The sequence below is a fragment of the Fodinibius sp. AD559 genome (assembly GCF_052712805.1).
The window spans coordinates 288,013-345,683 of record NZ_JBQPVW010000004.1; the positions used below are offsets into that span (position 1 = coordinate 288,013).

Consider the following 57,671-nt stretch of genomic DNA (forward strand, 5'->3'; position numbering starts at 1 on the left):
ATAGTGAATCTTATCGCGCTAGTACCGGAGGTACTCTGAACTATGGCACCTATCGTGCTGCACTGCCAATACCGGATTCTGAAATCCGAGCAAACTCTAATATTTCACAGAATGAAGGTTATTAATAAATAACTTTTTCTTCTGGAATTATTTTTAAAGCCGCCTCGTTTTCGGGGCGGCTTTTTTATTTACGATATATAAACCTGCCGAAGCAATCCGGCGGGTTTAGCTGTTTAAAGGAGTGAAGGTGTTGAGCCGGTTTAGTGATTTTTCCTGTACTGATCATTATTGAAGACTTGTAATTACGTTGCGCTTAAATAATTTGTGAATGGGGGTGGAAACTAAAGCAGGTCTTAAAAATAGCATTGAAGGTTGTTCTGACGTTCCCCGTTATTTGATGCCATAGTCGTTTTTCATAGTTTTGTCCATCATTTGTGGCTTGTAGCTTATAACATTCCTTCGCTTTTAGCCGCTGTTTATGGTGTGCTTCTTAGTTATCAGGGAGTTGTTACTCCCGTAATGGTAATGCTCAAGGGTACAACCCTTTCGCAACTAATAGAAGAATACGTTTTTACTCTCTGTTGCTGTGCTTATAAGCCCATAGTCACAGGCTGGTAAGAAGCCTTTCAAAACAACTGTAACTATTTGGATAATTTTTACATTGCCAGTGAGCCCCTCCCAATAATTCACGCAGTCATAAGTAGAGAATCGGGTGTTATGTGATGTTATTCGCTCAGAATGACTATACGCTGTTTTTTAAAAGAAGCAGTCATTACGAGGGAGGCCTTGGCCGACCGCGGTAATCTCCCCATAGCGATTGACCTTGGAATAAGGAAGATTTCCCAAATGCACTTGCAACCTGAAGTTGTTTTAAAATGAAGTGTCATTGCGGGGAAGGATCGTTATACGATCCGACCGTGGCAGTCTCCCGAGAAAGGATCGCGTAGGATCTGAAGGGCTATCACTCACACAAGGCTATTAACGGGAGATTACCACACTTCGCTCATTACATTCGCTCCGTTCGTAATGACAGGCTTTGATGGGTGATTGCCGCGCTGCGTTTTACTTCGTTTGCGATGACAGCCGTTGTTATTTTTTAATAAAAACCGTAAGAAATAGTAGGCGAAAGGGTCTTACTTTCTTATGGCTAAAACATATCACGTATATATAATGACCAACGTCCACCATACGGTTCTTTATACTGGTATGACCGGCGACATTATCAAACGAGGCTGGCAGCACAAGCAGCAATTTTTAGAAGGGTTCACCAAGCGTTACAACTGTACCAAGTTGATCTATATAGAAGAATACGACCATCCGCAAGATGCTATTGATCGGGAAAAGCAAATTAAGGCAGGTTCACGACAGGATAAAATAGATTTGATCGAGGATTTGAATCCTGATTGGCGGGATTTGTATGAAGAACTCCTATAATAATAGAAACTTGTCATTACGAGGGAGGCTTGTCGACCGATGTAATCTCCTGATGGCAATTCGTGTAGGATCTAAAGGGCTGACCCTCACACATGAGTAGTCTATTACTGGGAGATTACCACACTTCGCTCATTACATTCGCACCGTTCGTAATGACGGGCTTTGTTGGGAGATTGCCACGCTACGTTTCACTTCGTTTGCGATGCCGGGCGTTGTTTTCCTAAAAAGCGGTCATTCCGAGTGAAGCGCAGCGGAATCGAGGAATCTTCTGCCATAAGGGTCGCGTAAGATCTAATGGATCATTTCCTGTTCGTTTGTAGCCTATTTCAAGGAGATTCTTCGACTCATGTTGTTCGCTCAGAATGACCGGCCGTTGTTTTAAAAACAGTGTCATCCCACCGTGTCCTGTCCTACGGGGAGCGTAGCCGAGGGATCTATCATGCTGACTAATGGGATGATGATTATAGTTTCAAGGGAGTTGTACTCCCGTTAGCTTGACTACTCGAGAGTGCAACTCTCTCGTAACTAAGTAAGTATGTTGGCATGCTGGATTTCTCCGCGCGTCCCAAAGGCTCGGGACTTGATCGAAATGACACCTCTTTTTTAGATAATAATGCTGTAATGGAGATTTCCAGTCCGCTTAGTCGGGATGAATCATAAATAATGTTAAACAGATTGTCATTCCGATCCCTGTTATGCTAAAGTTTTGAAATATAGGCCGGCTGGGGCATCTATTATGCTTGTACTCCCTTGATTACTCGAGAGTACAACTCTCTCGCAACTATTCTCTGTTACTTTGTCACTTAGTTACTTAATCACTTTATAAATTCCGCCGCATAATAAGTCCCGACAACCAAAGGTCTATCTGCTGATATTGGAGGGTAAAGTACGATTGTGATCGCCTGAGAATGTAGTGATTAAAAGGGAAGAATTCGTTTTTGTTTCTGGGTTCAAAAAAATAGAAATTTCTGTCGGGATCAGATCTGTTGTATGAGTAAGACCATTTCATTTCGTCTAACCGTTCATCAACGTACCAAGGGGGGCCAAAGAGTATATACATCATGCCCGGATCGGTTTTCCAGCCTTCTTTAAAGTTTGAAAACTGTTTATTGGCTTCTTCTACCCGATTGTAGAATTTTTTGATTACGCTTTTGGTACGACTCTTATTCCCAATATTTTTTAACCAAAATCGGTCAACAGCAGCTTTTAGGGAATCGGTGTCGTTAATAGCCATTAATTCTTTGTACTCATCTTCTCCCATAAGGTAAACCAGTGGCTGGGCCAATTCATGAGCCGACTTTATTGCAGGATAGTTTTTACTTTTGACCGCAAAATCACGGGCTTTATATGCGTCTCCAGATTCCTCAGAAGAAATATTGGTTTGGACTTCAAACCGGTAGTTACCACGCCGTTGATTTCCAAAGGTAAATTCAATAAGTACATTTCCCGGCTCTATCAATTTACGCTGGGTAGATTGAATAACTTCTTCTTCGTCATAATCAATCCCTTTGTACTGGATGCTCGAGGGGCTGTAATTATTGTAATGCATCGGTCGGGCATACGTAGTATCCGATTTGAAACGGAGTAGTTGTGAATCTACTGTTAGAGGCTCACTGGAGTTATTATTGGTCACCTGGAATACAAATTTTAATGAATCCACGCGGCCGGGCACGTCATAGGTGGTAATGGGGGACCAAGACGGATTTTCTGAGTTCATATTTTTCCCTTCCATCCGAATGTTCGTGAGGTTAGATACATTATTTTCGGGATTCGGAAGGTAGGTTTCAGTAGAATGCGTAATCTTTTTATCCGAGCTCTGATCTGTGAGGGTGAAATTAATGGTGTATCGTCCCGGCTCTACGTCAAGCTCGCGTTCGAAGGTATAAATCTGCTGGCTATATACGATATCGGGATCTTCTCTTTCGATATCAATGTTATACTGCTTTGACCCAATCACATTATCAGGGTTCGTTTGATTTATAATCTGAACATTAATAGTGACGTTAGAAATGTACTTGTCGCCTTCTTTATTATAGATGAGGCTTCCCAGTACTATATCAGCTGCAATATCGATTTGGGGATCTCCCTGCTGGTCAATTAACCCTATCGCAGAAAAACGAACTTCGGGATAGCCATCCCTGAAATTATAGTCTGATCCGCGTTCAATGTCGGGATTCATGGATTTTGCACAGCCCATTAACCCGATACCAAGAATTAAAACGTATTGAAGGAGCCTCTTTTTGTTAATATGTGATTCCATAAAAGGTATATTTAATAGAATATATCGGAAAAGACATAAAACAGCATCAGAATTAATATACCAATTGCTTAAAACTTTTAAAGTAATAGTTCGGTTTTATAAAGAGTTGTCTATATCCGATAACGTTTATAGTTATAATTTCATACATTAAAACGTCTCTTTACAAAACTATTTTAAGTAGCAAAATATTTCACAGAATTGTTATAACATATCCATGTGGCATCCTGAATTTATTACAGGTCTATTAAAGGTTTTCAGCGAACAAACAGTTTATAGGTGGTAAGACAACACCTGTCCCGAAACATCGGGGTTCAGTATTACATAGGTGGTTTTGAAAGCCCTTACAAAGTTAATTTTACAGATAAAGATTAGAATTTAATGAGTATTAGCGAACGACGAACGAAAATTGTTTGCACCCTCGGCCCCAGCAGCAATACAGAAGAGAAAATAGATAAGCTGGTTAGAAATGGGATGAACATCGCCCGAATAAATTTTTCTCATGGCACACACGAAGATAACGGCAAAGTCATCCAGAATGTAAGAAGAGTAGCTGATCGCTATGGAGTAAGTCTTCCAGTTATAGCAGATTTACAGGGTCCTAAAATCCGAATCGGTACGATGAAGGATGGAGGACAGCAAGTAAAATCGGGAGACTATGTTACGCTCACAACCAAAGATATTGAGGGTACATCTGAAACAATACCTGTCGACTATAAAGGCTTGATCAGTGACGCCGTAGAAGGTAACAGGCTGCTGATTGATGATGGATTGCTTGAGCTGAAGGTAATCAAAAAAAATGAATCATCATTGGTGGCCCAGGTAGTTGTCGGCGGATTATTAAAGTCGCGCAAGGGACTTAATTTACCGGATGTTGATTTGTCGATGGCTTCGCTGACCAAAAAGGATATTAAAGATCTTGAGTATGCGGTTTCACAAGATGTGGACTATGTGGCTATGTCGTTTGTTCGTACGGCTGATGATATTCAGGAGGTTATTTCCAGGGTCCGCGCCAAAGGTTCCAATGCTGGTATTATTGCAAAGATTGAGAAACCCGAAGCGATAACGGTTATCGACGATATCATTGAAGAGTCGAGCGGTATTATGGTTGCCCGAGGTGATCTTGGGATAGAAATTGCCAGTGAAAAGGTTCCCATGGTGCAAAAAAATATTATTGATAAATGCCGACAGGCTGGCAAACCGGTGATTACCGCTACACAAATGCTCGACTCAATGATCGAAAACCCCCGCCCAACGCGTGCTGAAAGTTCCGATGTAGCAAATGCAGTACTCGACGGGACCGATGCAGTTATGCTTTCCGGGGAAACGGCTGCGGGTGAATATCCGGTGGAGGCTGTTAAAACAATGGATAAAATTTGTGGCTTGGTTGAAAAAAATGCCGATCATATTTATAACAGCCTGGAGTATCGCAAACCTGAATGGAAGGAAAAACAGGTGATTGAATCATTGGCCTATTCTTGTGTTATGTTAGCCGAAAATGTGGATGCAAGGGTTATCAGCACCATTACTCATTCCGGCAGTACCGCTCGACGTATTGCAAAGTTCCGGCCGCGGGTGCCCATTGTGGCATTTACCGAGAGCGATGAAGTACGTCAACAGTTAGGAATGGTTTGGGGAGTACAGCCCATAAAAATTGATGAGATATTTGATACGGACAAAAGTGTAAAGTTGATGGAAGAACATCTCAAAAACCATGGATTTGTGAATAGGGATGACCGTGCTATAATTGCCACGGGTATGCCAATCGCAAAAAAAGGTCGGACGAATATGATCAAGGTGAGTACGATCGACTAACAGAAATAAATGATTAAACGTTGAGGAAGTTTCTTCTAATACTGTTGACAGGTATATTTTTAGTGGGATGTGGGAGTTCCCTGAAAAGTTCCTGGAATAACTTTACGGCTTATTATAATACCTTTTATAATGCCCGGGAGAGCTTTAAATCAGGGTTAAAAAAAGTCAATAACCAGCCTGTTACCATTGATCCTTCTTCACCGGTTCGTATCCATGCTGCCCCCAATAAAGCCGGTTACGATGATTTCCAAAATGCGATTGATAAAGGAGCACGGGTGTTGCGCAAGTTTCCGGAATCGAAATGGGTGGATGACGCTATTCTACTGATTGGGAAATCAAATTATTACCGGCAGGAGTTTTATCCGGCCCTCCAAAAGTTTGAAGAACTGATGAATGTCGGCTCTTCTTCCGAAATGATTTCGCTTTCCATAATTTGGAAAAGCAGGACACAGCTTGACTTAAAGCAGTATACAGCCGGAGTGAGTTTTGTTGAGTCTGAGCTTGAACAATATCCCGCGAAGTGGCCTCAAAAATACAGGGGAGAGATACAGGCACTGGCTGGTCAGCACCACGCCATGCTGGAAAACTGGGACGAAGCGGTTGGCTATTTATTTGATGCGACTGCAAATATTCAAGAGAAACCGCTGCTTGGGCGAACATATTTTTTACTTGGACAGGTATTGGAGCGGCAGGAGCGATATGGGGAGGCTTTTAATGCTTTTAGAGAGGTTGAAAATAATTTTCCCGACTTTGAATATCTCTATTGGTCACAATTTAAACAGGGTGATATTGCCCGAAAGGGCAAACGATTTGATTTGGCGCTCGATATTTTTCAAACCTTGCGAAATGATGATAAAAACCTTGACCGGCGGGGACAACTTTTGTTTGAAATAGCCAGAACACATGAGATGATTGGAGAACACCAACAGGCCGAAAAAATGTTTAAAAATATTTTGCATGGTTCTGAGAGCCAACAGCAGCCACGTGCTTTAAAAGCGGATATTTATTTTCGGCTGGGTAAAATTTATAGCGATCAATATGATCAGTATCAGGTGGCAGCTGCTTATTTTGATTCTTCCTCCACGATTAAAAGCTCTTCGCCATCCGGCAGCGATTCAGAAAATCCGCGCGAATTAGCGGATACCTATGGAAAATATACCGAACTGCAAAACTCAATAACCCGAGCAGATAGCTTGTTGAAGCTGGGCTCCCTTTCAGAACAGGAGCTGGACTCTGCGCTGACTGCCATACGAATGCAAAAGCAGCGCGAGCTGGAAGAGGATGAAGGAGAGAAATCAACGGTTATTGCCAATACCGGAATGAGAGGAGTAGAAGGTGAGGGTACTTCTGATATCCCTGCCAGATACGGTTATCTCAATTACAAAAATGCTGAGCTGGTAAGGCAATATAAAACACAGTTTAGATTACGGTGGGGCGATCGTCCGCTTGTTGATAACTGGCGAAGAGCAGAGGCGATTAGGGGGACAGAAAGACAAGTGGATTTTGAAGTGATTGACAATAACAAATCAGTAAATGATTTAGAAAATACAGAATCGGTTATAGAGCTGAATATTGAGGAAATACCTCGAACCGACGAGCAAAAAAATCAGCTAAGAACAGAGAAGGCCAATGCACAATATAATTTGGGCAATTTATTATTCCTGAATTTGAATATGCCTGATAGTGCCCGCCACTATTTTCACAAGGTTCTCGAAAATGATGTTGCCAAAGAGCTGCATCCTCCGGCCATGTATTCCCTTTTTGAAATATTTTCTACTGAGAATAATACTGATAGTCTTCAGTATTGGGGAGAAACTATTCGAGAAAAATATCCCAAAACAAGGTATGCACGGAGGGTAGATATTAGGCTGGGAGATGCTTTGGAGGGTACTTTTAAGCAGGATACGACTGCAAAATTATTAGATCAGTATTATCGTCATTTAGAGGATACGACAGCACAGAAACCATTAAAGTTGAGAAAATTGGCACTGAATAATCGCTCCTCTGATATGGCTCCAAATATATTTTACCAATCGATCGAAGCTTATATCGAACAGGCGAAAAATAATAGCAGTTTTATCGACTGTACCTACAAACATCCTTTATCGGATGATTTGAGTGATACGTCACGGGTCGATTCAGTTACAACATCATCTGCATTGGAAGCCCAGCTACAGTTTTCCGGTGCTGCCTGGGATAGTGTGCGATTTGCTATTCAGCAGTTTGATACTACATTTCCCAATGCCCAACAGCAGCAAAGGGTGGATAAGTTGAGAAAACTGTTGGAAGAGCAACAATCGAAATCACAAGAACATGCGACCTGTAAAGATCTGGGAGTTTCGCTGAGTGTAGAACCAAGCATGGAATCGTTTTTATCGCAGGTTACCTATCCTGAAAAGTTACAGGGCATGTCAGTGTCAGGTAGTGTGACCTATTCGTTTACGGTGACAAAGCAGGGCGAAGTCAGATTATATGAGTTAATCTCACAAAAAACCTCTCTGGGTATAGAAAAAGCTTTTGAAGATGCTTTTGAGCAACACTTGCAGTTTGCCCCATTAGAGGCAGAGCAAGTCTCTGATGACGTTACATGCCGGATATCCTTCCCCATCCAGCGTTAGTCGATTGCTTTGACCAGCTGATGGATGGATTTGATATTCAGCTCTTCCAGTTCGTGTAACAGCTGGCGGTTAATCGATTTCACCAACCCTGGGCCTTCATAAATAAGTCCGGTATACATTTGGAGTAAATCTGCGCCGGCTAATAACATTTTAAGAGCCGTATTAAAATTATTGATACCTCCAACTCCAATGATTGGTTTTTGTCCTTTGGTCGCCTCACTGATCCATTCGACAATTTGAACACTTTTGTTGGCAATAGGCTTTCCGCTAAGACCGCCCTGACCAATATCATCGAGCTCTGCGTCGTTTGTTTGTAATCCATTACGTGATGAGGAAGTGTTGCATGCGACATATCCGTGGATGCGATGGTTTTCGCATATTTCCAAGAGCTGCAAGAGCTGATCTTTGGTGAGATCAGAAGAGAATTTTACGGTTGTTGGTACAACGCGAGCATCATCACGTATTTTAAGGGCAGAAAGCAACTCATCCAACGCTGAGGGATCTTCAAATGTTTTTCCCTTTGCGGTATTGGGACACGAAATGTTAACAGTAATATAGTCAGCCACTTTTTTGGCTTCGGTGAAGCTCTGTACATAATCCTGAATGGCTGCATCCCCCATGATTTTGGGATCATGTGTTTTAGCGATATTTATTCCCAGGGGAATAGATAGTTTTTTATTTTTTAAGCGTTTTACAACAGTTTGAGCTCCATCATTATTCAGTCCCATCCTGTTGATAATTGCGCGATCTTTGGGTAAGCGAAAAGCTCGGGGCTTGGGATTTCCGGTATTAGGATTGGCGGTAATGCTGCCTACTTCTACAAAACCGAAGCCCAGTGCTTCCATTATTTCCGGAATTTGTCCATTTTTATCGAAGCCTGCGGCCAGTCCAATAGGATTTCTAAATGTTAATCCCCATATTTGTTGACTTAATTTTGCAGATTGATAATTGTATAAGCTCTTTGCCAAGGCTTTAAGCGCGCTACTATCCGATGCTGTCTCAGCAAAGCGATGGATGGTAGAATGCGCTTGCTCGGCGTCAAGCTTGAATAAAAGTGATTTAACTAACGAGTTATAAATCATAGTATATGGCAGCCATGTTTGGGCTTGGCAAAGTAAAGAGCTTTTTTCTAAGAACGAAATTAAAACGATTAATTAAGTCGTAATGAGTTTTACCTCTCCAGAATCCGTTCGGGAGTATCTCGAAAGCATACCTAAATTTCAATCCAAAGGGTCTTCTGCCGCTAAATTTGGTCTATCCCGTTTTAGAAACTTTTGCGATGTTATTGGTAATCCGCACAAAGAATTTGATTCAATTCATGTTGGGGGAACAAATGGAAAGGGGAGTACATGCAATATATTGGCTTCTGTATTGCAAAAAGGAGGGTACAAGGTAGGAGTGTATACTTCACCGCATATTATTACGTTTAACGAGCGTTTTCGTATAAATAATGATGTTATTTCAGACGAAGAGCTTTTGCTGTTTTTTAATACTTATATAGATCACATCGAAAAATATAAGCTAACCTATTTTGAAATAAGTACGGCGATTGCTTTTTGGTGGTTTGCACGCTCTAAAATAGATATAGCCTGTGTTGAAGTAGGTCTCGGAGGCCGGTTAGATGCTACTAATATCATCGAGCCGGAAGTAAGCGTGATAACCAGTATTTCGCTGGATCATACCGATATTCTTGGGGATAGTATTACCGAAATCGCGAGAGAAAAAGGTGGTATTATAAAGGACCAGTGTCCAGTAGTGATAGGAGATCTACCCAAGGAGGCCGAAAACGAAATTATTGAAATCGCCGAACAAAAAGAGTGTCCGTTATTTACAATTGATGACTTAAATCCGGAATATATAAAGTCAGGTCGTTATAGGTTAACGGATAATGATACGATAATTGATATTTCCAGTAATTTAACTTCCCCGATACAGGCAAAAAATATAGCAACTGCATGGCAAATTTGTTCTGCTATTGGGGATGAGTATACAATAACAAAAGAGGATTTTATCAGTGGTCTGAAATGTGTTAAAACCGGCTTTGGAAGGTTTGAGAGACTTGTTTACGGGGAACAGTGGTATTTCGATGGGGGGCATAACCTGGAGGCTGTAAAGGCTTTAAAAGGATCAGTAAAAACGATAGGAGATATAGAGAATGCAACATTGGTGCTTTCATTGATGAGAGATAAAATTCGGAAGGAAGTGATGACAGAATTTTTAGAATTCAAAAATATCTATTATTATCCCTTGGACCTTGAACGGGCAGCAACTTTTGACGATATTAAGCAGTGGTTGCCTAAGGCAAATCCCTTTCCTGTTTCTGATGAAGATCGAAGAAAAATAATGCAAGACGATTTTGATTCGGAATTAGTTATTTTTTCAGGAAGTTTTTACTTTTATGAAACAGTTCGGGGCTGGGTTTCAAATTTTGCTTTAAACCAATAATTCATATCTGCCTGGATTTGCTCCCTTTTACAGCGTAGATCTATTCTCTATAGCTTCTGGCAAAAGATTATAGGATCATTTTATTCATCGTAACCCATTTTCATATTTAAAATAGAAAGAAGAAGATTATGTCGGATTACCAAACCGATGGAGTTTCTCTTGAAGAAATAGATACTCTTCAGGAAAAAACAGTTAAGGAACTTCGTTATTTAGCCCGTGAACAGGGATTAAGTTCGGTGTCAGACTTGCGGAAGCAAGAACTGATTAATCGTATTACCCAATCAGTGCGTGATAAAGCAAGAGCTCGGGGAGAGTTGGATACTGATTCCAATGATCGACCATCAAATAATAATGGTGATCGAAATAATTCCGGGCACTCCGACAATAACAGGGGTAAGAAAAAGAAGAAAAAAAGCGTACATGATATCCTGCCCGAATCGGATGCGCCGACACTTGATGAACGGTTGGCTGAGATTCAGCCCGAATTAGGTCCATATCTGATACAGGAGGGAACGCTCGAAATTCTTCCTGACGGATACGGTTTTCTACGATCGGTGAATTATAATTATAAAGCCAGTCCCGATGATATTTATGTATCACCATCTCAGATAAAACGCTTCCGGCTTAGGCAGGGCGATTGTGTAATTGGTATTATTCGTCCGCCCAAAGTAGGAGAACGATATTTTGCCCTTCTGCGCGTGGATGGGGTGAATGGGAAAATCCCTCATGATATGGATAACCGTGAGGAATTTGAAGACCTTATGCCGATTTATCCCGAAGAACGATTTAAGCTGGAGCATAACCCAACAGAATATACTACGCGTGCTCTGGATTTGTTTACGCCGATGGGAAAGGGACAGCGCGGTCTCATTGTTGCACAACCTAAAACGGGTAAAACGACTATTCTGCGTAATATTGCAAATGCTGTCAATGAGAACAATCCAGAAACAAAGATTATCATTCTGCTCATTGACGAGCGTCCCGAGGAAGTAACAGAAATGGAGCGCAGTGTAGAAAATGCAGAAGTGGTAGCATCTACGTTTGATGAAAAGCCGGAAAATCATATTGGTCTTTCTGAGATCGTTTTTGAGAAAAGTAAGCGTCTTGTAGAAAGCGGCCACGATGTATTGGTTTTGATGGACTCTATCACACGCTTGGCGCGAGCATACAATATTTGCCAGCCGTCATCTGGGCGAACAATGTCGGGTGGTATAGATTCAGAAGCGCTAAAAGCGCCGCGTCAGTTGTTTAGTTCAGCCCGCAATATTGAAAATGGGGGTAGCCTTTCCATTCTTGCTACAGCGCTGGTTCAGACCGGTTCTCGCATGGATGATCTTATTTTTGAGGAGTTTAAAGGTACCGGTAACATGGAAATTGTGCTCGACCGTAACCTATCTGAGCGCAGAATTTACCCGGCAATGGATATCTTTAAGAGTGGAACGCGGCGCGAAGAACTTATTGTGCCCGAAGCGGAACATGAAAAAGTGGTACTCTTACGTCGTTATCTAAACCGCATGAATAGTTTTGAAGCGATGGAATTTGTCCTTGATAAGATGAAAGGCACTGAAGACAACGAAGAATTCTTGCTTTCCATGAACAAATAGCCAACTCTATAAGGGAAGCTGTTTAGCTAATACATATTTTTTATCATCATCTTTAAATAGATGTCCTGCTTGGCCATTTCCCGAGTGATAGAATAGCAATAGGGCTTTTTCATTACAGACCTGTTGCAGAAGCCGAACCTTCTTTTTTTTGGCTTCGAGGGGATAAATATCTGCTTTTTCCATGGCATATTCATTAAGCTGATATTCAGTCGGTAGCAAATCTCCCATATAGTAGGCTTTTTCCCCGTCGCTTTCGAGAATTACAATTTGATGTCCGGGCGTATGCCCACCTGTTTTTACGAGGGTAATACCTTCCATGATTTCTGTAATATCACCAGATAAAAAAGAGATTCGGTCATCACTAATCAATCGGTAAAGATCATCCAAACGATAGCGTTCGGTGTATGATAGTTGTTGCCCTTTACTTTTTTTAAGAGCAAAGTCCCACTCCTGCTGGTGTACATAGTAGGTAGCATTTGGGAAAGTAGGTTTTGTTTTGGCTTCGGCATCAGTATAGGAGGAGCCAGCGGCGTGATCGTAATGCAAATGGGTTAGAATGACATGAGTGATATCCCCGGGTGTTAATCCAAATATGCGCAGATTGGTGCATACGTTAGAAACATCGGTATATTGGCTGCCCGCATCCAATCCCCAGCCCAGACCGGTATCGAGCAGGATATTTTGATCTCCTGATTGTACTAAAACCGGGTTGATCCCAACCATAGCCGTGTGGCTATTGCTGGGATCTTTGGGGGTTGAAGTCGAATGTGCAGTTCTTACAGATCGATTGATGTGTCCATCCTTGAAAAGCTCAAAATGCCCTTCGCTTAGGACTTCTACGGTGAAAGAACCAATATCCATGTCGGGTATTTATTGAATACTAATTTCGTATGGAAATAATGTTAATGCATCGCGACGCTTGAGGACCGAAAACTGCTGTTCAATGTTTTGCATCTCATTAGAAAAAATCCAGCTGCTGGGTAAAAATGCTTTGGCCTGTGTTGCAGCTGATCCCATAAATAGTTCGTAAATTGTTTTAGGTTCAGGATATTTGGCAATTTTGTAATCACTGATCTCGGCTTTTTTAGCTGCTAAGCTCAGTGCTTTTTCGAGGCCGCCTAACTTATCAACCAAGCCATTTTCATAGGCATCAGCCCCAACCCAAACACGTCCTTGGGCAAGTTCGTCCATCTGACCAACTTCCATGTTTCTTCCTTTAGCCGCTTTGGTGATAAAAGTTTGGTAGAAGTTATCGATATACTGTTGGAATGCTTTCTCCTCAGATGCCGTAAACTCCCGCGTCGGAACCAACCAGTCAGCATGTTCGTGGGTTTTTACCTTATCAAAGGTAATGCCCAGTTTGTCATTCATTAATTCCCTGGTATTGAATTTTGTGCCGAATACACCTATAGATCCTGTAATAGTTGTTGGTTCTGCAACGATAGAATCAGCGGCCATGGCTATGTAATATCCACCGGAAGCTGCAACACCGCCCATGGAAACAATAACCGGCATATCCTTCTTGGTTTCTTGCAGCATGCGCCAAATTGCATCAGAAGTACTGCCTGAACCGCCCGGACTGTTAATACGTAGGACCAATGCCTTAATGTCGTCATCCTCACGGATTTCTTCGAGCTGCTCTTCTATAAAATCGACGGTAATCTGTTGCTGATTGTTGAATGGGGAATTAGAACCTACATCTGGCATAATGGGCCCATTGGCATATACTACCGCAATTTTATCTGATGTTGAGGGAGTTGAAAGGCCGGCTGAGGATGATGTAACTTTTGAATAGCGGTTAAAGTTGACGGTATTTATAGAAGCACTTTCATCAAGGCCTATTCTGTTTTCTATATGAGCAACTAACTCATCCGTATAGACAAGAGAGTCTATCAGCTGATTTTCAAAACCGAACTGGGAAGTTAAGTTAGGTTGACCGTTTAGCAGTTGGTCAAGCTCTTCGGTAGAATGGCCGGTTTTGGCACTTACTGCATCTAAAAAGGTAGTGCTTGTTTGATTTAATATCTGGGTAAGTTGATATTCATTTTCATCGGATAGATTTTTTCTGAAAAAGGGTTCAACGGCACCTTTATATTTACCGTGACGAATGACTTCCGCATCTATTCCCAGCTTTTCAAACATCCCATCGTAAAATGTTACCTGGCTGAAAAACCCGTCAAATTCGAAGAATGTTTCCGGCGGAGCAAAGATAGAGTCAGCTGCTGTTGCTAAATAATACCCCTTCTCGTTATATCCAATATCATTAGTACTGGCGTATATGAATTTGTCAGAACTGTCCCGAAACGCACTAATTAGTCGGTGTGCCTCTTGAATATTTGCCCAGCTTTCGGTCATGAAATCAATTTCAAGCCAAATGCCTTCGACATTATCGTGAACTTCGGCTTTGGCTAAATTTTCTTTCAATGTTTCCAGGGAGACCTTATCATTCTTTGACTGATTTAAGAGTTCATCCAATGGATTTTGAGAATCCTGGCTGGGCAACATCCCGCTGAGAGAAATTTTTAGTACGGAATTACTCTGGATATATGGCTCTGGCTCTTGAGAGCTTGTTGAAATGGTAATAATGCCAACAAAGAAAATAAGCAACAGTGCGATGAGTGTCCCCAGTGTGGCAGCAATAAGTGTTTTGAAAAAATTCATAAAATTAAACGAAGTATATTGTTTCAGAATTAATTACGGTAATGAATTGTTAAAACCCCTGTACGTTAAATTTTGAAGTATGTTATTAAAAGTAAGTATTATAAACAATGCCAAAACAAGATGTTATAATTATAGGTTCAGGTCATAATGGTCTGGTTACAGGTTGTTATTTGGCCAAAGAAGGCTATTCTGTTAAAGTGCTTGAGCGTCAGGAGCAACTGGGAGGGGCGGTGAGTACCGAGACGATGTTCAAGTCTGAGAAATATCCGAAGGGATTTCGGATGGATGTGGGATCATCTGTGCATATTATGATTCATCAGACCGGGATTTTGGAAGAGCTTGAACTGGAGAAATATGGGTTAGATTATATCGAAATGGATCCCATTATGTCGTATCCCGTGCCAGAGGGAAAGGGCGTTATCCATTTTTTTAAGGACCTGGAACGTACCCTGGATTCCATTGCCAAAGTGGCCCCCGAAGATGTCGAGAATTATCGGGATTTTGTAGAGTTTTGGGGACGTATCAACAAGGGGGTTCTGAAAGCGTTTATGGTCCCGCCCAGCGGAAAAAATATTGTTACTGAAGTTGCAAAGGGACAGATTCGTGATGGCAGAATGTTCGAAAAAGGAAAGCAGCTTGGCGGTCTTCAGAAAATACTGAGCAGCTATGGTAAAGTGGTTGATGATGCGTTTGAAAATCCGCATATGAAGGCAGCATTGACGTGGTTTGCAGCACAGTCGGGACCAACCCCCGATCATCCCGCTACGGGCGACTTTGCCGGGTGGCAATCGATGTTGCACCAGAGTGGAGCCAAGCATCCGCGCGGCGGCAGTGGAATGTTAACGCAGGCGATGGCCCGATTTATTGAAGCCCACGGCGGGGAAATCATTACCGGATCTCCTGTTGAGGAAATTATTATTGAAGATGAAAAAGCTCTGGGTGTTCAGACGGAAGGAAGAGCATATCGGGCCGATACTATTATTTCCAATGCTCATGTACAAACGACCATGATGAAGCTGGTGGGTCGTGACCATCTGCCGAGTTCTACCTATGAAAAGGTAGAAAACATTAATGTTGGCAATGGTTTTGGGATGGTTATCCGCTGTGCCGTAGAGGAGCTGCCGCGATACACTGCCTGTTCGGATGATCCCTATATTCATAACGGAATGCAGCTGCTGGCACCTTCGGTTCAGTATATGAATGATGCTATTGGTGATTATCTGCAGAAAAAGCCTCCGACAGATCCTGCTGTATTGGCGATGACGTTTTCGCAAATTGATCCCGATGTGGCTCCCAGTGGGGGGCATACCCTTTTTGCGTGGGCGCAGTGGCATCCCTATCAACTGCAGGATGACTTGCATTGGGATGATATTCGAGAACGGGAAGCACAAAAAATTTATGATGTAGTGACACGTTATGCGCCGAATATGGAAGACAAGCTTATCGATTGGTATATACAGTCGCCGCTTGATATCGAACGCAAGCATGGATTATTGCGTGGGAACGTAATGCACGTAGAGATGAGTTTTGATCAAATGTTTATGTTTCGTCCCATTCCCGAAATGAGTGAGTATAAAACTCCTATTGAGAACCTATATTTATCATCGGCATCATGTCATCCCGGAGGTGGCGTTTTTGGTGCAGCAGGATATAATGCTGCAAATGTAATTTTAAAAGATACAAAGAAATCCTGGTTTAATATATAATCGTACGGCTTTTATGATTCAGAAATCGAATGCTACAGTTGAGATTAATCTTTCACAGCTCAAACAAAATTTACAGACGCTGCGCTCGTATTTAGATGAAGATACTCGTGTTATGTCTGTGGTTAAGGCGGATGCCTATGGACATGGAGCTGTAGAGGTGGCCGGCACGCTGGAACCCATGGTAGAGGCTTTTGCTGTTAATGATATCCACGAAGGTATAGAACTGCGTAAGCAAGATATAACGAAGCCTATTCTTGTTTTTGAGGTTCCACAGAAAACGACAGCATCACAATACAGGGTACATAATCTAACGGCTACGGTGAGTGCCAAAGAACATTTCGATTGGCTACCCAATGGAACTTCGTATCACCTCAATTTTGATACGGGCATGGGTCGTTTGGGATTTGCACCAGAAGAAGCGGAACACGTCTTATCGCTGATGGAGGAAAATAACAATTTATTTTGCACTGGTTTGTACAGCCATTTTGCAACAGCGGATAGTCCGGGGTCGGACTTTGTTACTGAACAGCATCGTTTGTTTACAACTATTCGAGAGCAGTTTCCCCAAGAATTATCAGCACATATTGCCAATACCGGTGCTACCGCTTTTTATTCAAGTGAGCAGTTTGATATGGTTCGTCTGGGTATTGGCCTTTATGGTTATGCCCCCGGCAAAACGGATATTGAGGGGATTAGTCCTATACTTCAGTGGAACTCAAAGCTTGTGCAAGTAAAACCTATTATTGAGCAAAGCACCGTAAGTTATGGGGCGACATGGCAGGCTCCTGCAGATGGAAATTTGGGGATTATTCCCGTGGGATATGATGACGGTCTCAAACGAAGTTTATCAGAGGAATTGACGGTACGAATTGATGGCGTAGTATATCCGTTGGTGGGAACTATAACTATGAATTATTGTATGGTTTTTCTGGGTGATGACCAGTATAAAACCGGGACTCCTGTTGAGTTACTTTATACCGAAAGCAATGCACGCGATTGGGCATCAAAAATTGATACCATCCCTTATGAAATATTGACGAGTATCAATCCCAAGATTTCCAGGGAATATATTTTATAAAGATGTGAGTTGTTATAAACCGGTTAGCTTCACGTCGTAACGAAGAGTTTCATCTCTTAGATCCATGCCATTAACTCCTGGTCGGTTGTCATTATATCCCAATGATGGGGGAACAATAATGACTCTTTTTTCCCCTTCTTTCATCCCTAACAGTCCGCGACGAAAGCCTTCAATTTGTGCTGTCTGTTGCTGAGTTGAATTGGGAGTGAGATTTGTTATAATTGCGGAAGTGGTATTGCTATCAGCATAGGTGCTTTCAAAGATTTCACCTTCGCCGGTTCCACCATCAAAAATACGACCTGTGTACTTTACACTTATCTGGTCAACCGGTTGAACGGTACAATATTTTTCGATTCCTCCGGGGCAAATGCCTTCTTCAATGATATATATTTCAACTTCCCCTTCTTTGGTATAGGTAGAATCTGCTTCTGATAAATTATAGGCATCAGGTACGAAACTGTAATCAGGTCCGGTTGGCCTGTTGTTATCATCGCTGCAACCCTGAATAAGAAGTGCTGAAGAAATGAGTAGTAGAAACAGCAGAAAAGGTAATTTGCTAAAAAATCTCATCGATACGATACTATTTATAATCTGATTGTATTGAGGTAGTTGTAAATTCTGTCTACGCTTATTTTAATAGCGTTAAAGGTAACGTATTTACAGTGCACAGGAAAACAAAATATTTGAGTCCTTACCCGTCACTAAACGCTTTTTCCAGCTCTTTGTTGCGTTTGCGAACCCCTAATTTACTGATCCATATAGAAAGCTGGAAAAGCAATACCAATGGAATTGCTATAAGCACTTGCGAAACGGGATCAGGAGGCGTTAAAAAGGCCGAGAGAACGAAACAGGAAATGATGGCATGTCGTCGGTATTGCTTTAGAAATTCGGGGGTAAGTAATCCGAATTTTGAAAAGAAGTAGCTTAGTACCGGCAGTTGAAAGATTATACCGCATGATAACACCCACATTGTAAGCGAGCTGAAATACTCGTTAATGTCGAAATCGTTGTGGATGGCATCAGATATTTGAAACTGACTAAAAAACTGAAGGGCAAAGGGAACAAGAATGAAGTATCCAAATGCTACGCCCAGCAGAAAAAAGAAGGTGATGAATGCACTATGGCCAATTGATTTCCATTTTTCTGATTTTTCCATGGCCGGCTCTATAAATGACCAGAGTTGATAAAAGAGAATGGGGGATCCCAGAATGCCTCCAAAAACGATAAGTGTGCCCCAGTAGGTAAAAAATTGCCCGGGCAGTTTTCGGCTTTGGATGGTGAGGTCGATAGCATCAATGCCGAGAAGCTGATACACAAAAAAGTTCGAGTGGGTTGGCCCCAGCATAACTTCCGCAACAAGAAAATCGCCAATGAAAAAAGCGATAATCATACCTATACCAATACCGCCAAGCCCCTTAATGAGTCGCCACCGGAGTTCCTCGAGATGATCCAGGAATGACATGTTGGCGGTACGATCTTTAGGTTTTTTGGCTTCGGGTAAATCCCCGGTCATTATTTGGCGCTCTTCAGTCATAAAAGGTATGGGACAATTTCTATGCAGTTACGAAATCATAAAGTGGAAATGAATCACAGAGCTCGGAGACTTGGCCTTTCACTTTTTTGATGACGGATTCATTTTCCGGATCTTGCAGTACTTTATCGATCAGTTCAGCGATTGTCTTAAACTCGTCGGTTCCAAATCCACGGGTAGTCATGGCCGGGGATCCAATACGAATACCCGAAGTTACAAACGGACTTTCGGTATCGAAGGGTACCATATTTTTGTTGAGCGTAATATTTGCTTTTTCCAGCGCTTCTTCGGCAATTTTACCCGTTAACCCTTTGTTGCGGAGGTCGACAAGGATAAGATGATTGTCCGTACCGTTGCTTACCAGGTCGTATCCCATCTCCATCAAGGTATCGCCCATTGCTTTGGTATTTGCTTGCACCTTCTTTTGATACGATTTAAAATCGTCTTGCAGTGCTTCTTTAAAAGAGACAGCTTTTGATGCAATTACATGCATAAGCGGCCCACCTTGCGTTCCCGGGAAAACGCCGGAATCGAGTATTTCACTCCAGTTTTTGGTTCGCCCTGATTTTCGAGCCGTTACACCCAGCGTGTTTTTTCCATCTTCTCCAAGCAGTATCATTCCCCCGCGCGGACCACGTAACGTTTTGTGGGTGGTTGTGGTAACAACATGGCAGTGGGGTAGAGGATTATTTAGTAAGCCTGCGGCGATAAGTCCGGCAGTGTGTGCCATATCCATCCACAGATAGGCTCCAACTTCATCAGCAATTTCGCGAAATGCCTTGTAGTCAAAATCGCGGGGATAGGCAGAGGCTCCGATCGAAATAAGTTTTGGCTGAACCTCTTTGGCTTTTTTTCGTACTTCTTCCAGGTCTATGCGGCCCGTTTCTTTGTCAACGCCGTAGAATTCAGAGTTATACAGGATTCCGGAAAAGTTGACGGGCGACCCATGGGTCAAGTGTCCACCGTGCGAAAGGTCGAGTCCCAAGAGCGTTTCACCGGGTTTCATAAAAGTGAGATAGATTGCGGCATTTGCCTGGGCTCCTGAGTGAGGTTGCACATTTACCCAGGATGCTCCGAAAAGTTTTTTAGCTCGTTCACGGGCAAGCTCTTCAACTTTGTCCACAACTTCACAGCCGCCGTAATATCGTTTTCCGGGCAGCCCCTCGGCGTACTTATTAGTCAGCGTAGATCCCATTGCTTCCATGACGGCTCGTGATGCAAAATTTTCGGAAGCAATAAGTTCTAAATTATCATTTTGACGCTCTTTTTCTTCGGCTAAAAGTTGATATACATCAGAATCTTGATCAGATAGAGATTGCATAAACGTTATTCTTTATTAGTTAGATCGTGAATTTTGTTAACGCGACGTTCGTGGCGGCCGCCATCAAAATCGGTGTTTAACCAAATTTTCACAATTTTTTTTAAATTCTCGTCACTAAGCTCTCTACCCGGCAGGCACAAAATATTTGCGTTATTATGCTGTCGAGTCATTTCAGCAGATTTATCATCATATACCAGGGCAGCGCGAACGTTCTTATATTTATTGGCTGTCATACACATACCCTGTCCGCTTCCACAAATAAGAATACCCTTCTCGTGCTCACCGTCGTTAACCTTTTCGGCTACTTGCACAGCAAAGTCAGGATAATCAACAGACTCATCAGAGTGGGTTCCAAAATCAACGGGCATGTGATCCATTTCTTCGAGCCATGTCTTAACTTTCTCTTTGGCCTCAAAACCGGCGTGATCGCTGGCTATTGGAATGATCATAAATACATGAGATTTGCTTGAATTTTACGTTGGTTAAATATCCGTAAATTACGCCTTATTAAAAAGGGAGTAAGTATAATATATTCGTTCCCTTTCAATCTGAACCGATCGCAGTCCTACTGTCCGCTGGTAAGTGCATATATTAAGATATTTGTACCCATTTGAAGAGCCTTTTCTCTGACGGCGGCAGGATCATTATGTACATCAGGATTCGTCCAGCCATCTCCCAAATTCGTTTCATAGGTATAGAATACGGCCAGCCTGCCTTCAAGAAAGATGCCGAATCCCTGAGGTGGTTTTCCATCGTGTTCATGGATCTTGGGGAGCCCATCGGGAAATTCAAAAACTTGATGGTAGATGGGATGGTCAAAGGGAATCTCGATTAATTCTTCCTCGGGAAATACTTTGGTGATCATTTTTCTGAAATGTTCATCCAGTCCGTAATCATCGTCAACGTAAAGAAACCCGCCGTTTTGCAGATATGCCCGCAGGTTTGAGGCCTCGGCCTGGTTTATAGTGATAGTACCATGACCGGTTAAAAAGGCAAAGGGATAGTTAAATAGATCGGGACTGCCAATTTCTACATCGTCGTATTCGGGATTAATAGCAATAGGTACCTGTTGGCGGGCAAATTCAGCCAGATTTCGTAAAGCCGACGGATTGTTATACCAATCTCCGCCTCCGCGATATTGGATGCGGGCTAAATTAAAGGAGTCGGTATCCTGGGCTATTGTCGGCCAGGTAAAGCTTGTGGCCAAAACGAACAACAGGATATATTTAAGGATGTTAGAAATAGAAACCATTGAAATATTAAGTTACGGTCGGGCAATATAAGTTCCATTCGTATCACTGGCCATGCTTCCAAAAATACCAATCCCACCGTTTACATTATAACGGATATTTTGAATTTCTCCGGGTGATAAGGTAGTACCTCCTGATTGTGTATCATGAGATCGGAGGAAATCATAAAGATTATCATCTATGGTATTTACAATGATATTATTAGCCCCATAGAAGGCAACGGCTAACCAAGGTAAACGTAAGGTGATGGTGCTATCAGAATTTTGCTCAAAATTACCCTCATTAACAATCCCCGATGAATTAACGTAATACTCCTCAATATCGGTTTCATCGTTATCTACTTGATCGGCATAAAAGGGCGTTAAATTACCGGGATTTGTATCTAAGGCATTAATAGTAAAAACAAAATAGGTTTGGCGGTCAGTAATATAGGAGCTTGGAGTGGTCGTAAGCTCAACCTGCTGTTTACCTTGATATATATAGCTGGGTTCCAACTCATTAACAGTTTGAAAGTCGCCGGGAACATACGTAGTGGAAGAAATATTATCCCCATTTTTTGTAGTAACGTGTAGGCGATACAGTTGTGCGGCCCGGATGGTAGTATTATTAACAGGGGTGTAAATGCCCGGCTGCTGTTCTTGGTACGGATACTGATCGGCGACGGAGCTGTCAGGGTTTAAACGCTGAATTTCTACTGTTGCCCCAGATACAGTATTATCCTCAAATCGGTAGGTCTCATCGATGGGATTCGTTGTGGAAAGTCGAACCTGTTGAAGATCGCCGTTAGCAACTAAATACGATTCTACGACATAGTATTCTTGGTATTCATCTTGTTCGTAAAGTTCGCATCCTGACAAGACTGCTAAAGCCGTTATTATGGCAATTAGTTTTTTCATTGTTAAAAATCGACGGTGTATGAGATGGTTGGTAAAATGGGGAGCAGTGTTATCGCTTCGCGCTCCGCGGGATTTTTATCTAAATTATAATTATAAAACCAGACATTGCGACGGGAGTAGACATTTATGACTTGAAATTGCCATTCTGCTTCTCCCATCCCAAAAAAAGTACCCTTGCGACTAAAGCTAATATCCAGCCGATTGTAATCGGGCAGACGTGATGCGTTAACGCGCCCTACAATCAGTTGGTCATAGCTGAGTCCCGAGGTTGGAACATCGAATGCGGTTGTACGTCCCAGCGGTTTGGTATAAGCTTGACCGGTGGCATAGTTAAAGGATACCGTTGTTGACCATCGCTTGCTAAGATTGTATTGCAGAACAATGTTGAGATCATGAATGCGATCATATTTAGGCGGATAATATCGGGCCGTACCTTGGTTGGTAATCGGATCATTAAAATTGGGAAACCTACGTCGGGTTACGCTAAAGGTGTATCCGACAAATCCTGTTAGTCGGCCAATTTGCCGTTCAAAGAAAAGTTCGGCGCCATATGCATATCCCTCTCCAAATCGGAAAACTTCATTGTAGGGTAATCCAGCCTGATCGGTAATAAAAGGATCGAGTTCAAACAGATCTTTCATTGAACGGTAGTAAAGTTCCAAGTCTAAGCCATATCCTTCCCATGGTATTGTTTTGGCTCCTATTACATATTGATTGCCATAAGCGGGAGGGACGCCGTCGTCGGTTGTAAGCCAGACGTCAAATCCGGTAAAAGCTTCGTTGGAAATAAGCGTTAAAAACTGGTTGTATCTTCCATAAGCTCCCTGTAGACGAATACGATCGGTGGGGCGGTATTCCAGGGCCATGCGGGGTTCCAGTCGCAGGTATTGTCCTTCGCTGAATCCGGCTATTCGCAATCCGGGCGTGGCAATCCACTGGTCTGTTATATCCCATTTATCCTGAACATACCATGAACCGTACTGCGTTTGGATTCGTGAGCTAAATGTATCTTCACCGTCGAAGCTGTCTTGTAGTTTTAATGTTAGATTTCCCATCCAAAAACCGGTAGAAATTTCATGATTTTCATTGGGCAGGTATTCGATGTCCCCTTTAAGTGAAAAATCGTAAATATTATTTGATCGCTCGATAGGGGTTGATGCAAGATTTATGGTGGGATAGTTAAAATATCGTGATCCGGTTAGCGTAAAGTTGGAGAAGACTTTGTCAGAAAAAATGTGAGTCCAGGTTGAGCTGAGCGTCTGATTCCCATAATTCAGATTAATACCCGCATCAGTGGCGAAGGGAAATTTTAAGTTATCAGTTCCGGTATAAAAAGCCAGTGAAAGTTTGTTATTTTCATTGGCATCGTAATTAACTTTTCCATTGACATCGAGGAAGTAAAAACTCTCGGGAATGTTCTCAGTTGTCTTTTGTAGTATGGCAAGGGCCGGTTCAAGGGTAGAGCGGCGAACGGCAAGCATGTAGGATCCTTTTTTGAATGGACCTTCAATGGTAGCTCGTGAAGAAAGCAGACCTACCGAAATAGATCCTTCAAATTCCTTCCTATTGCCATCCTTATTGAAAATAGTGAGCACCGATCCCAGTCGGCCACCGTATTTGGCCGGATATCCGCCTTTATAGAGACGTACATCCTTAACAGCATCAGGGTTGAAGGTAGAGAAGAATCCAAAAAAGTGTGAGGGATTGTAAACAGTGGTGCGATCGAGCAGGATTAGGGTTTGGTCGGGACTTCCCCCGCGAATGTATAATCCGCTGGAAAAGTCGGACGCCGCTTTTACTCCCGGGAGCAGCTGAAGCGACCGAAAGACATCAGATTGAAGAACAGAGGGCAAATCTTTGATAAGTTTCGTCTGCATCTGGGCAATACCAATATTGCGTTGCTCCTCTTTTTCGCGCTCGGATTCAACGACTACTTCATCAAGTTGAAATCCTTCCGGATCAAGTTCAATATCAAGGCGTAAGCTTTGTCCTGGCTCGAGGGTGATTTCTTGCTCGTACCGCTGATATCCTACATAAGTAGCAACAATGGTATATGTTCCGGGATCAATATCTGTGAGGGAGAAGTATCCCGAAGTATTTGATGATGTACCTTTGCGACTGTCTTTTAGTGCAATATTGGCTGAAATAAGCGTTTCACCGGTTTCGGCATCAGAAATATATCCATTTAACGAAGCAGATTGTTGCCCATACGTAAATTGTGCCGATAGAAAAATAACCAGCACTGCTATTAATTTTTTCACGCCTCGAATAGCCATAGTTTGAAAATCATATTTAACGATACCCAAAGTAAGAGAATTAAAAGGTTCACTGAAAATTAGTTACCGAGTTTTTACAAAAAACGGATCCAGAGATTATTATCTTTATGGCTCATTATAAATGAGCAAAATAAAAATTACAGTTAGCATTAATACAATATGAGCAGTGAACGTTCGAATTGGATCGTATTAAAATTTGGAGGCACCAGTGTATCATCCCTGGAGAATTGGGAAAAAATTGCATTGGAAGTTCAGAAACGACGCAATGATGGCTATAAGGTATGTCTGGTGCATTCTGCACTGAGCGGGGTCTCCAATACGCTCGAAGAAATTATTGAAGTGCCGTCTGATAAGAATATCTTTAAAAAGGTAGAACAGATTAAGAAGCAGCACCTTGATTTAGGTCAAAAACTGGATGTTGCTGCCCAAGAACTACTTTCTGATGATTTTGAGGAGTTGGAACATATTGTAAAGGGAATTGAGCTCATCGGTGAAGCAAGCTATCGGGTTCGCGCGCGACTTTTGGCGATGGGGGAGCTGATGGCGACGAAACTTGGCAGTGCCTATCTGCAAAAAACGCTGGATGGTGTGCAGTGGATGGATGCTAGGGATCAAATCAAAACGATTGTTCGCAAAAATGCCACGGAGCGCTCGCGTATTATTTCTGCGGTAAGTACTACGGATTATAACGAAGGAGTTGCTGAAGCGCTAAATAAAGCGGGCTCTATTGTAGTTACCCAAGGATTTATTGGCAGTGATTCGGAGGATAAAACTGTAATTTTAGGTCGTGGAGGATCGGATGTTTCCGCAGCCTATTTTGCCGCAAAAATTGGAGCAGAACGGTTGGAGATTTGGACAGATGTACCCGGGATGTTTTCAGTAAATCCACATGCTGTGCCTTCTGCAAGATTATTAAATCACCTCAATTACGAAGAAGCGCAGGAGATTGCCACCAATGGGGCCACGGTGTTACATCCACGGAGCATAATGCCTGCTCGCAAACACGGTATTCCTATCCATGTGCGCTGTACATTAAGACCCGAATTGTCGGGTACCGTTATTTCAAATAAGGGTTCTGATGATGAAGCAATAGTTAAAGCGATTGCCGTCCGTGACGATGTAATTCTGGTGAGTATGGATTCGCTGGGAATGTGGCAAGAGGTTGGTTTCCTGGCGGATGCTTTTGAGGTATTTAAGCATTTTGGTTTATCTATTGATCTGGTATCCACTTCGCAGTCGAATGTTACGGTTTCTCTTGATTCCGGATTGAATGATCATTTTCATGATATTCGCGATGAGTTTGTTGAGGATTTGGAAAATTACTGCCAAGTTGAGGTTATTGAATCTGTTTCAGCAGTAAGTCTGTTGGGACGCCGCATCCGTACCATTTTGCATCAGCTGGGTTCAGCCTTTGAGGTCTTCCAAGAGCACCAGGTTTACTTGGTTAGCCAGGCTGCAAATGATCTGAATTTTACTTTTGTAGTAGAAAGCGAGCAAGCAGACCGGCTGGTGCGTCAGCTGCACGAACAAGTAATTCTGCAGTCGGGCAAACAGGATTCGTTTGGCCCCACTTGGTCACAGTTGATGAAAGAGAGTGATGAGGTAAAAGAAAATGGTAAAGACTGGTGGAGAGAAAAGCGTGAACTACTTCTGGAGATTATGCAGGGTAACGGTTCTACATATATTTATGACCTGGATACGGTTAAGCGATACGCCGGGTTTATCCAAAATCTGGATGCGGTATCATTTGGCCTATATGCAATGAAAGCTAATGCGAATGATGAGGTATTAAAAACCTTTAGACAACTTGATTTCGGCTTTGAATGTGTATCAATTGGGGAGGTGGAAAAAGTTTTTGAATTATTCCCTGATATCGATCCCAAAAAGATACTATTTACCCCCAATTTTGCTCCCCGATCTGAGTATGAAGAGGGGTTGGAGCTGGGCGTTAATGTGACGCTCGATAATATTTATCCACTGCAGAAATGGCCTAATCTGTTTAAGGGAGAGGAGCTTTTTTTACGTATCGATCCCGGTCATGGTGGCGGACATCATGAGCATGTTAAAACCGGCGGTGTGCAGTCCAAGTTTGGTATTCCTCGCTTTGAGCTTGACGAACTTAAAGAATTGGTTGAAGCTCATGAGATATCCGTAAAGGGATTGCATGCCCATATCGGAAGCGGTATTAAAGATCCGCAATCGTGGAAAGATACGGCTATAATTTTGCATAAAGTTGCCGAACAGCTGGGTGGTGTTGATATATTGGATTTGGGGGGCGGTTTTGGAATTCAAGAAAATGAAAACCAAGCAAACCTGGATATCGAAGAGGTCGATAAATCATTAAAACAATTTAAAGAGGCCCATCCACATTATGATCTCTGGGTTGAACCCGGGCGATTTTTAGTTGCAACGGCCGGTGTATTATTGAGTAAAGTAACACAGCTAAAAGGGAAGGGCGAAATGCAATATGTAGGTATCGAAACGGGGATGAATTCTTTTATCCGGCCCGCTCTCTACGGAGCGCGACATACCATTGTTAACCTTTCAAAAATAGAGGAACCTACTAATCAGACTGTGAATATCGTTGGACCTATTTGTGAATCAGGTGATAAGCTGGGTATTGATCGCTTGTTTCCGAACTCAGAAGAGGGTGATGTTATTTTGATTGCTAATGCCGGCGCTTATGGGAAAGTGATGAGCTCAAATTATAATTTACGTCAGCCAGCCGGAGAAAAGGTGATCAAATAAGTAATTTTTATAAGCTGGATTTAGTGATGGTAAAATAACGTCTTGGCGGGTTGGGAGCCGTTTCCCAAACCAATTTGCCATTATACCAGATACGCTCAGCTATGGAACCTCGACCCTCATTGTAACCCTGTACTTGCAGGGTATCAATGTTATCGCGATGATCTTCGATTAACGTTGTGGACTTGCCGTCAATAAATTCTCGATTGGGAAATACCCGGAGTGCATAGCGATTTGTTCCCTCATCTACATAAAAAGAAGATTGGTTATCAGCTGCTTCGACACGCTCAAACTCTCCGGATTCTTCATTTTTTTTCAGATAGTAGATATTGTAAAACTGGAAATAATCGGGTTTCAATAAATCCTCTCCTTCTTCGTTTACATAACTAATGCTAATATCCATTATGGGAGGGGTGTTACCGAAATCTTGATTATTCGTAATACAACCGAAAGTGAGGAAGAGACCAACTGCCAGTACAAGAAGGAGTTGTTTTTTCATAATGGTAGGAATCCATCAGGTTAAGTCTTTAAAATTAGATTATTGAACTTCTTGATAGAAATCAATCAGAAATATTTATAATCTTATTTCATTGACTTTGGCACAAAATACTTTGAATTTTATGCCGTTTTGATTTGTTGTATACAATGAGAACATAGAGAAAGTAAAAGGTTCTCCACACAGTTTTGTTCTTTAACATATTGGGGGTGTAATGGATTCGACGGAGTGAGTAAAATCGCAGGCTGCATGCCGAGCTTGAGCGATGATCTCGTAAATCATCATCATGCAATTAAATGTAGTTGACAACAACTATTCTTATAGCTTAGCTGCGTAACGCAGCTTAGCCGTTCCTTCAGCTTCTTGCCTGTCAGTGCTGAATGGAGCGCCGACTATGACAGGATAGCGTAGGTTTCGCAGACTGTCGAACCTGCGTAAAACTTTAACAGTCTAGTCTGAAGTTGCCTGTTGCCGGGCGATGCTTCAGGCGAACTTTAAACGGCAACTAAGCATGTAGATGCTTGAACGATATACCATTTCGGACCGGGGTTCGATTCCCCGCACCTCCACAAGAGATTAAAAGCCTAACCTTAAGAGGGTTGGGCTTTTATTTTTTACTTTTCAAATTCCTTTGTACCCTGTAGCAAATTATCAAAAAAGTTTTTTAGATGAATTATCGTATGCTGGAGCTTATTGCTCCTCCCGAGACTGCTAAAGAAGCACGCACTTTTGTTGAGGATGAAGAGGTGTTAGGGGTGTGGTCAGATAATTTAGAGGATGGTTGTTCGATATTACGGATATTGATAGATGCCAATCGTACGGAAGGTCTTACTGATACGCTAACCGAAAAATTTTCGCACGTCGACGGATTTCGAATTATGCTCCTTGAGGTGGAGGCTACCTTGCCACAACCCAATGAGAAGGAGGAGGAAGAAGATACGGATGAGGAGCAGGACGATTCGGAAGAGAAAAGTATCGGGAGAATAAGTCGCGAAGAACTTTACTCTGATATTGCCAGCGGGAGTGAGATGAATACTGTATTTATAGGATTGGTGTTGTTATCAACACTTGTGGCAGGGGTTGGGCTTGTTCGTGATGATGTGGCGGTAATCATCGGGGCAATGGTTATTGCTCCACTGTTGGGACCCAATGTATCTATGGCGTTGTCTGTGACCCTCGGTGATCTCGATTTGGGATGGCAGTCACTCAAAACTAATATAGCAGGACTTCTGGCGTCGGTTACATTGGCTTTTATAATGGGATTAGTGATGCAGGTAGACGTGGAGTCGCAACAGCTCATTAATAAGACCAGTGTAAGCTTGGGAGATATAACGATTGCAATGGCTGCGGGGAGCGCAGGAGTATTAGCCTATACTCGTGGCGTACCTGCAGCAATTGTAGGAGTGATGGTTGCCGTGGCATTGCTGCCCCCGCTGGTTAACGTGGGATTGTTGCTCGGTGCGGGATATATAAATTTGGCAATAGGATCAGTGATACTTACGACTACTAACCTTATTTGTATTAACTTGGCTGGAATTCTGACCTTCTTAGTGCAGGGCATTCAGCCTCGTAGCTGGTGGGAGGTAGAAAAAGCAAAAAAGGCTACCCGTATTGCTATCGGGATTTGGGTAGCTCTGTTGGCAATTCTTGCTATAATTATCTGGTACTGGAACTTATCTGTTAACCCTCTTTAAGTAGATTGTCCAATTGTTGCCGGCTGATGCAAGGGCGATCCGGTGCTACTTTTACGATATTTGGGTAATTAATACTTCCTTTCTTATAGTATCACTTTTCAATAGAGCCAGTCGTTTGGCAAGAGGTTCAATACGGATCGTGTCATTCTTTGATCAATATATTTTTAGTTCCTCCTCCGCCACCGGTTGGCCATTCCTCATTAAGGTAGATAAGCAAGGAGATAACTCTTTAAAATAGATTTATCGAGCTATGTCTTTGTGGAATTTATTATTGATTGTGTTGAACTTCTGCTGTTGATACACATATCCCGAGGGCTATTCTCCAATCCTTTTGTAGAAAAATATTAGAAAATATTAACAGTTCTGATTTGTAACAACTGTGTAGCTCGATACTCTTGTTAACGCAAATACAGTTTTAAGATTTACTTATATCCCAACGGCTTATATGGAAACAAAAAAAGTATTAATCGTTGAAGATGAGATGATTATTGCGATGTTAATTGAACGAATGGTTGTTAATCTCGGCCATGAGGTTATCGATAAAGTGTCATCGGGAGAGGATGCTATAAATAAAGCATTAGAACACCGTCCCGATCTTATTTTAATGGATATCCGCCTAAAAGGAGAGATTGATGGTATTGAGGCTATAAGCAGAATCCAAGAAAAAATGTCAATTCCTGTAATTTATATTTCCGGAAATTCTGATTTGGCTCATCAAAAGAAAATGAATAATACGGATTACATTGACTTTCTTTCTAAACCTATTACTGAATCTGAGTTAAGCAAATCTTTTAGTATAGCATCATGATATTCTACAGGATTTTGTGAAAAAGGAAATAGTGTTGAAACTCCTTTAGAATTTATTGGCCCGCTTGCTTGGCGGGCCTTTTTTATTTTTTAAAACTATAATTTTATGCTGAAATGATTTCAGTATTTTGACCACATTTTTGAAAGAGTAAATTCCCAATCAGCTTTTATGAGATGCTTTCCGAAGCTGGCGCAATCTGTAAAATTCACTTGTAATTTTGGCTGAACATTTACAAGTTCATAGCCGTTTAAATCAGATCTAAATAATGCTCTAAATTACAATTATGCCGGAGATCAAACTCCCAGAAGTAGAATTAAATATCTATACCCCTAAAGATCCTGTCGAAGTTCCCATCGTTGAAAATAGGATTTGCACAAAAGAAAGTAGTCCCAATTTTGTACGTCATGTTACATTTGATATTTCCGGAACCGATTTAGAAGGTCACGTTCGCGTGGGACAATCCATTGGTATTTTGCCACCGGGGAAAAATGAAAAGGGACGTGATTACAAATTGCGGTTGTATTCGGTTGCTTCGCCCACGAAAGGAGAGGGTGGTAAATCACATTTGATATCGACTACCGTTAAGCGAACGATTGAGGAGTTTGATAACAATGAGCTGTATTTGGGGGTTTGCTCAAATTACCTGGCAGACCTACAGCCGGGGGATAAGGTGAAAATGACTGGTCCCAGCGGCCGTCGTTTTTTACTGCCCGAAAATGCAACTGATTTCAATTATGTCTTTTTTGCTACGGGTACTGGGATTGCACCATATCGGGGAATGATTAAAGAACTACTTGATAACGGTTTTGAAAATGAGATCGCACTTATATTTGGCTGTGCGTATCGTACAGACTTGCTTTATGCTGATTATTTTGAACCTTTGGATGAGGAGTACGATAATTTTCATTACCTCCCTCATATTTCCCGTGAAGATCGGCGCCCGGATGGTACCAAGAAATATGTACAAACTTGTTTGCGGGATGAGGCCGAGTTACTTGATCCCCTTATGGAGCAGGAGAACACACTAATGTATATATGCGGGCTTAAAGGGATGGAAAGTGGTATTTATCGTGCATTGGCTAAAAAAGGATTTGCGGAGTATTTGGATGTTCGTGAGCCGGCGTCCAGTAAGATGCCCGAAGAGTGGGACGAAAGAGACCTAAAAAGATATGTCAAACCTTCTACCCGTACCTTTGTAGAAGTGTATTAAGTAGTGATCCAGAAATTTATTGTACTTCAGTGGTAGCTTGCTTATTTATTATCGGCCATATTTGTAACACCGCCCGAAACGACGTACTTCATAACGTCGGTGGAATTGTAATCAAGAGGTGTTACGTTTTGGGGTGGTACTAAATACAAATTCCCTGAAAAATTATAGGAGTGAGGGCAGTAGACAGCGACCATATCTTGAATGCCCAGCTGACTAAGATCCTTCTGTGTTACAAAGCCGATACGCTTGGCTTCCATGCCACCTAAATCAATAAGAACCGGTTTATTGAATCGCTTCTTATCTCCAACAAAAGCTTCGGTAAGCTCTTTTAGTGAAGTGTAGATAATTTTGATGAAAGGGACCTTTTTTAGAAATTGTTCAAAATACGTAACAATAGGTTTGGTGATAGCTCTCGAAAAGACGTACCCAATGGCCGAAATTCCAAAGAAAACAGTGATAATACCCAATCCCGGGATATCGATACTTAGCCATTCAAAAAGAAGATTATTGAAAAAGTTGTTAGACCATCTGACGGCCGAATAAATGATATAGATAGTGGCACCAATTGGAAAGACGAGCAATAATCCCCGCAAAAAATTATTAATAATGGGACGCATAGCTACAAATATTTAGTTTGTGATAACAATACATGAAGGTTAACTATCAGTGCAAATGACAGGGTGCAACAGTTTAGTTTATTTGCTCTGTTTTTAAGATGAGTTCAACACTTATTTTTGCTATTTTCAACGGTCTGAATAATATACAATTAAGGTAAATAAAAACTGATGACCCACAAGAGCTCTGCACAAATTCGCCAGGAATTTCTGGATTTTTTTAAAGAAAAAAAACATCTGATTGTCCCGAGTGCTCCGGTCGTACCCCAGAATGATCCCACTCTGCTATTTACGAATGCAGGGATGAATCAGTTTAAACCGATCTTTTTAGGGGAGCAATCCGGTTATGAAAAAGAAGGCGAAACCTGGCAGCGAGCGGTCGATAGTCAGCGCTGTATTCGTGTGAGCGGTAAGCATAATGATCTTGAAGAGGTCGGTTATGACACCTATCACCACACGTTGTTCGAAATGCTCGGCAACTGGTCGTTCGGGGATTATTTTAAGCGTGAAGCTATTCGCTGGGCATGGGAGCTACTCGTAGATGAATGGGGACTTGAGCCCGATCGCCTGTACGCTACTGTTTTTGAAGGGGATGAAGACGATGGGCTCCCGGTAGATCAGGAGTCAATAGAACTCTGGGAAGAGGAGACTTCTATTAATCCCGATCACATTCTGAAATTTGATAAAAAAGACAATTTTTGGGAGATGGGAGAAACCGGTCCGTGCGGCCCGTGCTCCGAAGTACACGTGGATATTCGTCCCGATGAGGAGCGCAAAGAGAAAGACGGCGCCGAGCTCGTGAATATGGACGATCCCCGCGTCATGGAGATTTGGAATCTTGTCTTTATTCAGTTTAATCGACAGCCCGACGGCTCGCTCGAAAAGCTGCCTGCTCAGCATGTGGATACCGGGATGGGCTTTGAGCGCATTTGTGCGATCCTTCAGGAAAAAAAGTCAAATTACGATACCGACCTTTTTACGCCCTTACTCGATAGAATCGGGGAGCTGGCCGATGTTTCTTATGGTGATGATGACGAAGTTGATATCGCTATACGGGTGATTGCCGATCACATTCGTTCGGTAAGCTTTTCTATTGCGGATGGGGCATCGCCGGGCAATGATGGGCGTGGTTATGTAATTCGTCGGATTTTACGGCGCGCCATTCGTTACGGCTGGGATAAGTTGGATCTGAAAAAGCCGTTTTTCTATAAGCTGGTGCCAACGCTGGCTGAACAGTTCAAGAATGTGTTTCCTGTACTAATTAACCAGCAGGATTACGTGCAGAATGTTATTGAATCCGAAGAGAAAAGCTTTTTAAATACGCTCGGACAGGGCATTGAGCTGTTTAATGAGATGGCTGAAGGTGAGGATGAGATATCCGGTGAAGATGCCTTTAAGCTGCACGATACATACGGGTTTCCTATCGACTTGACGCAACTGATGGCACGCGAACGGGGTGTGGATGTCGATGTCGAAGGATTTAACAAGCGCATGAAAGAACAAAAAGAGCGCGCTCGTGCGGCAGGTAAGTTCAACGTTGATCAGTCATCCCAAAAGCAATGGGTTACCGTTACTGATACCGACGACTTTGAGTTTGTCGGATACGACTCGCTGTCAGCCTGGGGAACTATTAAATCCATGCGCAAAGAAGGGGAGCAAAATGCACTTATTTTGGATAAGACGCCCTTTTATGCCGAAAGCGGGGGGCAGGTTGCCGATACTGGCATTATCAGCAACGGCGATGAGCACCTGCGGGTCTTGGACGTGCAAAAATCACCGGATGGTTACATCCATATTGTCGATAAGCTGCCCAAAGATCCAAAAGGAGAGTGGGAGGCGATGGTCAATGGCGACCGACGCCGAGAGATCAGAAAGCATCACTCTGCTACGCATTTGGTTCATGCGGCACTGAAACAGGTGTTGGGTGATCACATTGCACAAAAGGGATCGCTCGTAGATGAACAGCACCTGCGATTTGACTTTTCCCACTTTGATCAGATTTCCAATGACGAACTCAATCAGATTGAAGGAATCGTTAACGATCGTATTCAACAGAATATTTTCAAGAAAGAAGAGCGTAATGTGCCCATTGATGAAGCAAGAGAACGTGGCGCAACGATGCTGTTTGGCGAAAAATATGGCGACAAAGTACGGGTGATTTCGTTTGATCCTGATTATTCGATGGAGCTTTGTGGTGGAACCCATGTGGATGCCACCGGTGAAATTGGCTACTTCCGTTTTACGGGTGAATCTTCTGCAGCGGCCGGAATCCGCCGAATAGAGGCCAAAGTAGGTAAAAGTGTGGATGAGTATCTGCGCGAAGAAAATGAACTGGTGCAGCAAATCCGATCGGAGATAGGACAGAGTCAGGATCTGGTGCGCGATATCCATCAGCTTATTGAGGAGCGTAAAGAGCTGGAGAAAGAGGTCGAGGAATTGCGGAAACAACAAAGCACTTCCAAGCTTGATGGACTGATCCAAAATGCGCAGAAGCTAAACAATGGTATTAAATTGGTATCCGGTGAAGTGCCTCATGCAGATATGGATCTGTTGAAACAGCTGGGGTATGAATCGCTTGATAAGCAGAAAGAAGGAACGGTTACGGTACTCGGTGCCAAAGATTCTGAGGAAGGTAAAGTATATGTTATGGCGGCAGTTACGGATGATCTTATTAAAGAAAAAAAGTTAAAGGCCGGTGCACTGGTTGGTGAACTGGGACAGATGCTTGGCGGTGGAGGCGGTGGACAGCCGAATCTGGCTACAGCTGGTGGACGAAGACCCGAAAAACTGAAAGAATTATTTGATCAGCTGCCGTCAATTATCAACAAACATTTAGATTAACTGTTTACCTGTAATCTTCCATAATTTTAGGTATATTTTCTGACTCTGATTAGAGTAAAATTTCAATTGAAACGTTGTAACAGCTAACCTGCTGTTAAGATATTATGGCTAAAAAAGAAAAAAACGCAGAAGAAGTTTCGTTTACCCCGAAAGGGACTGGTATCCGTACCAACGGAGACATCGTTCGCAGTACGGAATTGCCTGATCCCACAGAGAAAAAACATAGTGATCTCGACTTATCGGACGATGACGTCGTTGATATGTTTGAGCAGATGTATTTGCAGCGCCGATTTGAAGAGCGCGCGATGCAGATGTATCAAAAAGGGAAATTCGGAGGATTTCTTCACCTTTATATGGGGCAGGAGGCAATTTCTACCGGAACGACGTACGCCCTGAATGATGACGACGATATTATTACGGCTTATCGCGATCACGGCTGGGGTTTGGTTCGCGGAGTATCTCCCAAAGAGGGAATGGCTGAGCTCTATGGAAAAGTAACTGGCTGTTCGAAAGGCAAGGGCGGGTCGATGCACTTTGCCAATGTGGATGAACACTTCTGGGGCGGCTACGGAATAGTGGGCGGACACATTCCACTTGGCGGCGGAATTGCTTTTGCCAATAAATACAAGCAGAATAACCGTGTTACAGCTTGTTTTCTTGGTGATGGAGCCGTACCACAGGGCGCTCTGCACGAAACGTTGAATATGAGTCAAAACTGGGGCTTACCTTGTATCTATGCCGTAGAAAATAATGGCTATGCAATGGGTACGGCCGTTCATCGACACTCTACTGGTGAAATCGTGGATCGTGCTGACGGATTCAATATAAATAAAAGAGTCATCAACGGTATGGATGTGTTTACCGTTTATGAAAATATGAAAGAAATTGCTGAAGATGTCCGTGAAAATTCTGAGCCTTGGTTTGTAGAAATCCGAACGTATCGTTATCGCGGTCATTCAATGTCAGATCCGATGAAGTACCGGACAGACGAGGAGCTCGAGGAATATGAAAAGCTCGATCCGGTAGCACGCATTAAAAATTACCTGCTGGATGAAGATATTATTGATGAAGAGAAGGTGGAAGAAATTAAAGACAGTGTAGAGGATACGGTGATGGAAGCGATCGATTTTGCCGAGGAAAGTGATTTCCCTGAAAAAGAAGCGCTTTACGATCATATGTTTGCCGAAGATGATTATCCTTTCCACAGATAGGATATAGGATTTAGAAAACTACAAATTGACAATTTTTGAAATAACTACATAGAAATGGCTGAGTTACAATTCAGAGAAGCAATCCGGGCTGCAATTGATGAAGAGATGTCCCAGGATGAAGATATTTTTGTGATGGGCGAAGAAGTCGCCGAATACGATGGAGCTTACAAAGTAACCGAAGGTCTGCTCGATAAATATGGGTCAAAGCGGATGATCGATACTCCTATCTCGGAGCTCGGCTTTGCCGGCATCGGAGTGGGAGCAGCTATGAACGGACTGCGTCCCATTGTAGAGTTTATGACCTTTAATTTTGCCGTGCTGGCCGCCGATCAAATTATTAACCATGCTTCCAAGGCGCGTTATATGACTGGCGGACAGGTTGAGATTCCAATCGTATTTCGGGGCCCCAATGCATCTGCGGGACAGTTGAGTGCAACGCACTCGGTTTCGTATGATTCGATGTATGCGCATTTTCCCGGACTTAAGGTGATTTATACTTCTGAACCGGCCGATGCAAAAGGATTGCTGAAGTCGGCTATTCGGGATGATAATCCGGTATTGTTTATGGAGTCGGAGCAGATGTATGGAATGAAAGGCGAAGTACCTGAGGATGATGATTTTACCATACTAATTGGCAAAGCCAAAGTGAAACGCGAAGGAAGTGATGTAACGGTGGTAGCCCATGGAAAAATGTATCATGTTGCTACCCAAGCGGCCGAGAAACTGGCTAAGGAAGATGTGGATGTAGAAATTGTAGATCCCCGTACAGTTAAACCGCTGGACATGGAAACGATTGTGAAATCGATCCGCAAAACCAATCGTTGCGTAATTGTGGATGAAGCGCATCCGTTTGGCGGGCTGGCGGCCGAGGTTGGATATTTAATTCAGCGCGAAGCTTTTGATTATTTAGATGCGCCTGTTCAGCGTGTTACGTTGCCGGATACGAATGCGCCCTTTGCCAAGAATCTTTTTGATGAGTGGTTGCCGAGTCCGGATCAGGTGATTGATGCAATTAACACCGTTACTTATCGCAAGTAACGAGCTGTGTCATTCTGAACTTGTTTCAGAATCTATAAAAATAAATCCGATCCTGAAATGAATTCAGGGTGACATTAGTTTTTAATTACATTTTGTTGAATAAAATTACAATCAGTAAACGATTTAAATTTAACTACTATGGCAGTTAAGGTTGAAATGCCCAAGCTAAGCGATACGATGGAAGAAGGCGTTATCGCTGCGTGGAATGTTGAAGAAGGAGATACTGTAGAATCCGGTGATGTAATTGCCGAGGTAGAAACCGATAAGGCAACAATGGAGGTTGAGGTTTTTGATGCCGGAACCATTCTTAAAATTCTTGTTGATGAAGGTGATGCAGTGCCGCTCGGCGGATTGATTGCTGTGATTGGCGAAGAAGGCGAAGATATTAGTGATATTTTGGAGGAGGATCAATCTGATGACGATTCCGGAGAATCTTCTGATAAAGAAAAAGACGAAGCCGAAGAAAAAGTTGAGCAGGATGAAGGAGGGGAAAGTTTTGATCCTGTGTTTGGTGATCTTGATGATAAAGGAAACGGTCAGCCTGATGAGGGACGTATTAAAGCGTCACCGCTGGCACGAAATATGGCGGAAGAACAAGGTATTAAACTTGCAGATGTAGAAGGCAGTGGTCCGAATGGACGTATTATTAAGCGCGATATAGAAAGTTACGAGCCGTCGAAATCCCCTGCCACAGCACCGGCAGCTACCGTATCTCGAGAGGACAAAGAGCACCGCGTATCACAGATGCGTAAGACCATTGCTCGACGACTATCAGAAAGCAAGTTCAGTAGTCCACATTACTATGAAACCATCAATATTGATATGAGTGCGGTCTGGGATGCCCGGAAGCAGCTCAACGAAATTAGTGATATAAAAATTAGCTTTAACGATATTGTGGTGAAAGCCTGTGCAACAGCACTGCGCCAGCATCCCGATATCAATAGCTCTTGGCAGGGAGATAAAATTATTGAGCATGGCGATGTAAATGTCGCAGTGGCCGTAGGTATTGATGAAGGGCTGCTTACACCTGTGATTGATAATACCGATCAGAAAGGATTACAGCAGATTGCGGCCGAAGGTAAAGAGTTGATTGAAAAAGCTCAGAATCGTGACTTGCAGCCCGAAGAAATGGAGGGTAGTACATTCACAGTCAGCAACCTCGGAATGTTTGGCATTGAAGAGTTTACTGCTATTATCAATCCACCGAACGCCTGTATTCTTGCAGTTGGGGCCATTCGCGATGAGCCCGTTGTCGAAGATGGGGAAGTGGTTCCCGGCAAACGGATGAAAGTCACACTATCAAGCGATCATCGTATTGTTGATGGTGTTTCAGCCGCTAAATTCTTGAATACACTTAAGCGGATGCTTGAGAATCCACTGGGTATGGTTTTATAAATACCTGTTTTATTATAAATTTATGTCAAAGCCCTGGATCGAAAGATTCAGGGCTTTTTAATTTCAAGGCCCTTCTTAATGTATATTCTGGTTTATCTCCTTGAGTATATCTGTCTCTCTATCTAACTACTCGGAAGAATTTTCCGGATTTAGCCTTTCTTTCCGGTAATAAAACACCCTGTTTTAAATTCTAATGATTGTAAAACAACGGGTAGAACTACTTCAAGCCCTTTTCTAACTATTAGAATAGTCTAATTAATATTAGAATTTATTAATATTAAAAATTTTTAATATACTGATGGTAGATTCAATCAAGAAAAGACATTATGGTCAAGAAAATCTACATATTGACAATTTTAATAACCGGACTCTTTTTTCAGGATAGCTTCGGACAAGGTTCTGCACAGGCAACAATGCGTGTAAGTGTTGAGGTTGTAGAGGGAGCTAGTGTTGCAATGAGTCAGCCGGATAAAGTCAATTTATCTGAAGACGGCAACCCCATCCTTGGAGCAATGCGGATGCAGGGTAGTGATAATACATTAGTAAGTGTTTCAGATCAGCTTCAACTCTTTAATTCGAGTGGAAGCCAAATAAATCTCGATATCATAGCCTCAAAGGATATGGAGGAGAATGCTAATGAGATTCGTTTTCAGGGATTAAAGACACTCAACAATACTGAAAGAGGTTCTTACACCGGAGAGCTTAAAGCCACTATAGAATATCTTTAGAGAAGAATTAAGGAAGCTCAACTAATAGCTACTATCTTTCAACCAGCACAGTTATTAGATGTTGTTCTATCGCAGAGATCTCAGCAAGCTTCTGTTGCAATTCTTTGGTCCGAGTCCATGAAGTAAGCCCCTCAAAAACAATTGTACCGTCAGAAGATTTTTTAAATTCTGCTCCTGATTCAGGATCAATCAAGGATTTTAAAAGTTCTTCGTCAGCTTTCCCCAATGAATTTTCTATGCGGATTTGAAAACTAAATTCCATCGCGCGCTCTTCTTTCTCACCAATAAATAGAGAGTAATTTTGGATGTTTTCAAGAGAGGCATCTGCATAAGAATATTTATTTTGGATAGTTGTCAGCTGTGATTGCATCTCTGTTTTTGACGAATATCGCTCATCTACATATACCAAATAATTATCATTGGCCTCATTAAAACTGAAAGAGGTTTGTATGTTCATTTCGTTTGTGGCTTGATCAGCAAAGCGGCTGGCAGTATCTTTTGTTGGAAATTCTCTCAGCTTGATAAAGTCTGCTTGGGGAGCATCAGGTTTAATATTATTGCTGTCAAGGACAACGAGCGCGGCTCTTTCAAATGTATTACCGTGATATGATAAAATGTTTTCGATAGCTTGATCCCGATTTGGTAAAGAGAGGCTACGAATAGCGTATAAGTCGGTGTTGGTATTAAGGATTACGCTAAAAGCCCCATTAAGCCTACTTGCCGCTTCTTTAGCAACTTCTTTAGCTTTTGATAATGTCCTGAAACTGGCAAGCTGAATTTTATAATAGAGTTGCTGATCGGAGATATAAGTAGTTTCGGTTGGATCAGGCGTTACAGTATCAGCTGCAATGGGCTCAATAGTTGATTTGGGTTTGAGGATAAAATTCAATCCTTCGACGAAATCCCCCTCAGCGAGGGCTTCAACCTCAACCTGCATGGTGTCAGGGTTGGAATTAACATCGAGGAATTCCAGCTGTTTCCTATCTATATATAAATTGTAGTTTCCTGGAGGGATTTCATAGGCATAAAACGTACCGTCGCTAAATGTGCGCATTTCTTTTTTGTAGGTCGTATCTTTTTTGGAATCTAAGTAAACGCGGAGGCCGGATTGCGGCTTCTCATTCCCGTTGTTCATTTTTACAACTTTGCCAGATACTACGCCGGAAGTATAGAATGGTACATCTATCGGTTTATACTGATTGGGATCTGTGACAATAGAAAATTGCTCTATTTCAGGCACCAGCATTGGATTTTTTATAGCTGATTGATTGATCTCCATATTAATTCTGTGGTAGGACTGAAGCTGGCTGAAACGGAAAATGCCCTCTGAAGATGTAGACATAACTCCTGCTCGTCCAATACGAACGGCTTCGTCGTTTATTACATCGTCCCCTTCGTCGTAAGTACCAGAGTTGTTCGAATCTACATAAAGACGAACAGATGTTGCAGAACGTCCTACCTGCTGCCTGTTCGAGACGGTTAAATCGTTATTGTAATCATCATATCCGATCGATCCCCTAATATTCTGGGAAAAGGTGTATTGATTGCTCAATTTCCTGGCATTTGTGGTGCTACGAAATGCATTAAAATCAATGGTCAGTCCAACGTTCAGGAAATTGAAATCACGTAAAAAATTTCTGGAATAGGATGCCTGAATTCTTCCATTTTCAAATATGCTTTTGGAGGCTTGTATTTCGGCTTCTCTGAAGGCACCAATTCCCGGACTGTAATTGATGCTACCACTAACGAAGGTATTTTGAAGATAACGGGGGATGTTGGGGGTTCGAGAAATAAGATACGTAGCGGATGCGCTAAGATCTGAGCTATTACTCGGGTCGAACGAAAATCTACCGAACTGACGGTCGCGGTAACTGAACCTTAGATTCAGGCGATTAATTCGTGAGTTCAAGTCAATGGCATAGCTGATATTATCCAGCGTAGAGTTTTGAGCGTAACTCCCCCGGAATCGGAAATTAAACGGCATTTCTCTTATCGATAACGGGAAAAATGCATTGGCTGAAAATTCCTGCTCGTTGCCGACCGGGTTATAAATTTGGTTATCGGTATAATTGGTATAGTTTAATCCCCAGCTGGCAGATGAGGGATAAATAACATTCCCGGATATTCGATAGAATGCATTGGGAGCGATATCGAGATTTAACAGGTAATCGTCGAATACCCGTGCAGAAGTCGAGCTAAAGAAAACAGGAGACTGATTGGAGTATTCATTAAAGTATTCTACCCCCACTTGCTGGGTCAGCCAGTTAGAAATACCGTACGCAACATCACCTTGGGCCATATAACTTTCGGTGGTGGTACCAAAAAAGGCATTATCCAGTTGACCAGCATTAAAATGATAGCTGACTTCACCTTCCGGCAGAAAGTTAAAGGGGATCTGTATTCGTTCTTCTCGCTCCTGTATTCGCCCGTCAGGACCATAAATTCGCAACCGCAATCGGGAAGTACCGTAGGTGAGAGGCACTAAGAAGCGATACTGTTCGTCTTCCGTTATTCGGGCAAAATCATAGAGTGAATTATTGTAGTAAAGCTCAACTTCTGATCCGATAGGGGCCGTTCCTTCGATCTCATATGAATCGTACATGTAGCGGGGCTCGATGGGTTCGTTTGTTAATCGAATGCCCGTAAAATTTCGGCTGCTTAAGCCATCCGATCGTGTTTGCCCGGCATAGATTTGGCTTAAATAATCGTTATTCCGCATAACGTATCGCCAGCGTAGGTTATTGGTGGTAAAGTTAGATGAACCGCCAGAATAGCTACCAAATGCAGAACCCTCAAGATCACCGCCGGCTACTTCCGTGCCAAGATCAAAATTATAGGTATAGGAGTTTTGTGTTTCGTTTATAATAGACGTGAGCGAATAATCGAAAAAGCCGCCACCGAAGAAAGTTCTATCTCGTTCAAAAACAAGGGGATGATAACTCTGTCCAATACTGGCTTTTTCTTGACGCTCTCTACGCCGCTGCCGCTCATACTCTTCAACGATGGGCAAGGTGTTTGGAGTTTCGAGCTGCAAAAGTAGATTATTCATGTCAACAGAAAAATTTAGATCAAATACTTCTGACAACACATCAAGACTCACGTAGAAATCTAACTCCTTAACCAGCATCTTAGAGCTGTCATAACGGAAGGTTCCCTTATTCTCCAGGATTACTTCATAGTTGCTGAAATCGAAGTGGAAATTATTATCGGGATCAAGGTAAAAGCCTTCGATGGATAAACTTCCATTGTCTACCTCGTGAGAAATTTTAAGACTGCTGAATATTTCTGAAACCGGAAGATAGTAGGTGCCATCTTCATAATAGGCGGTTATAACCCTTTCAAAAAAATTACGGTAGGTAAATGAAAGAAATATCTCTTGTTGATTTGGCCGTTGCTGGTCAGCCTGTGCTTCCTGGAATTCGGATACCGGTGCGGCCTTTATGGCATTGTCAAAAGAAAGGACAGGTGTACTTAAAGAGAGTAGAAGGAGGAATAAGATTAAGAAACGGCCTTCTTTACTCACTTTTTGGTAAAGCTTATAGATTGAGATACCGGTTCCATTTGAATGATGTTTTCCGAAGGCACATCGGGTCGTTGCGTTTCAAAAGTAATTTCAGCCGTATATTTCCCATTTTCTAGTTCATTTTGGGCTATCTCAAAAACTTGCCGGTATTCGAAATAGATAGAAGTGGAAGCGCGCTTTTCAACAATCTCATTGCCATCACTGTCGGTAACGGTTAAAATAATCGATCCAAGAAAAGGGGAGTTGCCTGACCTGTTGACATCGGCAATAAATTTAAAATTATCTTCAGCATTTTGTTGGGTAAAGTTTTGGATCTCTATTCCGGTATTGGTATCGCCGTGTTTATAAAATAGGGTGGTGACCTGCTCAAATTTGTAGGTAATTTGAGCCGTAATGCCATCCTCGGTTTCTTCACCGATAGGAGGATTTTGGGCACTTGACGTGGTTTTAATACGGGTCCAGTAGGTGCCGTCCGAAAAGTCTTTGGGTCGTACCGTCATTCTTACTGTCTGACGCTGGCCGGGTTGCAGTACAAAATTCTGTGGAAAGCCCTTGACCAAGTTGCTAATACCGTATTGTTGGGCCCGGCTGCTGTCGTCATAAACCATCTGGACATTGCCTTCATTGTTGGTTGTGGGATAGCCGAAGGGAAATTCAATGGATACTTCCTGGGCCTGGTTTGATCCGTTTAGCACCAAAAAGCTGCCAAAACGTTCTTGCTGGTCTATGAATACCATGGTGGGAGCGATGGTTATTTGTGCCTTGGCGCCTGCAAGAAACACCCCAAAAAGAAGCAGAAATATAAAGGACAGTTTTTTCATCTCGGGTAGACTGGTTTTAATTACCGTTGGGGGAACCTAAGAAATTTGTGCAAAAAAGCATAGGAAGCTGCTATTGGAACAATTCTAGGCTTGTCTATAAATAAAAAAGCCAAGACGGATTAGATCTTGGCTTTTTTTTAATAAAAGTATTTCTTAGTTATGTGTGGCAGTCAAGGTAATAGTTTCCTCATAGGTACCGGCAAGTTGGTTATTTGCAGATTGGATTGAACCACCAATGAATACATAAATTTCACTATTGGAAGCTCCGGCTAGGTTGACGCCTGTTTTGGTATTAGTTGGATTCCAAGTTTCATTTTGAGTATTGGCGTCTTGTCCCCAGGCAGCATCGTTATTATCAAAAGTGATGGTCATTGGAGCCCCTGGACCTTGTAACTCTCCACCATTGGCAAAGCTAAATTCCAAAGTTAAATTACCACTGTAGCCATCTACCGTAAACTGGCCAGCTTGAGCATCATCACCTACTAGAACTTCACTAGTAGCACCTTGAGCTATCGTGCCAAAATTTAGAGCTTGAACTGGAGAGACATTTATAGATGCTTGAACCTTAGCAAAGCTTTTAATATTCGTAGTAGCAGTATTTTGTGCATTAGCAATTGTGGTCAAGCCTGTTGTAATAAGTAAGATGAGTGTAAGTTGGAGTAATCGTTTCATGGTTAGAGCCGTTTATTATTTTTGTAGATAAATTGAGTTTCTTTGATTGCTTCACTCCCAAGATAAAAATGATCTCTCGGATCTCTTAGTTAGAGCCTTTTAATTAAAGGATTCTAAGCTTTTCAAAATCACTATTGAATAGCGCCATTATGAATAGTTAGTAACACCAAATATCTTAAAAGGCGTTTCAATACTGCAGAAGATTAATAAATCGTAATTTCTATTGGTAAACGACGTTCAAAACCAATGTGCCCGAGTAGGAGCCGGGAGAGATATCGCCGACCTCAATATTTCCAAAAATATAGACATAGCCGGTATCCCAAACCTGTTCTTTATTGTTGTTAGGATTCTCATCATCACTGAGGGTTACCTGTAACATATCGTTGCCAAAGGGTAACAGATCTTGATAATTGCTGGCTTGGTGTGAATAGGCGGCATCCAGATTAAGGGGGATGGTATTGGTGGTGTCTTGCCCGCCAGATTGTGTTAAGCGGTCGGGTCTTTGCAGTGTAAGTATGGCACTTTGCGCCGCAAGGGCTCTTATTTTGAAAATGCCCATTTGCGGATTGGCCAATTCAATTTGATGAGTACCGCTGTTACTTATTACCGTACCAAAATTTAGATCCTGTAGTACTTCTACGCCTAACTCAGGCTGAACATCCATATTGAAACGTAATGTTTGGCCTTGAATAGGCAGTGAGAAAAAGGTGATACTAACAAGTACTATGGAAAAAAATCTGAAGTTCATTAGATCAATTAGTATAGGTGACAGAAATTGTTATTTGACCTTTATATTTTCCGGCTTTGACATTACCGACTTCTATACCGCCGTAAATATATACATACGCTGTTGCAGTAGATCCTCCCCCTCCGCCACCGGGAGCACTACTATTTCCCGTATCGTTACTGCTGTCATTTTGACTACCTTGGCCATTAACTTCGAATATGGCCGTATTGCCATTAAAAGTTATTGCATCCTCTATATTTTCCCTCCCTTGATTTGCATAAGCGGCACCTAAGGTGTAGGGTATGGTGTTTGAGGCATCCAGCATCAGATCTTGGGCAGATATCGTAACTTCAACACTTTTATTTTTCTGGCCCTCTATACTAATAATTTCAGTTTTTGGATCGTCAAGTAAAATATCATAAGAATTATTTTGGAGTACAGTCTCAAAATCTAAAACCCCACCGGTTTTTACTGTCACTGTTAATTCTGGTGGTGCTTCTACATTGATAGCAAACATTTGGGCACTTACAGGCCCAAAAGGAAGAATTAAAAATATAAATGCAATTAGAATTTTTTTCATAAAGCGACTGCTATAGGTTTATATATATTCAACCTCAATGGTGAAATTGCCGTTGTAATTCCCCGGTCTGGCATTTTCAACGTTTACCTGGCCGCCGATCCAAAAATAATATTCTCCATTACTGTTGAGTGTCAGATCGCGATTATCGGTTTGCAGGATTTCAGCTGAGCTCTGATCGTCCTCATCATTGCCGGCAATTTCATAGGTAAAGGTTAGTGTACTGCCACTGGCGTGTGTTAACGTGCGTCCACGTACAAAGCTAACCCGAATTTGGGAATCCGCATTCCCCAAGGCAATCATTTTGCCCGTATTGGAGTCAGAAAGCGGATCGATAGAAATGGCCTGCTGGCTGGGTCGTACGGAACTAAAATCCATATCTCTAACCGTTACCATTTCGATAGATTCGACCACCTGGGCAGAAGCAGCAATGCTTATTCTGCTGGTCTCCCCATTTTGATCTTGTGCCATTGCTGTGAGGGTAGTAATACTACTTACAGCTACTATGAGCAACAGTATTGTGGTAACTTTTTGCATTAAAGTCTTAATTAACCAATTCTCATTTGTTTGCACTATGTAAACGAATTGTCTTACAAAATGTTGGTCAAGAACTCGACCGTATTTATAGTTAGCCTAAAATAAAAAATGCAGAGGAGATGTTCCCTCTGCATTAGTAAATCTTAAGGTAGATAAGTGAATTCTAAATTAGCCTATGGGCAATTGTTTATTCATAAATGCTGTTTTGCTTATAAATACGATCGGCATCCAGATCTTTTTCTGCGGCTAAGTTGGCGTACTGGTGAGCAGTACAATCGTATTGTAACTGGACATCCCCGTTAATATCAATATTGACCATTTGGTCTTCGGTAGAACCTACAATAACGCTGCCATTGATGGTAGGAGTTCCTTTGGCATCCATCTCCCAGGCATTTTCGAAAACTACCAAACCGTTAAATGTAAAATTGCCTGCAACATCCAATTCACCTTCTAAGTCAAGTTGGCCACCGGCTCGGACTACCATAATTCCGTACCCTTCGGTTATACCGCCTGTTAATTTGGTATAATCTTCAACAAAGAAAATGCCCGGATCGTCTTGGGTACCCATATCTCCCTTGTAGTTGCCACTAATTGTTTGAGTTTGCGGTTGACCTTCAAGACGGTTTACCAACTGGGCATAAGGTTCATAGTCAATATTACCTACGGCCGCTTCATCTTCAGGGGTTCCGTCAATACGTTCGTTTTGCCCCACTTTTGTTTTTCCGGCTTCTGAGTTTACTTGTACCCCGGGCCGGTCTTCGCATTTTCCGGTTGAATCATAACCATTAATATTTGATGATCCGCCCAAAAAGAAATTGAAATCATCCGTCGCAATACCCAGACTGGAATTGAATTCCGGTACAAGCTGTTCTTTCTTACTGATATCATAGGTTGATATCGTGGTATGATTATTTACAGCATTGTCCATTTTTGAAACTGACGTAACTTCAATGAGTACATCCGGGGTAATCTCCTTAAGTGAAATTTCTATTGTTCCTCCCTCAATTTCAATTGTTTCGGGTCCGCGCCACTCATTGTTATTATTAAACTTATATAGGGCAAATTGAAGTCCGGTGTGGGAAAGATTTTGAGCCATTGCCTTGGTGGCACTGTTAACCGATTGTGTTGTTAATCCTTTTTTCTGGCTGTTCATCCCCATAAAGGTGTATCCCAGAGCTATCAACAAGCCCATTACAATAATTAGCATTGGTCTACCCATAATAGAACCTCTATAACCTTAAATTTTGTGGTGTATATTGTTTTTCCCAGGTGGATTTAGTGTAGTCAGCATTGCCCGGCCGTCCTATTTTTTCTTTGCTTTCCACAGTAAAATTAATTTCGATAAACCTGATTTTATCGCGTTCGGTCTGGGCACCCCCCAAGAGGTTAGAAAGTAAACTTGGACTTATTTCACTACGATCTTTATTTAGATAGGTAATTTCAAATTTAGTGATACCGGTTTTGAACTTCGATTCTTTACCATCAACCCGACGAATTAATACTTTGTCATTCGGATTAGAACTGTTTACATCAGTATCGGTGAATTTCCATTCAATAGTTTCGACAGAGCCATCATTGTCGATATCACTTTTAAATTGGATAAAATCACTATCGGCATCGGTTATGGGAGAAGATATAGTTCCGTTCTGCTGATAACCAATATTGGGAATATCTTTTTCTAAAATTTGGCTTACCGTACCGGTATGCATTTGAGTAACCTGCCGCATGGTCAGTTCCTGTGAACTCTGCGAAATGTTTCTATTCATGCTGAGAATACTCAGTAATAAAATACCCGCAATAATAAAGCTGGTTGTTAATCCGAGATTCATAGTTAGTACATTACCTATTGTGTTTTATAATATTGACGAAGATAAGGCAGCTGTATTTGAATATTTTCTCCATTGCTTCTTTTCAGATACTCACTTGTTACTGTTACAACCATTTTTTTGTATTCGGTATAGGGCGCGCCAGTATGGCCGCTTGCCATATCATAGTTTGGTGGATTTACATATTGTACTTCTATATCTACCTGGAAAGCCCCATCACCGGTACCGGGTTCCCAATCTACTATTTCAGTCCAATTGTGGTAGTCGTCAAAATCATTAAAATCAGATCGGCTATTTTCTCCCGCTCCCGAGCCACAAGCAGAAAATCCTTCGGGAATATTGACCGGGGGACCGCTTGTTGAGTTGGCATCGAAGGCCAAAACTCTGGCTTCGTCGATATATGTTTGTGCAATAGTAAGCGCTCGTTTTTCGGCCTCACTTTCCGTTTCTACTTGACTGTTAAGGAAGATGAGCTTATTTGAAGTCATCAGTATTAGGGAAAACAGCACCATAGCTGCCATTGTTTGAAGTAGTTCGCTAAATCCGACCATTGTTGTAAGTCTTTATATATTTTATGTACCCCTGTTAAAAATCTCTGTGAATCGCATTCTTTTTTATTTATTAGTCCCGACTAATATTATAATAAACGCAATCGTGGCCTAATTAAATTTCATTAACTAATATTGTAATTATTTAAACTTATTGGGTTTAGTAATTATTAATAGATAGAATCTACAGGGGATATAACAAATTAATACTCTATGCTGTTAAAGAGTTCTATAGATTTGATTTCTAAATTTTGATGCTTATGAAATGAAAGGTCAAATTAAAACGACTATATAGAGTTCCATTTGGCATTTTTTAATTTTAATTTATTAATCTCTTTTAATCCCAAAGATAATCTATTCATGAAAGGAATTATTTTAGCGGGCGGTACGGGTTCTCGTTTGTATCCCCTTACAAAAGTAACGAACAAGCATTTATTACCGGTCGGGGATCAGCCGATGATTTATTATCCTATTCGGAAATTAACCGATGCAGGTATTGAAGAGATATTGATTGTCACAGGTACCGAGCATATGGGCGATGTGGTGAATCTGCTGGGATCGGGTAAAGATTTTGGCTGCCGGTTCACCTATAAAGTACAGGATGAGGCCGGGGGCATTGCCCAGGCGCTGGGACTGGCAGAAAACTTTGTAGGCGATGATTCCATGACTGTGATTTTGGGGGATAATATCTTTGAGACTTCCTTGGATAAAGCGATTAATTCTTATCCCGGCAAAGGAGCACAAATTTTACTTAAAGAAGTAGATGATCCTGAACGTTTTGGAGTGGCAGAAGTAGAGGGTAAGAAAATAGTAGGGATTGAAGAAAAGCCGGATCAGCCCAAAAGTGATTTGGCGGTGACCGGTGTTTATATGTACGATGCCCGGGTATTCGATTTTATTCGGGATCTGGAGCCGTCCGATCGTGGAGAGCTTGAGATTACAGATGTTAATAATCACTATATCCAAGAAGATGCCATGCGGTTTTCGATAATGGAAGGATGGTGGACCGACGCTGGAACGCCTTCATCATATAAGCGAGCGAACAAATTGGTTGATTCTATATAATACAATGATGAAAGCATTACTACTTGGGGCATCGGGACAATTAGGTGAAGAGTGGCAACGGATTATTAATAAAGACTATTCCGATGAGATCGAGTTGCTGTCTTACACGTCAAGCGATCTGGATATTACACACTACCAGGAGGTTTCGGATGAGTTTCGTGAGCAAAACCCGGATGTGGTTATTAATTGTGCAGCCTTTACTGATGTGGATGGGGCTGAAGATCACAAAAAACGGGCCCGCAAAGTCAATATGGAAGCCCCGTTATACCTGGCAGAATTAAGTCAGCAACTGGAATTTAAGCTGGTGCACTATTCGACGGATTATGTTTTTCCCGGTACAAAACTTAATAAAAGGGAATTTCCGAATGGGTATCCTGAAGATCATCCGGCCGATCCTGTTAATTGGTATGGAAAGACAAAATGGGAGGGGGAACAGGCTATTCGCCAAACAACGGAAAACCATCTTATTGTTCGCGTGTCTTGGTTGTGCGGCCAGTTTGGTTCCAACTTCGTAAAAACGATGCTACAACTGGGACAGGAGCGCAATGAGTTACAAGTTGTTAACGATCAATGGGGTAGCCCTACCTTTGCTGAAAACATCGTAAAAAATTGCCTGAATTTACTGCGTAGGGACATAGACGGGACTTATCATATTACTTCTAAAGGGTTGATCAGCTGGTATGATTTTGCCAAGGCTATTTTTGAGATGAAAAATATTGATGTTTCACTGGAAGCTGTTACCTCGGATGTTTTTCCTACGAAGGCTCAACGCCCGCACTTCTCGAAGTTGGATACTGAAAAGATTGAAGAAGTGGAAGGAAGTGAGATCATTGACTGGAAAAAGGGATTGAGGAATTTGTTAGATGAACTACAGTAAAATTCTGTCCCCAAATTATTATATTAGCGTTCAAATTTTAATCCGCAATGATTGAGGAATGGAGATTGTAGAAACAAGTATTCCCGATGTGCTACTGTTAAAACCGGAGGTATATAGGGATGAACGGGGCTTTTTTCTGGAAACCTACCGGGAAGAGTGTTTAAAGGAGAAAAGTATAGACGTCCATTTTGTGCAGGATAACCTTTCGAAATCCCAAGAGAACACTGTCCGGGGATTGCATTATCAGATTGAGCGCCAGCAAGATAAATTGCTGATGGTTATGCAGGGAGCTATTTTGGATGTGGCGGTAGATTTGCGTCAGGATTCTCCCACATTTGGCGAACACGTGGCAATGGAACTTTCAGCTGAAAATAAACACCAGATGTTCATTCCCAAGGGATTTGCCCACGGGTTTTCGGTACTGTCGGATGATGCGTTGGTGTATTATAAATGCAGCGATTATTACTATCCGGATGGAGAACGGGGTTTGCTGTGGGATGATCCTGAGCTGGGTATTAATTGGAAGGTTACCGATCCCATAATCTCAGAGAAAGACCAGCATCAACCACGGCTACAGGAAATTAAAAACGAAGATTTGTTTTGATTTCACAGGACAAGGGAATGAAAGTTAAAAATTTCAATAAGAATTAAGAGTAAGAATGAGAATATTAGTTACAGGTGGGGCGGGATTTATAGGATCTAATTTACTATTGTATTTGCACGAGAAGTATCCCAATTATCAGCTATTGAATATTGATAAACTTGGCTATGCTTCGGATTTATCATATCTGAATGAGATTAAAAATTCGAATCGGTACACTTTTAAAAAGCTGGATATCGTAGATCGTGAAGCTGTTCGGAGTATTATTCGGGACTATAAACCCGAAGGCGTATTTCATTTAGCTGCGGAGTCGCATGTAGATAATTCTATTAAGGGACCGGAGCCATTTATTCAATCGAATGTGGTAGGGACGTTTAATTTAATTGAGGAGTGCCGACAGTTTTGGAAAGCAGATGAAGAACAGTGGCAAAAGAATCGATTTTTGCACGTTTCTACCGATGAGGTCTATGGGGAGCTGGGAGAGCAGGGGGCTTTTTCAGAGGATTCCCCGTATGCCCCCAATTCGCCGTATTCGGCATCAAAGGCGGGTAGTGATTTCATTATCCGATCGTATTATCATACCTACGGGATGAATGTAGTTACGACGAACTGCTCCAATAATTTCGGTCCGCATCAGCACGACGAAAAGTTAATTCCCACTGTTATTCGTACTGCGCTGAATCACGATAATATTCCTGTCTATGGGAAAGGAGAGAATGTCCGCGATTGGCTCTATGTTAGGGAACATTGTCGCGCATTGGATCTGGTTTTTAATGAAGGGGAATCGGGGGAAACCTATATTATTGGCGGCAATAATGAGTGGAAGAATATCGACCTGGTAAAGAAGATCTGTAATATTTTAAATGAAGAGATTGGAGATGCACCGAACTCTGATTTTAAAAATCTGATTACCTTTGTCAAAGATCGCCCGGGACATGATTTTCGCTATGCTATTGATGCTTCTAAAATTAAGGAAGAGCTGGGATGGGATAGTGAAGAATCGTTTGAGCAGCGTCTGAGAGAAACAATACAATGGTATATCCAACGATATAGAGAGTAGTTTAGTCCGTCTGGCCCTTTTGGTTGCAAGTCTCATTATCGTATATAAAATAGTTGAAGGTCTTTTATATTTGACATATTTTTAAGATAAAATTGTCTTAATACTAAAATTATAATGATCTTCTCCAAATCATGTGTTTATGGCCTACGGGCAATGATCTATCTCGCCTCGATATCGGGAGAAGGTTATGTTTCAATTAAAGGATTGAGTGAAAAACTGGATATCTCATTCCACTTTTTGACAAAGATACTGCAGGAACTAACGGCGGCAGATCTTTTGGAATCAATGAAAGGACCCAAAGGTGGGGTAAGGTTATCAAAACCAAGTAGTGAAATTACGCTGAAAGAGGTTGTTGAAGCTATTGACGGCGCAGCCATTTTTACGGAATGTGTCCTGGGGCTACCTGGCTGTGGAACCGACAAACCTTGTCCGATGCATAACATGTGGGAAGATACTCGGGATGAAATAAATGATGTGTTTACAGACACCAGTTTACAGGATATGTCAAAGGAAGGAAAAGAAAAGGATTTGAGGATAACTCCAGATGGAAAGTTTACCTGGAGCTGAGTATGAGACGGTATTGCATGACTGCAAACAGTTGCAGAACACTTGTTGCATTAATGCAACGTATCGAGTTATTAAAGCAGAACTTGAATATCTGCGGACTGTTATAACAATGATTTATACGTTTAAAACCTGAACAGAAACCTAAATAAACCTGGCACATAAATTGCATGTTTTTTAATAGAAGACAAGAAACTCTTAAAACAAAAGGGATGATGAACACTACGATTACAAAAGTTGCTGGATTGCTCGTGCTTACGGCAGCGTTGCTCATTGGCTGTGGAGGAAGTTCGGATAACCAATCCGAGAATGCTGACTCTCAAAAAAAGGAGCAGGAGCTGACCGAATTTGAAATGACAAATGGCATTGGTCCGGTTAAAGAAGAAATTACTATTGATGAAATCGATCCTGAATTAGCCAAAGAAGGGATGCGGGTTTTTGATATGAAGTGCGGAGCGTGTCACAAGCTGGATAGTCGTTATGTAGGTCCGCCACTGGGTGGCATTATGAATGCACGTACACCTGCCTATGTAATGAATATGATTCTAAATCCGGAAGAAATGCTTGCTAAGCATCCGGTTGCAAAATCGGTAGGGTCTCAATATCCGACACGGATGACGAATCAGCAATTGACCAGAGAGAAAGCGCGAGCCGTGGTAGAATACCTGGCACAGGAATCACAATAAACAATCGTTAATAAATAACAATAAAATACATACTACTATGAATAAACTGTTAAAAAAATCATTGCTGTGGCCGCTTGCGGCAGTAGCAGCAATTGGTTTTATATCTATGGGATGTAGCTCGAATGGGGAATTTGGTTCCTCTTCTGATGCTGCAGAGAAAGTTTACGTTGCACCGGGAGAGCATGACGAATTTTACGGCTTCTTTTCTGGTGGATACAACGGACAGCTTGGCGTTTATGGACTACCATCCGGCCGACATATTTATACTATTCCGGTCTTCTCACAGTCTCCAACAAATGGCTGGGGATATAATGAAGAAACCAAGCCGATGTTGAAAACGACCGATGGTTTTGTGCCATGGGGCGATGCTCACCATCCTGAGCTTTCTCAAACAGATGGGGAAACGGATGGTCGCTGGGTTTTCATTAATGAAAATAATACTCCACGTATTGCCCGTGTAGGACTGGATGAGTTTAAAACACAGGAGATTATTGAGATTCCAAATTCTGCCGGTAACCACGCCTCTTCATTTGTTACACCTAACACCGAGTATGTGACAGCAGCAACACGCTTTAGTGTGCCGATGGATGAGGATAACATGCAGAACATGGATGTGAGTATTGATAGCTATAAAGAAAACTTCCAGGGTACTATTTCCTTTGTTAAAGTTTCTGATGAAGGACATATGAATGTTGACTTTCAGATCAGGATGCCTGGGTTCAATTATGATTTAAGTCATTCGGGCAAAGGTCCTTCTGATGGCTGGGCGTTCTTTACTTCTTATAACAGTGAGGAAGCGCACACGATGCTGGAAATCAATGCTTCAAAGAATGACAAGGATTATATTGCAGCTATCAACTGGGAAAAAGCCGCTGAATATGCCAAAGAAGGCAAAGGAAAAATGGTCCCCGGTGAACATTATCGGAACTATATCGATCATGAAGAAGGCGGAGTTGCCAAGAGTGAACTGATCGAAGAAGTTAGAGTACTTGACCCACGTGAGTTGGATGGTATTGTATATTTCTTGCCTACGCCTAAATCACCCCACGGTGTTGACGTAGATCCGACGGGACAATATATCGCGGCCGGCGGTAAGCTTTCTACAGTTATTCCTGTTCACTCATTTGCCAAGATGCAAGAAGCCATTGAAAACGAAGATTTCGAAGGCGAAGAGCAGGGTATTCCGGTCTTAAATTACGATTCCATTCTACACGGTGAGGTTGAAAATCCGGGATTAGGACCGTTACACACCGAGTTTGATGGACGTGGCAATGCTTATACAACGGCCTTTATCTCATCAGAAATCGTTAAATGGGATATCGAAAATACTGAAGTTGTTGACCGTATTGATGTGTATTACTCTCCGGGACACTTAATGATACCTGGCGGTGACAGCAAAAAACCTGCTGGTAAATATTTGGTATCGCTTAACAAGATTACCAAAGATCGTTACTTGCCAACCGGACCTGAAATGTTCCACTCGGCACAGCTGATAGATATATCCGGTGAGAAGATGGAGCTGCTGCTCGACTTCCCTACCGAGGGTGAACCGCACTACGCTCAGGGTATTGCTGCTGAAAAGGTGAAGAAAAATCAGAAGCGATTCTATGAAATCGATGAGAATAATCACCCTCGTGCTGCGAAAAGCGAAAAAGAAACGAAGGTGGTACGTGACGGTAACGAAGTACATGTATATATGACGACTATTCGAAGCCACTTTGCGCCCGATAATATCGAGGGTATTAAAGTAGGTGACGAAGTGTACTTCCATGTTACAAACCTCGAGCAGGACTGGGATGTACCTCACGGTTTTGCAATGAAAGGTGCCAATAATGCCGAGCTGCTTGTTATGCCTGGCGAAACGAGAACACTAAAATGGGAGCCCAATAAAGTAGGCGTTTTCCCATTCTATTGCACCGATTTCTGCTCAGCTCTGCACCAAGAGATGCAGGGTTACGTTCGAGTATCACCAGAAAATTCAGATACACCGATCTCTTATAGCATAGGTCAGTAAGTGACCTCAATCCTTGGGGAGGGGAGGGTGAAGCCTCCTCTCTTCTTATTTCAATAGAATATCAATTTTGATTTGAATATTATGGATAAGCAAAAAAGAGTTTGGATGGCCGTTGCTGCACTAATACTTATAGGAGTTTATTTTGTTCCTATTTGGAGTATCAGTATGGAAGCCCCGCAATATCCCGAAGGTATTGGCATGAATATTACGGTAGATAATATTGAAGGGAAATCGAAAAACGATTTACAAAATATTAACGGGTTAAACCATTATATAGGGATGAAAGAGATTAATCCCGATTCTATACCTGAGCTTAAGATCATGCCGTTTATTTTTGGCTTTTTGATTATCAGCGGATTAATTATTGCCGGTGTTGGAAATGAAAGATGGATTTTGTACTGGCTTGGATTATTCGTGTTGCTTGCAATTGCCGGGCTTGTAGATTTCTATATTTGGGGCTATGATTATGGGCACAATTTAAATCCCGATGCCCCGATTAAAGTGCCGGGCATGACCTATCAGCCACCGCTGATCGGTAGTAAACAGCTGCTGAATATTAATGCCATCTCGCTGCCGCATATTGGATTTTACATTTCATTAATATCTATGAGTATAGCAGGAACAATATGGTGGAAAAGCAAAGAGGATTGATAAAAAAGACGAATAAAACGATGTATTTATCCCGAATATTAAAAATTACTGTTGTTATTGGGCTGTTGCTGTTGGCTACGGCCTGCAGCCAGGAACCGGCCGAGGTGCACTATGGCAGTGACGAATGTGCACATTGTAAGATGATGATTACGGACGCTCAATTTGCATCACAAATTGTTAGTGATAAAGGTAAAGCCTATAAGTTTGATGCTATAGAATGTATGGCTGCTCATTATCGCATAAATAAAGATGAACTGGACGGAGCGAAACTTTATGTGAGCAATTATAATAAGCCCGGCAATTGGTTAAATGCTAAGGAGGCCCAGTTTGTAAAAAGTGAAGAGGTTAACAGTCCCATGGGTGAATCGCTATTGGCTTTTCCCTCCCAAAAAGAAGCAGAAAAACACCTAAGTGAGCGCCCTGGCAAATTGTTAAAATGGGCGGAGGTGTCCCAAATAGAAATGTAGTAATAAAGCTGCATGTTGGTACTGAAAATTTAGAATAAGGATAAAAGGATTGAGGCCATGAGATTATTTAAATTTACAATAATACTGTTTATTGGAGTGGGGCTATCGTTATTAGCTCACCAAGCATCGGCGAACCAGGTTACTGTCGCCAAAGATAGTGATATCGCTTCTGTACAGGCCGGAATTGACCAAGCTCAGCCGGGTGACACTGTACTCGTTAAAGAAGGGCGATATGTTGAGTACGATATTCGTATAAATAAGCGAATTACATTGTTAGGGGAAGAAAACGCCATTATCGATGGCGATAATCAGGGTTTTGTAGTAGTAGTGAATGCGGATAGCACGGTGATCAAAAATATTGAAGTTCGCAACAGCAAAGCCGGGTTTATGGATGACTATGCTGGAATTGTGGTTGAAGGGGCTCACCACGTGCGTATTGAAAATGTGAAGCTGGTCGACAATTTCTTTGCAATCTATCTCGCAAAATCGGAGGGTACCGTTGTGAAGAATAATCATATTACCGCCTCCCGTCAGCGCGAAACGAACTCTGGTAACGGTATTCATCTCTGGTATACAAAAGATGTAGAAATTACAAATAACTATGTAAGCGGCCATCGTGATGGACTCTATTTTGAGTTTGTAGAAGGAGCCTTTATTGCCGGAAACGAAAGTGAAAACAACATTCGTTATGGTATTCACTTTATGTATTCCGATAACTGCCGTTACGAGCGCAATACTTTTCGTGATAATGGAGGAGGGGTCGCGGTAATGTATACTTCAAAC

Annotated in this window: 50 protein-coding genes and 1 other RNA gene (2 of these 51 only partly in view); 28 read left to right on the forward strand and 23 right to left on the reverse strand. The window is 42.0% G+C overall.

Annotated features, from left to right (window positions below):
- Together ACQ4LT_RS09400 and ACQ4LT_RS09405 are read left to right on the forward strand one after the other, a co-directional pair.
- Positions 1–125 carry the 3' end of a RagB/SusD family nutrient uptake outer membrane protein gene (locus ACQ4LT_RS09400; protein WP_445665780.1) on the forward strand. Its footprint begins 1,309 nt before the window's first position, so only the last 125 of its 1,434 coding nucleotides appear in the window; its start codon lies beyond the left edge, outside the window; its stop codon occupies positions 123–125.
- Positions 126–1,143: 1,018 nt separating this feature from the next.
- Positions 1,144–1,434, forward strand: a complete 291-nt coding sequence (locus ACQ4LT_RS09405) for a GIY-YIG nuclease family protein (RefSeq protein WP_445665781.1) — start codon at positions 1,144–1,146, stop codon at positions 1,432–1,434.
- A gap of 220 nt (positions 1,435–1,654) precedes the next feature.
- On the opposite strand, the gene ACQ4LT_RS09410 is transcribed toward ACQ4LT_RS09405, so the two are convergent.
- Together ACQ4LT_RS09410 and ACQ4LT_RS09415 are read right to left on the reverse strand one after the other, a co-directional pair.
- Positions 1,655–1,828, reverse strand: coding sequence for a hypothetical protein (locus ACQ4LT_RS09410; protein ID WP_445665782.1), 174 nt, complete (start codon positions 1,826–1,828; stop codon positions 1,655–1,657).
- Positions 1,829–2,254: 426 nt separating this feature from the next.
- Positions 2,255–3,694, reverse strand: coding sequence for a GWxTD domain-containing protein (locus ACQ4LT_RS09415; RefSeq protein WP_445665783.1), 1,440 nt, complete (start codon positions 3,692–3,694; stop codon positions 2,255–2,257).
- A 378-nt stretch (positions 3,695–4,072) separates the two neighbouring features.
- On the opposite strand from ACQ4LT_RS09415, the gene pyk reads away from it, so the two are divergent.
- Positions 4,073–5,506, forward strand: a complete 1,434-nt coding sequence (pyk, locus tag ACQ4LT_RS09420) for a pyruvate kinase (RefSeq protein ID WP_445665784.1) — start codon at positions 4,073–4,075, stop codon at positions 5,504–5,506.
- A gap of 44 nt (positions 5,507–5,550) precedes the next feature.
- Positions 5,551–8,124, forward strand: coding sequence for a type IX secretion system periplasmic lipoprotein PorW/SprE (gene porW / locus ACQ4LT_RS09425; RefSeq protein WP_445665785.1), 2,574 nt, complete (start codon positions 5,551–5,553; stop codon positions 8,122–8,124).
- Here porW and ACQ4LT_RS09430 read toward each other — a convergent pair.
- Positions 8,121–9,206 (reverse strand): quinone-dependent dihydroorotate dehydrogenase, encoded by a 1,086-nt coding sequence (locus ACQ4LT_RS09430; RefSeq protein ID WP_445665786.1) that lies wholly within the window; start codon positions 9,204–9,206, stop codon positions 8,121–8,123. The two genes, porW and ACQ4LT_RS09430, sit on opposite strands and share 4 nt — an antisense overlap.
- 82 nt (positions 9,207–9,288) lie before the next feature.
- On the opposite strand from ACQ4LT_RS09430, the gene ACQ4LT_RS09435 reads away from it, so the two are divergent.
- Both ACQ4LT_RS09435 and rho read left to right on the forward strand, forming a co-directional pair.
- Complete coding sequence (locus tag ACQ4LT_RS09435; RefSeq protein ID WP_445665787.1) at positions 9,289–10,569, forward strand: bifunctional folylpolyglutamate synthase/dihydrofolate synthase; 1,281 nt, start codon at positions 9,289–9,291, stop codon at positions 10,567–10,569.
- 128 nt (positions 10,570–10,697) lie between these two features.
- Positions 10,698–12,173 carry a transcription termination factor Rho gene (rho, locus tag ACQ4LT_RS09440; RefSeq protein WP_445665788.1) on the forward strand — a complete coding sequence of 492 codons (1,476 nt, stop codon included), beginning with the start codon at positions 10,698–10,700 and terminating at the stop codon, positions 12,171–12,173.
- Between the two features lie 6 nt (positions 12,174–12,179).
- Here rho and ACQ4LT_RS09445 read toward each other — a convergent pair whose 3' ends face one another.
- Both ACQ4LT_RS09445 and sppA read right to left on the reverse strand, forming a co-directional pair.
- A complete protein-coding gene (locus ACQ4LT_RS09445) occupies positions 12,180–13,034 on the reverse strand; it encodes an MBL fold metallo-hydrolase (protein WP_445665789.1) in 855 nt (284 codons plus the stop codon).
- 9 nt (positions 13,035–13,043) lie between these two features.
- Positions 13,044–14,834, reverse strand: a complete 1,791-nt coding sequence (gene sppA, locus ACQ4LT_RS09450) for a signal peptide peptidase SppA (protein WP_445665790.1) — start codon at positions 14,832–14,834, stop codon at positions 13,044–13,046.
- 107 nt (positions 14,835–14,941) lie between these two features.
- Here sppA and ACQ4LT_RS09455 point away from each other — a divergent pair, with 107 nt between their 5' ends.
- Both ACQ4LT_RS09455 and alr read left to right on the forward strand, forming a co-directional pair.
- Positions 14,942–16,540, forward strand: coding sequence for a phytoene desaturase family protein (locus tag ACQ4LT_RS09455; RefSeq protein ID WP_445665791.1), 1,599 nt, complete (start codon positions 14,942–14,944; stop codon positions 16,538–16,540).
- A gap of 13 nt (positions 16,541–16,553) precedes the next feature.
- Positions 16,554–17,618, forward strand: a complete 1,065-nt coding sequence (alr, locus tag ACQ4LT_RS09460; protein ID WP_445665792.1) for an alanine racemase — start codon at positions 16,554–16,556, stop codon at positions 17,616–17,618.
- 12 nt (positions 17,619–17,630) lie between these two features.
- Here the strand turns inward: alr and ACQ4LT_RS09465 are convergent, their stop codons facing one another.
- From ACQ4LT_RS09465 to ACQ4LT_RS09495, 7 genes are all read right to left on the reverse strand, one after another.
- On the reverse strand, positions 17,631–18,188 hold the full coding sequence (locus tag ACQ4LT_RS09465) for an FKBP-type peptidyl-prolyl cis-trans isomerase (RefSeq protein WP_445665793.1): 558 nt from the start codon (positions 18,186–18,188) through the stop codon (positions 17,631–17,633).
- Positions 18,189–18,309: 121 nt separating this feature from the next.
- Complete coding sequence (gene tatC, locus ACQ4LT_RS09470; protein ID WP_445665794.1) at positions 18,310–19,152, reverse strand: twin-arginine translocase subunit TatC; 843 nt, start codon at positions 19,150–19,152, stop codon at positions 18,310–18,312.
- A gap of 19 nt (positions 19,153–19,171) precedes the next feature.
- Positions 19,172–20,470 (reverse strand): serine hydroxymethyltransferase, encoded by a 1,299-nt coding sequence (glyA, locus tag ACQ4LT_RS09475; RefSeq protein ID WP_445665795.1) that lies wholly within the window; start codon positions 20,468–20,470, stop codon positions 19,172–19,174.
- 5 nt (positions 20,471–20,475) lie between these two features.
- The gene (gene rpiB / locus ACQ4LT_RS09480; protein WP_445665796.1) at positions 20,476–20,919 is read right to left on the reverse strand and encodes a ribose 5-phosphate isomerase B; all 444 of its coding nucleotides are present in this window, start codon (positions 20,917–20,919) and stop codon (positions 20,476–20,478) included.
- A 116-nt stretch (positions 20,920–21,035) separates the two neighbouring features.
- Entirely contained in the window at positions 21,036–21,722 is a 687-nt protein-coding gene (locus ACQ4LT_RS09485; protein ID WP_445665797.1) for a DUF4159 domain-containing protein, read from the reverse strand.
- A gap of 12 nt (positions 21,723–21,734) precedes the next feature.
- On the reverse strand, positions 21,735–22,616 hold the full coding sequence (locus ACQ4LT_RS09490) for a DUF4249 family protein (RefSeq protein ID WP_445665798.1): 882 nt from the start codon (positions 22,614–22,616) through the stop codon (positions 21,735–21,737).
- Between the two features lie 2 nt (positions 22,617–22,618).
- Positions 22,619–24,892, reverse strand: coding sequence for a TonB-dependent receptor (locus tag ACQ4LT_RS09495; RefSeq protein ID WP_445665799.1), 2,274 nt, complete (start codon positions 24,890–24,892; stop codon positions 22,619–22,621).
- 159 nt (positions 24,893–25,051) lie between these two features.
- Between ACQ4LT_RS09495 and ACQ4LT_RS09500 the strand changes: the two genes are divergently transcribed.
- The gene (locus ACQ4LT_RS09500) at positions 25,052–27,640 is read left to right on the forward strand and encodes a bifunctional aspartate kinase/diaminopimelate decarboxylase (protein WP_445665800.1); all 2,589 of its coding nucleotides are present in this window, start codon (positions 25,052–25,054) and stop codon (positions 27,638–27,640) included.
- A 7-nt stretch (positions 27,641–27,647) separates the two neighbouring features.
- On the opposite strand, the gene ACQ4LT_RS09505 is transcribed toward ACQ4LT_RS09500, so the two are convergent.
- Positions 27,648–28,136 (reverse strand): hypothetical protein, encoded by a 489-nt coding sequence (locus tag ACQ4LT_RS09505; RefSeq protein ID WP_445665801.1) that lies wholly within the window; start codon positions 28,134–28,136, stop codon positions 27,648–27,650.
- 202 nt (positions 28,137–28,338) lie between these two features.
- Between ACQ4LT_RS09505 and ssrA the strand changes: the two genes are divergently transcribed.
- The 4 genes from ssrA (at position 28,339) to ACQ4LT_RS09525 (ending at position 31,845) form a co-directional block, all read left to right on the forward strand.
- Positions 28,339–28,705: a transfer-messenger RNA gene (ssrA, locus tag ACQ4LT_RS09510) on the forward strand.
- A gap of 96 nt (positions 28,706–28,801) precedes the next feature.
- Positions 28,802–29,827: a TIGR00341 family protein gene (locus ACQ4LT_RS09515; protein ID WP_445665802.1), complete on the forward strand. Its 1,026-nt coding sequence runs from the start codon at positions 28,802–28,804 to the stop codon at positions 29,825–29,827.
- Positions 29,828–30,272: 445 nt separating this feature from the next.
- Positions 30,273–30,635 carry a response regulator gene (locus tag ACQ4LT_RS09520; protein WP_445665803.1) on the forward strand — a complete coding sequence of 121 codons (363 nt, stop codon included), beginning with the start codon at positions 30,273–30,275 and terminating at the stop codon, positions 30,633–30,635.
- Between the two features lie 283 nt (positions 30,636–30,918).
- Positions 30,919–31,845 (forward strand): FAD-binding oxidoreductase, encoded by a 927-nt coding sequence (locus ACQ4LT_RS09525; protein ID WP_445665804.1) that lies wholly within the window; start codon positions 30,919–30,921, stop codon positions 31,843–31,845.
- A 41-nt stretch (positions 31,846–31,886) separates the two neighbouring features.
- Here ACQ4LT_RS09525 and ACQ4LT_RS09530 read toward each other — a convergent pair whose 3' ends face one another.
- The gene (locus tag ACQ4LT_RS09530; protein ID WP_445665805.1) at positions 31,887–32,462 is read right to left on the reverse strand and encodes a DUF502 domain-containing protein; all 576 of its coding nucleotides are present in this window, start codon (positions 32,460–32,462) and stop codon (positions 31,887–31,889) included.
- Between the two features lie 168 nt (positions 32,463–32,630).
- Between ACQ4LT_RS09530 and alaS the strand changes: the two genes are divergently transcribed.
- The 5 genes from alaS (at position 32,631) to ACQ4LT_RS09555 (ending at position 39,672) form a co-directional block, all read left to right on the forward strand.
- Positions 32,631–35,300, forward strand: a complete 2,670-nt coding sequence (alaS, locus tag ACQ4LT_RS09535; protein WP_445665806.1) for an alanine--tRNA ligase — start codon at positions 32,631–32,633, stop codon at positions 35,298–35,300.
- A 104-nt stretch (positions 35,301–35,404) separates the two neighbouring features.
- Entirely contained in the window at positions 35,405–36,511 is a 1,107-nt protein-coding gene (gene pdhA / locus ACQ4LT_RS09540) for a pyruvate dehydrogenase (acetyl-transferring) E1 component subunit alpha (protein WP_445665807.1), read from the forward strand.
- Positions 36,512–36,565: 54 nt separating this feature from the next.
- Positions 36,566–37,549 carry a pyruvate dehydrogenase complex E1 component subunit beta gene (locus ACQ4LT_RS09545; RefSeq protein WP_445665808.1) on the forward strand — a complete coding sequence of 328 codons (984 nt, stop codon included), beginning with the start codon at positions 36,566–36,568 and terminating at the stop codon, positions 37,547–37,549.
- 138 nt (positions 37,550–37,687) lie between these two features.
- Positions 37,688–38,944: a pyruvate dehydrogenase complex dihydrolipoamide acetyltransferase gene (locus ACQ4LT_RS09550; protein ID WP_445665809.1), complete on the forward strand. Its 1,257-nt coding sequence runs from the start codon at positions 37,688–37,690 to the stop codon at positions 38,942–38,944.
- A 326-nt stretch (positions 38,945–39,270) separates the two neighbouring features.
- Positions 39,271–39,672, forward strand: coding sequence for a hypothetical protein (locus ACQ4LT_RS09555; RefSeq protein ID WP_445665810.1), 402 nt, complete (start codon positions 39,271–39,273; stop codon positions 39,670–39,672).
- Between the two features lie 31 nt (positions 39,673–39,703).
- Here ACQ4LT_RS09555 and ACQ4LT_RS09560 read toward each other — a convergent pair whose 3' ends face one another.
- The 9 genes from ACQ4LT_RS09560 to ACQ4LT_RS09600 form a co-directional block, all read right to left on the reverse strand.
- Entirely contained in the window at positions 39,704–43,195 is a 3,492-nt protein-coding gene (locus ACQ4LT_RS09560) for a hypothetical protein (protein WP_445665811.1), read from the reverse strand.
- Positions 43,192–44,016, reverse strand: coding sequence for a hypothetical protein (locus tag ACQ4LT_RS09565; protein ID WP_445665812.1), 825 nt, complete (start codon positions 44,014–44,016; stop codon positions 43,192–43,194). The genes ACQ4LT_RS09560 and ACQ4LT_RS09565 overlap by 4 nt, the downstream gene beginning before the upstream one ends.
- A gap of 153 nt (positions 44,017–44,169) precedes the next feature.
- Positions 44,170–44,688, reverse strand: coding sequence for a DUF4402 domain-containing protein (locus ACQ4LT_RS09570; protein ID WP_445665813.1), 519 nt, complete (start codon positions 44,686–44,688; stop codon positions 44,170–44,172).
- 220 nt (positions 44,689–44,908) lie between these two features.
- A complete protein-coding gene (locus ACQ4LT_RS09575) occupies positions 44,909–45,352 on the reverse strand; it encodes a hypothetical protein (protein ID WP_445665814.1) in 444 nt (147 codons plus the stop codon).
- A gap of 88 nt (positions 45,353–45,440) precedes the next feature.
- A complete protein-coding gene (locus tag ACQ4LT_RS09580; protein ID WP_445665815.1) occupies positions 45,441–45,995 on the reverse strand; it encodes a hypothetical protein in 555 nt (184 codons plus the stop codon).
- 18 nt (positions 45,996–46,013) lie between these two features.
- Positions 46,014–46,529: a DUF4402 domain-containing protein gene (locus tag ACQ4LT_RS09585; protein ID WP_445665816.1), complete on the reverse strand. Its 516-nt coding sequence runs from the start codon at positions 46,527–46,529 to the stop codon at positions 46,014–46,016.
- A gap of 187 nt (positions 46,530–46,716) precedes the next feature.
- On the reverse strand, positions 46,717–47,748 hold the full coding sequence (locus tag ACQ4LT_RS09590; RefSeq protein ID WP_445665817.1) for a hypothetical protein: 1,032 nt from the start codon (positions 47,746–47,748) through the stop codon (positions 46,717–46,719).
- A gap of 10 nt (positions 47,749–47,758) precedes the next feature.
- A complete protein-coding gene (locus ACQ4LT_RS09595; RefSeq protein ID WP_445665818.1) occupies positions 47,759–48,358 on the reverse strand; it encodes a hypothetical protein in 600 nt (199 codons plus the stop codon).
- Positions 48,359–48,372: 14 nt separating this feature from the next.
- The gene (locus ACQ4LT_RS09600) at positions 48,373–48,906 is read right to left on the reverse strand and encodes a type IV pilus modification PilV family protein (RefSeq protein WP_445665819.1); all 534 of its coding nucleotides are present in this window, start codon (positions 48,904–48,906) and stop codon (positions 48,373–48,375) included.
- Positions 48,907–49,263: 357 nt separating this feature from the next.
- On the opposite strand from ACQ4LT_RS09600, the gene ACQ4LT_RS09605 reads away from it, so the two are divergent.
- The 10 genes from ACQ4LT_RS09605 to ACQ4LT_RS09650 form a co-directional block, all read left to right on the forward strand.
- A complete protein-coding gene (locus ACQ4LT_RS09605) occupies positions 49,264–49,968 on the forward strand; it encodes a sugar phosphate nucleotidyltransferase (protein ID WP_445665820.1) in 705 nt (234 codons plus the stop codon).
- Positions 49,969–49,972: 4 nt separating this feature from the next.
- Entirely contained in the window at positions 49,973–50,845 is an 873-nt protein-coding gene (gene rfbD, locus ACQ4LT_RS09610) for a dTDP-4-dehydrorhamnose reductase (protein ID WP_445665821.1), read from the forward strand.
- Between the two features lie 58 nt (positions 50,846–50,903).
- Positions 50,904–51,449 carry a dTDP-4-dehydrorhamnose 3,5-epimerase gene (gene rfbC, locus ACQ4LT_RS09615; protein ID WP_445665822.1) on the forward strand — a complete coding sequence of 182 codons (546 nt, stop codon included), beginning with the start codon at positions 50,904–50,906 and terminating at the stop codon, positions 51,447–51,449.
- A 55-nt stretch (positions 51,450–51,504) separates the two neighbouring features.
- Positions 51,505–52,506, forward strand: coding sequence for a dTDP-glucose 4,6-dehydratase (gene rfbB / locus ACQ4LT_RS09620; RefSeq protein ID WP_445665823.1), 1,002 nt, complete (start codon positions 51,505–51,507; stop codon positions 52,504–52,506).
- 114 nt (positions 52,507–52,620) lie between these two features.
- On the forward strand, positions 52,621–53,073 hold the full coding sequence (locus ACQ4LT_RS09625; protein WP_445665824.1) for an RrF2 family transcriptional regulator: 453 nt from the start codon (positions 52,621–52,623) through the stop codon (positions 53,071–53,073).
- Positions 53,074–53,282: 209 nt separating this feature from the next.
- Positions 53,283–53,756: a c-type cytochrome gene (locus ACQ4LT_RS09630; protein ID WP_445665825.1), complete on the forward strand. Its 474-nt coding sequence runs from the start codon at positions 53,283–53,285 to the stop codon at positions 53,754–53,756.
- A 37-nt stretch (positions 53,757–53,793) separates the two neighbouring features.
- A complete protein-coding gene (gene nosZ, locus ACQ4LT_RS09635; protein ID WP_445665826.1) occupies positions 53,794–55,770 on the forward strand; it encodes a Sec-dependent nitrous-oxide reductase in 1,977 nt (658 codons plus the stop codon).
- Between the two features lie 81 nt (positions 55,771–55,851).
- Positions 55,852–56,421 (forward strand): hypothetical protein, encoded by a 570-nt coding sequence (locus tag ACQ4LT_RS09640; protein WP_445665827.1) that lies wholly within the window; start codon positions 55,852–55,854, stop codon positions 56,419–56,421.
- Positions 56,422–56,441: 20 nt separating this feature from the next.
- On the forward strand, positions 56,442–56,888 hold the full coding sequence (locus tag ACQ4LT_RS09645) for a nitrous oxide reductase accessory protein NosL (protein WP_445665828.1): 447 nt from the start codon (positions 56,442–56,444) through the stop codon (positions 56,886–56,888).
- A 57-nt stretch (positions 56,889–56,945) separates the two neighbouring features.
- Positions 56,946–57,671 carry the 5' portion of a nitrous oxide reductase family maturation protein NosD gene (locus ACQ4LT_RS09650; protein ID WP_445665829.1) on the forward strand. The gene runs 528 nt beyond the window's last position, so only the first 726 of its 1,254 coding nucleotides appear in the window; it begins with the start codon at positions 56,946–56,948; its stop codon lies beyond the right edge, outside the window.

Coding starts and splice junctions, on each gene's coding strand:
- ACQ4LT_RS09405 (WP_445665781.1), top strand. CDS start 1,144: ATGGCTAAAACATATCACGTATATATAATGACCAACGTCCACCATACG.
- ACQ4LT_RS09410 (WP_445665782.1), bottom strand. CDS start 1,828: ATGACACTGTTTTTAAAACAACGGCCGGTCATTCTGAGCGAACAACAT.
- ACQ4LT_RS09415 (WP_445665783.1), bottom strand. CDS start 3,694: ATGGAATCACATATTAACAAAAAGAGGCTCCTTCAATACGTTTTAATT.
- pyk (WP_445665784.1), top strand. CDS start 4,073: ATGAGTATTAGCGAACGACGAACGAAAATTGTTTGCACCCTCGGCCCC.
- ACQ4LT_RS09430 (WP_445665786.1), bottom strand. CDS start 9,206: ATGATTTATAACTCGTTAGTTAAATCACTTTTATTCAAGCTTGACGCC.
- ACQ4LT_RS09435 (WP_445665787.1), top strand. CDS start 9,289: ATGAGTTTTACCTCTCCAGAATCCGTTCGGGAGTATCTCGAAAGCATA.
- rho (WP_445665788.1), top strand. CDS start 10,698: ATGTCGGATTACCAAACCGATGGAGTTTCTCTTGAAGAAATAGATACT.
- ACQ4LT_RS09445 (WP_445665789.1), bottom strand. CDS start 13,034: ATGGATATTGGTTCTTTCACCGTAGAAGTCCTAAGCGAAGGGCATTTT.
- sppA (WP_445665790.1), bottom strand. CDS start 14,834: ATGAATTTTTTCAAAACACTTATTGCTGCCACACTGGGGACACTCATC.
- ACQ4LT_RS09455 (WP_445665791.1), top strand. CDS start 14,942: ATGCCAAAACAAGATGTTATAATTATAGGTTCAGGTCATAATGGTCTG.
- alr (WP_445665792.1), top strand. CDS start 16,554: ATGATTCAGAAATCGAATGCTACAGTTGAGATTAATCTTTCACAGCTC.
- ACQ4LT_RS09465 (WP_445665793.1), bottom strand. CDS start 18,188: ATGAGATTTTTTAGCAAATTACCTTTTCTGCTGTTTCTACTACTCATT.
- tatC (WP_445665794.1), bottom strand. CDS start 19,152: ATGACTGAAGAGCGCCAAATAATGACCGGGGATTTACCCGAAGCCAAA.
- glyA (WP_445665795.1), bottom strand. CDS start 20,470: ATGCAATCTCTATCTGATCAAGATTCTGATGTATATCAACTTTTAGCC.
- rpiB (WP_445665796.1), bottom strand. CDS start 20,919: ATGATCATTCCAATAGCCAGCGATCACGCCGGTTTTGAGGCCAAAGAG.
- ACQ4LT_RS09485 (WP_445665797.1), bottom strand. CDS start 21,722: ATGGTTTCTATTTCTAACATCCTTAAATATATCCTGTTGTTCGTTTTG.
- ACQ4LT_RS09490 (WP_445665798.1), bottom strand. CDS start 22,616: ATGAAAAAACTAATTGCCATAATAACGGCTTTAGCAGTCTTGTCAGGA.
- ACQ4LT_RS09495 (WP_445665799.1), bottom strand. CDS start 24,892: ATGGCTATTCGAGGCGTGAAAAAATTAATAGCAGTGCTGGTTATTTTT.
- ACQ4LT_RS09500 (WP_445665800.1), top strand. CDS start 25,052: ATGAGCAGTGAACGTTCGAATTGGATCGTATTAAAATTTGGAGGCACC.
- ACQ4LT_RS09505 (WP_445665801.1), bottom strand. CDS start 28,136: ATGAAAAAACAACTCCTTCTTGTACTGGCAGTTGGTCTCTTCCTCACT.
- ACQ4LT_RS09515 (WP_445665802.1), top strand. CDS start 28,802: ATGAATTATCGTATGCTGGAGCTTATTGCTCCTCCCGAGACTGCTAAA.
- ACQ4LT_RS09520 (WP_445665803.1), top strand. CDS start 30,273: ATGGAAACAAAAAAAGTATTAATCGTTGAAGATGAGATGATTATTGCG.
- ACQ4LT_RS09525 (WP_445665804.1), top strand. CDS start 30,919: ATGCCGGAGATCAAACTCCCAGAAGTAGAATTAAATATCTATACCCCT.
- ACQ4LT_RS09530 (WP_445665805.1), bottom strand. CDS start 32,462: ATGCGTCCCATTATTAATAATTTTTTGCGGGGATTATTGCTCGTCTTT.
- alaS (WP_445665806.1), top strand. CDS start 32,631: ATGACCCACAAGAGCTCTGCACAAATTCGCCAGGAATTTCTGGATTTT.
- pdhA (WP_445665807.1), top strand. CDS start 35,405: ATGGCTAAAAAAGAAAAAAACGCAGAAGAAGTTTCGTTTACCCCGAAA.
- ACQ4LT_RS09545 (WP_445665808.1), top strand. CDS start 36,566: ATGGCTGAGTTACAATTCAGAGAAGCAATCCGGGCTGCAATTGATGAA.
- ACQ4LT_RS09550 (WP_445665809.1), top strand. CDS start 37,688: ATGGCAGTTAAGGTTGAAATGCCCAAGCTAAGCGATACGATGGAAGAA.
- ACQ4LT_RS09555 (WP_445665810.1), top strand. CDS start 39,271: ATGGTCAAGAAAATCTACATATTGACAATTTTAATAACCGGACTCTTT.
- ACQ4LT_RS09565 (WP_445665812.1), bottom strand. CDS start 44,016: ATGAAAAAACTGTCCTTTATATTTCTGCTTCTTTTTGGGGTGTTTCTT.
- ACQ4LT_RS09570 (WP_445665813.1), bottom strand. CDS start 44,688: ATGAAACGATTACTCCAACTTACACTCATCTTACTTATTACAACAGGC.
- ACQ4LT_RS09575 (WP_445665814.1), bottom strand. CDS start 45,352: ATGGATGTTCAGCCTGAGTTAGGCGTAGAAGTACTACAGGATCTAAAT.
- ACQ4LT_RS09580 (WP_445665815.1), bottom strand. CDS start 45,995: ATGAAAAAAATTCTAATTGCATTTATATTTTTAATTCTTCCTTTTGGG.
- ACQ4LT_RS09585 (WP_445665816.1), bottom strand. CDS start 46,529: ATGCAAAAAGTTACCACAATACTGTTGCTCATAGTAGCTGTAAGTAGT.
- ACQ4LT_RS09590 (WP_445665817.1), bottom strand. CDS start 47,748: ATGGGTAGACCAATGCTAATTATTGTAATGGGCTTGTTGATAGCTCTG.
- ACQ4LT_RS09595 (WP_445665818.1), bottom strand. CDS start 48,358: ATGAATCTCGGATTAACAACCAGCTTTATTATTGCGGGTATTTTATTA.
- ACQ4LT_RS09600 (WP_445665819.1), bottom strand. CDS start 48,906: ATGGTCGGATTTAGCGAACTACTTCAAACAATGGCAGCTATGGTGCTG.
- ACQ4LT_RS09605 (WP_445665820.1), top strand. CDS start 49,264: ATGAAAGGAATTATTTTAGCGGGCGGTACGGGTTCTCGTTTGTATCCC.
- rfbD (WP_445665821.1), top strand. CDS start 49,973: ATGATGAAAGCATTACTACTTGGGGCATCGGGACAATTAGGTGAAGAG.
- rfbC (WP_445665822.1), top strand. CDS start 50,904: ATGGAGATTGTAGAAACAAGTATTCCCGATGTGCTACTGTTAAAACCG.
- rfbB (WP_445665823.1), top strand. CDS start 51,505: ATGAGAATATTAGTTACAGGTGGGGCGGGATTTATAGGATCTAATTTA.
- ACQ4LT_RS09625 (WP_445665824.1), top strand. CDS start 52,621: ATGATCTTCTCCAAATCATGTGTTTATGGCCTACGGGCAATGATCTAT.
- ACQ4LT_RS09630 (WP_445665825.1), top strand. CDS start 53,283: ATGATGAACACTACGATTACAAAAGTTGCTGGATTGCTCGTGCTTACG.
- nosZ (WP_445665826.1), top strand. CDS start 53,794: ATGAATAAACTGTTAAAAAAATCATTGCTGTGGCCGCTTGCGGCAGTA.
- ACQ4LT_RS09640 (WP_445665827.1), top strand. CDS start 55,852: ATGGATAAGCAAAAAAGAGTTTGGATGGCCGTTGCTGCACTAATACTT.
- ACQ4LT_RS09645 (WP_445665828.1), top strand. CDS start 56,442: ATGTATTTATCCCGAATATTAAAAATTACTGTTGTTATTGGGCTGTTG.